This is a genomic window from Pectobacterium cacticida (assembly GCF_036885195.1).
Lineage (GTDB): Bacteria > Pseudomonadota > Gammaproteobacteria > Enterobacterales > Enterobacteriaceae > Pectobacterium > Pectobacterium cacticida.
The window spans coordinates 2,710,562-2,768,232 of sequence record NZ_CP133656.1 but is presented as its reverse complement, the minus strand read 5'-3'; the positions used below and the strand labels follow the sequence as shown (position 1 = coordinate 2,768,232).

General features: G+C 49.9%; 53 protein-coding genes, 6 tRNA genes and 1 riboswitch (2 of these 60 running past the window's edge). Of the genes, 12 read left to right on the top strand and 47 right to left on the bottom strand.

Annotated elements, in window-relative coordinates; genetic code table 11:
• The 6 genes from tssG to yajD all read right to left on the bottom strand — a co-directional run.
• Nucleotides 1-128: the 5' end (the start) of a type VI secretion system baseplate subunit TssG gene (gene tssG, locus RFN81_RS12810; protein WP_264496200.1), read on the bottom strand. The gene continues 871 nt to the left of window position 1, outside the view; the window shows 128 of its 999 coding nt (coding positions 1-128); the start codon lies at nucleotides 126-128; its stop codon lies beyond the left edge, outside the window.
• Nucleotides 92-1,858, bottom strand: a complete 1,767-nt coding sequence (gene tssF / locus RFN81_RS12805; protein ID WP_264496199.1) for a type VI secretion system baseplate subunit TssF — start codon at nucleotides 1,856-1,858, stop codon at nucleotides 92-94. The genes tssG and tssF overlap by 37 nt, the downstream gene beginning before the upstream one ends.
• A gap of 2 nt (nucleotides 1,859-1,860) precedes the next feature.
• Nucleotides 1,861-2,292: a type VI secretion system baseplate subunit TssE gene (gene tssE, locus RFN81_RS12800; protein ID WP_264496198.1), complete on the bottom strand. Its 432-nt coding sequence runs from the start codon at nucleotides 2,290-2,292 to the stop codon at nucleotides 1,861-1,863.
• A gap of 5 nt (nucleotides 2,293-2,297) precedes the next feature.
• Complete coding sequence (gene tssC / locus RFN81_RS12795; protein WP_264496197.1) at nucleotides 2,298-3,776, bottom strand: type VI secretion system contractile sheath large subunit; 1,479 nt, start codon at nucleotides 3,774-3,776, stop codon at nucleotides 2,298-2,300.
• Nucleotides 3,777-3,808: 32 nt separating this feature from the next.
• On the bottom strand, nucleotides 3,809-4,312 hold the full coding sequence (gene tssB / locus RFN81_RS12790; protein WP_264496196.1) for a type VI secretion system contractile sheath small subunit: 504 nt from the start codon (nucleotides 4,310-4,312) through the stop codon (nucleotides 3,809-3,811).
• A gap of 898 nt (nucleotides 4,313-5,210) precedes the next feature.
• Nucleotides 5,211-5,561 carry an HNH nuclease YajD gene (yajD, locus tag RFN81_RS12785; RefSeq protein WP_264496195.1) on the bottom strand — a complete coding sequence of 117 codons (351 nt, stop codon included), beginning with the start codon at nucleotides 5,559-5,561 and terminating at the stop codon, nucleotides 5,211-5,213.
• Nucleotides 5,562-5,840: 279 nt separating this feature from the next.
• On the opposite strand from yajD, the gene lpcA reads away from it, so the two are divergent.
• Both lpcA and RFN81_RS12775 read left to right on the top strand, forming a co-directional pair.
• Nucleotides 5,841-6,422: a D-sedoheptulose 7-phosphate isomerase gene (lpcA, locus tag RFN81_RS12780; protein ID WP_264496194.1), complete on the top strand. Its 582-nt coding sequence runs from the start codon at nucleotides 5,841-5,843 to the stop codon at nucleotides 6,420-6,422.
• A gap of 50 nt (nucleotides 6,423-6,472) precedes the next feature.
• Nucleotides 6,473-7,240 carry a class II glutamine amidotransferase gene (locus RFN81_RS12775; protein ID WP_264496193.1) on the top strand — a complete coding sequence of 256 codons (768 nt, stop codon included), beginning with the start codon at nucleotides 6,473-6,475 and terminating at the stop codon, nucleotides 7,238-7,240.
• On the opposite strand, the gene dpaA is transcribed toward RFN81_RS12775, so the two are convergent.
• Both dpaA and RFN81_RS12765 read right to left on the bottom strand, forming a co-directional pair.
• Nucleotides 7,211-7,945 (bottom strand): peptidoglycan meso-diaminopimelic acid protein amidase, encoded by a 735-nt coding sequence (dpaA, locus tag RFN81_RS12770; RefSeq protein ID WP_264498966.1) that lies wholly within the window; start codon nucleotides 7,943-7,945, stop codon nucleotides 7,211-7,213. The two genes, RFN81_RS12775 and dpaA, sit on opposite strands and share 30 nt — an antisense overlap.
• Before the next feature lie 247 nt (nucleotides 7,946-8,192).
• Nucleotides 8,193-8,963, bottom strand: coding sequence for a class I SAM-dependent methyltransferase (locus tag RFN81_RS12765; protein ID WP_264496192.1), 771 nt, complete (start codon nucleotides 8,961-8,963; stop codon nucleotides 8,193-8,195).
• Between the two features lie 308 nt (nucleotides 8,964-9,271).
• Between RFN81_RS12765 and dinB the strand changes: the two genes are divergently transcribed.
• On the top strand, nucleotides 9,272-10,336 hold the full coding sequence (dinB, locus tag RFN81_RS12760) for a DNA polymerase IV (protein ID WP_264498965.1): 1,065 nt from the start codon (nucleotides 9,272-9,274) through the stop codon (nucleotides 10,334-10,336).
• Nucleotides 10,337-10,398: 62 nt separating this feature from the next.
• Here dinB and pepD read toward each other — a convergent pair whose 3' ends face one another.
• Nucleotides 10,399-11,859 carry a beta-Ala-His dipeptidase gene (gene pepD, locus RFN81_RS12755; RefSeq protein WP_264496191.1) on the bottom strand — a complete coding sequence of 487 codons (1,461 nt, stop codon included), beginning with the start codon at nucleotides 11,857-11,859 and terminating at the stop codon, nucleotides 10,399-10,401.
• 331 nt (nucleotides 11,860-12,190) lie between these two features.
• On the opposite strand from pepD, the gene gpt reads away from it, so the two are divergent.
• From gpt to RFN81_RS12735, 4 genes are all read left to right on the top strand, one after another.
• Complete coding sequence (gene gpt, locus RFN81_RS12750) at nucleotides 12,191-12,649, top strand: xanthine phosphoribosyltransferase (protein WP_264496190.1); 459 nt, start codon at nucleotides 12,191-12,193, stop codon at nucleotides 12,647-12,649.
• A gap of 245 nt (nucleotides 12,650-12,894) precedes the next feature.
• Nucleotides 12,895-14,145, top strand: coding sequence for an esterase FrsA (gene frsA / locus RFN81_RS12745; RefSeq protein WP_264498964.1), 1,251 nt, complete (start codon nucleotides 12,895-12,897; stop codon nucleotides 14,143-14,145).
• A 457-nt stretch (nucleotides 14,146-14,602) separates the two neighbouring features.
• On the top strand, nucleotides 14,603-15,559 hold the full coding sequence (gene pvcA / locus RFN81_RS12740; RefSeq protein ID WP_264496189.1) for an L-tyrosine isonitrile synthase: 957 nt from the start codon (nucleotides 14,603-14,605) through the stop codon (nucleotides 15,557-15,559).
• A gap of 65 nt (nucleotides 15,560-15,624) precedes the next feature.
• Nucleotides 15,625-16,473, top strand: coding sequence for a TauD/TfdA dioxygenase family protein (locus RFN81_RS12735; RefSeq protein WP_264498963.1), 849 nt, complete (start codon nucleotides 15,625-15,627; stop codon nucleotides 16,471-16,473).
• A gap of 289 nt (nucleotides 16,474-16,762) precedes the next feature.
• On the opposite strand, the gene crcB is transcribed toward RFN81_RS12735, so the two are convergent.
• The gene (gene crcB / locus RFN81_RS12730) at nucleotides 16,763-17,146 is read right to left on the bottom strand and encodes a fluoride efflux transporter CrcB (protein WP_264496188.1); all 384 of its coding nucleotides are present in this window, start codon (nucleotides 17,144-17,146) and stop codon (nucleotides 16,763-16,765) included.
• Nucleotides 17,147-17,216: 70 nt separating this feature from the next.
• A riboswitch (Fluoride riboswitch) is annotated at nucleotides 17,217-17,319 on the bottom strand.
• A 215-nt stretch (nucleotides 17,320-17,534) separates the two neighbouring features.
• On the opposite strand from crcB, the gene tatA reads away from it, so the two are divergent.
• Nucleotides 17,535-17,732, top strand: a complete 198-nt coding sequence (gene tatA, locus RFN81_RS12725) for a Sec-independent protein translocase subunit TatA (RefSeq protein WP_264496187.1) — start codon at nucleotides 17,535-17,537, stop codon at nucleotides 17,730-17,732.
• Nucleotides 17,733-17,811: 79 nt separating this feature from the next.
• Here tatA and lipA read toward each other — a convergent pair whose 3' ends face one another.
• From lipA to leuS, 13 genes are all read right to left on the bottom strand, one after another.
• Nucleotides 17,812-18,777, bottom strand: a complete 966-nt coding sequence (gene lipA / locus RFN81_RS12720; protein WP_264496186.1) for a lipoyl synthase — start codon at nucleotides 18,775-18,777, stop codon at nucleotides 17,812-17,814.
• 224 nt (nucleotides 18,778-19,001) lie between these two features.
• On the bottom strand, nucleotides 19,002-19,685 hold the full coding sequence (lipB, locus tag RFN81_RS12715; protein ID WP_264496185.1) for a lipoyl(octanoyl) transferase LipB: 684 nt from the start codon (nucleotides 19,683-19,685) through the stop codon (nucleotides 19,002-19,004).
• A 112-nt stretch (nucleotides 19,686-19,797) separates the two neighbouring features.
• Complete coding sequence (gene ybeD / locus RFN81_RS12710) at nucleotides 19,798-20,061, bottom strand: DUF493 family protein YbeD (protein WP_264496184.1); 264 nt, start codon at nucleotides 20,059-20,061, stop codon at nucleotides 19,798-19,800.
• A 150-nt stretch (nucleotides 20,062-20,211) separates the two neighbouring features.
• Entirely contained in the window at nucleotides 20,212-21,423 is a 1,212-nt protein-coding gene (gene dacA / locus RFN81_RS12705; RefSeq protein WP_264496183.1) for a D-alanyl-D-alanine carboxypeptidase DacA, read from the bottom strand.
• Nucleotides 21,424-21,587: 164 nt separating this feature from the next.
• Nucleotides 21,588-22,643, bottom strand: coding sequence for an endolytic peptidoglycan transglycosylase RlpA (rlpA, locus tag RFN81_RS12700; RefSeq protein ID WP_264496182.1), 1,056 nt, complete (start codon nucleotides 22,641-22,643; stop codon nucleotides 21,588-21,590).
• A gap of 13 nt (nucleotides 22,644-22,656) precedes the next feature.
• Complete coding sequence (mrdB, locus tag RFN81_RS12695; RefSeq protein ID WP_264496181.1) at nucleotides 22,657-23,769, bottom strand: peptidoglycan glycosyltransferase MrdB; 1,113 nt, start codon at nucleotides 23,767-23,769, stop codon at nucleotides 22,657-22,659.
• Nucleotides 23,770-23,778: 9 nt separating this feature from the next.
• The gene (mrdA, locus tag RFN81_RS12690; RefSeq protein ID WP_264496180.1) at nucleotides 23,779-25,683 is read right to left on the bottom strand and encodes a peptidoglycan DD-transpeptidase MrdA; all 1,905 of its coding nucleotides are present in this window, start codon (nucleotides 25,681-25,683) and stop codon (nucleotides 23,779-23,781) included.
• A gap of 33 nt (nucleotides 25,684-25,716) precedes the next feature.
• The gene (gene rlmH / locus RFN81_RS12685; protein WP_264496179.1) at nucleotides 25,717-26,187 is read right to left on the bottom strand and encodes a 23S rRNA (pseudouridine(1915)-N(3))-methyltransferase RlmH; all 471 of its coding nucleotides are present in this window, start codon (nucleotides 26,185-26,187) and stop codon (nucleotides 25,717-25,719) included.
• Nucleotide 26,188: 1 nt separating this feature from the next.
• Nucleotides 26,189-26,506 (bottom strand): ribosome silencing factor, encoded by a 318-nt coding sequence (gene rsfS, locus RFN81_RS12680; RefSeq protein WP_264496178.1) that lies wholly within the window; start codon nucleotides 26,504-26,506, stop codon nucleotides 26,189-26,191.
• A 189-nt stretch (nucleotides 26,507-26,695) separates the two neighbouring features.
• The gene (gene nadD, locus RFN81_RS12675; protein ID WP_264498962.1) at nucleotides 26,696-27,358 is read right to left on the bottom strand and encodes a nicotinate-nucleotide adenylyltransferase; all 663 of its coding nucleotides are present in this window, start codon (nucleotides 27,356-27,358) and stop codon (nucleotides 26,696-26,698) included.
• Nucleotides 27,349-28,374 carry a DNA polymerase III subunit delta gene (holA, locus tag RFN81_RS12670; protein WP_264496177.1) on the bottom strand — a complete coding sequence of 342 codons (1,026 nt, stop codon included), beginning with the start codon at nucleotides 28,372-28,374 and terminating at the stop codon, nucleotides 27,349-27,351. The genes nadD and holA overlap by 10 nt, the downstream gene beginning before the upstream one ends.
• Nucleotides 28,371-28,925 carry an LPS assembly lipoprotein LptE gene (gene lptE / locus RFN81_RS12665; protein ID WP_264498961.1) on the bottom strand — a complete coding sequence of 185 codons (555 nt, stop codon included), beginning with the start codon at nucleotides 28,923-28,925 and terminating at the stop codon, nucleotides 28,371-28,373. Before lptE ends, holA begins: the two co-directional genes overlap by 4 nt.
• Nucleotides 28,926-28,939: 14 nt before the next feature.
• Complete coding sequence (gene leuS / locus RFN81_RS12660) at nucleotides 28,940-31,522, bottom strand: leucine--tRNA ligase (protein ID WP_264496176.1); 2,583 nt, start codon at nucleotides 31,520-31,522, stop codon at nucleotides 28,940-28,942.
• A 316-nt stretch (nucleotides 31,523-31,838) separates the two neighbouring features.
• Between leuS and RFN81_RS12655 the strand changes: the two genes are divergently transcribed.
• Entirely contained in the window at nucleotides 31,839-32,321 is a 483-nt protein-coding gene (locus tag RFN81_RS12655) for a zinc ribbon-containing protein (protein ID WP_264496175.1), read from the top strand.
• A 247-nt stretch (nucleotides 32,322-32,568) separates the two neighbouring features.
• Here RFN81_RS12655 and RFN81_RS12650 read toward each other — a convergent pair whose 3' ends face one another.
• The 9 genes from RFN81_RS12650 to miaB all read right to left on the bottom strand — a co-directional run bounded on the left by RFN81_RS12650 (nucleotide 32,569) and on the right by miaB (nucleotide 42,026).
• Nucleotides 32,569-33,294, bottom strand: a complete 726-nt coding sequence (locus RFN81_RS12650) for an amino acid ABC transporter ATP-binding protein (protein ID WP_264496174.1) — start codon at nucleotides 33,292-33,294, stop codon at nucleotides 32,569-32,571.
• Nucleotides 33,294-33,968 carry a glutamate/aspartate ABC transporter permease GltK gene (gene gltK, locus RFN81_RS12645; protein ID WP_264496173.1) on the bottom strand — a complete coding sequence of 225 codons (675 nt, stop codon included), beginning with the start codon at nucleotides 33,966-33,968 and terminating at the stop codon, nucleotides 33,294-33,296. Before gltK ends, RFN81_RS12650 begins: the two co-directional genes overlap by 1 nt.
• Nucleotides 33,969-33,971: 3 nt before the next feature.
• The gene (locus RFN81_RS12640; protein ID WP_264496172.1) at nucleotides 33,972-34,712 is read right to left on the bottom strand and encodes an amino acid ABC transporter permease; all 741 of its coding nucleotides are present in this window, start codon (nucleotides 34,710-34,712) and stop codon (nucleotides 33,972-33,974) included.
• Between the two features lie 217 nt (nucleotides 34,713-34,929).
• Nucleotides 34,930-35,826, bottom strand: a complete 897-nt coding sequence (locus tag RFN81_RS12635) for an amino acid ABC transporter substrate-binding protein (protein WP_264496171.1) — start codon at nucleotides 35,824-35,826, stop codon at nucleotides 34,930-34,932.
• Nucleotides 35,827-36,257: 431 nt separating this feature from the next.
• Entirely contained in the window at nucleotides 36,258-37,793 is a 1,536-nt protein-coding gene (gene lnt / locus RFN81_RS12630) for an apolipoprotein N-acyltransferase (protein ID WP_319800179.1), read from the bottom strand.
• 1 nt (nucleotide 37,794) lies between these two features.
• On the bottom strand, nucleotides 37,795-38,673 hold the full coding sequence (gene corC / locus RFN81_RS12625) for a CNNM family magnesium/cobalt transport protein CorC (RefSeq protein WP_264496169.1): 879 nt from the start codon (nucleotides 38,671-38,673) through the stop codon (nucleotides 37,795-37,797).
• A 117-nt stretch (nucleotides 38,674-38,790) separates the two neighbouring features.
• Complete coding sequence (gene ybeY, locus RFN81_RS12620) at nucleotides 38,791-39,270, bottom strand: rRNA maturation RNase YbeY (protein WP_264496168.1); 480 nt, start codon at nucleotides 39,268-39,270, stop codon at nucleotides 38,791-38,793.
• On the bottom strand, nucleotides 39,267-40,325 hold the full coding sequence (locus tag RFN81_RS12615) for a PhoH family protein (protein ID WP_264496167.1): 1,059 nt from the start codon (nucleotides 40,323-40,325) through the stop codon (nucleotides 39,267-39,269). Before RFN81_RS12615 ends, ybeY begins: the two co-directional genes overlap by 4 nt.
• 276 nt (nucleotides 40,326-40,601) lie before the next feature.
• Nucleotides 40,602-42,026, bottom strand: a complete 1,425-nt coding sequence (miaB, locus tag RFN81_RS12610) for a tRNA (N6-isopentenyl adenosine(37)-C2)-methylthiotransferase MiaB (RefSeq protein ID WP_264496166.1) — start codon at nucleotides 42,024-42,026, stop codon at nucleotides 40,602-40,604.
• Nucleotides 42,027-42,247: 221 nt separating this feature from the next.
• On the opposite strand from miaB, the gene ubiF reads away from it, so the two are divergent.
• Nucleotides 42,248-43,414: a 3-demethoxyubiquinol 3-hydroxylase gene (gene ubiF / locus RFN81_RS12605; protein WP_264496165.1), complete on the top strand. Its 1,167-nt coding sequence runs from the start codon at nucleotides 42,248-42,250 to the stop codon at nucleotides 43,412-43,414.
• Nucleotides 43,415-43,647: 233 nt separating this feature from the next.
• Here ubiF and RFN81_RS12600 read toward each other — a convergent pair.
• From RFN81_RS12600 to nagB, 10 genes are all read right to left on the bottom strand, one after another.
• Nucleotides 43,648-43,722, bottom strand: a tRNA-Gln gene (locus RFN81_RS12600).
• 6 nt (nucleotides 43,723-43,728) lie between these two features.
• Nucleotides 43,729-43,805, bottom strand: a tRNA-Met gene (locus tag RFN81_RS12595).
• Nucleotides 43,806-43,859: 54 nt separating this feature from the next.
• Nucleotides 43,860-43,934: transfer RNA gene (locus RFN81_RS12590), tRNA-Gln, on the bottom strand.
• 34 nt (nucleotides 43,935-43,968) lie between these two features.
• Nucleotides 43,969-44,043, bottom strand: a tRNA-Gln gene (locus RFN81_RS12585).
• Nucleotides 44,044-44,118: 75 nt separating this feature from the next.
• Nucleotides 44,119-44,203 (bottom strand) — tRNA-Leu (locus RFN81_RS12580).
• A gap of 9 nt (nucleotides 44,204-44,212) precedes the next feature.
• A tRNA-Met gene (locus RFN81_RS12575) sits at nucleotides 44,213-44,289 on the bottom strand.
• A gap of 217 nt (nucleotides 44,290-44,506) precedes the next feature.
• Nucleotides 44,507-46,171: an asparagine synthase B gene (asnB, locus tag RFN81_RS12570; protein WP_264496164.1), complete on the bottom strand. Its 1,665-nt coding sequence runs from the start codon at nucleotides 46,169-46,171 to the stop codon at nucleotides 44,507-44,509.
• 203 nt (nucleotides 46,172-46,374) lie between these two features.
• Nucleotides 46,375-47,598 (bottom strand): DNA-binding transcriptional regulator NagC, encoded by a 1,224-nt coding sequence (gene nagC / locus RFN81_RS12565; RefSeq protein WP_264496163.1) that lies wholly within the window; start codon nucleotides 47,596-47,598, stop codon nucleotides 46,375-46,377.
• Between the two features lie 102 nt (nucleotides 47,599-47,700).
• Entirely contained in the window at nucleotides 47,701-48,846 is a 1,146-nt protein-coding gene (gene nagA, locus RFN81_RS12560) for an N-acetylglucosamine-6-phosphate deacetylase (RefSeq protein WP_264498960.1), read from the bottom strand.
• A gap of 18 nt (nucleotides 48,847-48,864) precedes the next feature.
• Complete coding sequence (nagB, locus tag RFN81_RS12555) at nucleotides 48,865-49,665, bottom strand: glucosamine-6-phosphate deaminase (RefSeq protein WP_334513644.1); 801 nt, start codon at nucleotides 49,663-49,665, stop codon at nucleotides 48,865-48,867.
• 335 nt (nucleotides 49,666-50,000) lie between these two features.
• Between nagB and nagE the strand changes: the two genes are divergently transcribed.
• Nucleotides 50,001-51,500 carry an N-acetylglucosamine-specific PTS transporter subunit IIBC gene (nagE, locus tag RFN81_RS12550; RefSeq protein ID WP_264496162.1) on the top strand — a complete coding sequence of 500 codons (1,500 nt, stop codon included), beginning with the start codon at nucleotides 50,001-50,003 and terminating at the stop codon, nucleotides 51,498-51,500.
• A gap of 171 nt (nucleotides 51,501-51,671) precedes the next feature.
• Complete coding sequence (gene glnS, locus RFN81_RS12545) at nucleotides 51,672-53,330, top strand: glutamine--tRNA ligase (protein WP_264496161.1); 1,659 nt, start codon at nucleotides 51,672-51,674, stop codon at nucleotides 53,328-53,330.
• Nucleotides 53,331-53,377: 47 nt separating this feature from the next.
• Here glnS and fur read toward each other — a convergent pair whose 3' ends face one another.
• The 5 genes from fur to dgcN all read right to left on the bottom strand — a co-directional run.
• The gene (fur, locus tag RFN81_RS12540; RefSeq protein ID WP_264496160.1) at nucleotides 53,378-53,833 is read right to left on the bottom strand and encodes a ferric iron uptake transcriptional regulator; all 456 of its coding nucleotides are present in this window, start codon (nucleotides 53,831-53,833) and stop codon (nucleotides 53,378-53,380) included.
• Between the two features lie 325 nt (nucleotides 53,834-54,158).
• Nucleotides 54,159-54,686 carry a flavodoxin FldA gene (gene fldA / locus RFN81_RS12535; protein WP_264496159.1) on the bottom strand — a complete coding sequence of 176 codons (528 nt, stop codon included), beginning with the start codon at nucleotides 54,684-54,686 and terminating at the stop codon, nucleotides 54,159-54,161.
• Nucleotides 54,687-55,037: 351 nt separating this feature from the next.
• On the bottom strand, nucleotides 55,038-55,886 hold the full coding sequence (locus RFN81_RS12530) for a D-amino-acid transaminase (RefSeq protein WP_264496158.1): 849 nt from the start codon (nucleotides 55,884-55,886) through the stop codon (nucleotides 55,038-55,040).
• Between the two features lie 26 nt (nucleotides 55,887-55,912).
• Entirely contained in the window at nucleotides 55,913-56,893 is a 981-nt protein-coding gene (gene dgcA, locus RFN81_RS12525; protein WP_378929210.1) for an N-acetyl-D-Glu racemase DgcA, read from the bottom strand.
• A protein-coding gene (gene dgcN / locus RFN81_RS12520) for an N-acetyltransferase DgcN (protein ID WP_264496156.1) crosses the window boundary here: on the bottom strand, nucleotides 56,890-57,671 show its 3' portion. 220 nt of this gene lie beyond the right edge of the window; only the last 782 of its 1,002 coding nucleotides appear in the window; the start codon falls outside the window, past its right edge — the gene reads right to left on this strand; its stop codon occupies nucleotides 56,890-56,892. The genes dgcA and dgcN overlap by 4 nt, the downstream gene beginning before the upstream one ends.

Genomic DNA, 57,671 nt, shown 5'->3' with positions numbered 1-57,671 from the left:
TCCAGCGCCTGTTCCAGATCCACGCCTTCCAGTTGGTTAAGCAGCTCCACCAATTGGAAAAAATTAAAGTGCGAGATATCTTGACGGAACGTTACATCATTGAGTGTTGACCTATCTGTACCGGCCATCGGTAGCGCTCCTTGTTATCGATGTTGACGACTTCCAACAGATGGAAAGCGTTAACGCTGGCGTATAGCGAGAAGAAGTGCGCCAGCACTGTGCTAAACAGATAGAGTTCCCCTTCACTGGAAAACGCGGATTGCCGTACTGACAAAATAGATTTCAAGCCGCGCACCGGCATCCCCTGAACCAGGCGGTCGATCGGGGTGGTTTCGATCCCCTCGATCCCGGCTAACCGTTTGCGTGAAGCCTGTTCGGCCTGCTTATCGTGCAGTGCGGGGAAATCATAGGTACGCAGAATCTGCACGAGTGCATCGCGCCGTAATAATGAGACGTAGTTCAGGGACAGGTTGGAGATCAGCGTCCAGTGCAGACTGCCATCCATTGCCGGGCGTAATGGTCGCGTTGGCCGAATGATATTACGGAATGTTGCGAAAGACGGTGAATTCCCCACCGGCACACAAATGGCTCCGACAGGCAGTTGTGCGGCGCGTGAGCGGTTGGTACAGGTCAGCGTGACCGAGATGGATTCATCTAAATCAATCACTTCCCGCTCATCGCCACGCACGAATGACAGCATGTGTTCGAAACCGTTGCCGTTAACGGCTTCTTTTACGCGGATGCGGTAATAAAGCGCCAGACGCCCCTTAGCCCGTTCAATTTGGTGTTGAAAGCTCTCAAAGGGTTGGTAGATACGCGGGATACCCCGCGCCCGGCCCGAATCTCCTTCCACCCAGCCTTCTACTTTGTCCACCGAAAAAATTTCAAAACCATCGGCGTTACGGTAACTCGCCTTCAGTGGATAATCCGTCTGGCGACCGCTGAGGTTAATCGGTTCGCTATCATGCTGGAAGAGATTGATTGCCGGCACGCAGTTAAGCATGAATGAATTTGGGCGGATCTTCAGTTCCGCGGGTAATGGGCGATCGAAGCAAAAATGCAGCCGGAATTCCGTCACCGTCAACGGCAGATCGGGCCATATTGCGCCAGCGAGTTGGAAAAAGAGAAAACTCTCAGGAAAACAAAAGTATTCTTGTAAGATGCGGTAGCCCGAATAGACATTACCGGGGTAGGGCAATAGTGCGTCTTCGCGTTCAAAACCGACCGTTTTCAACACGTTGGCTTCCTGACGGAAACGTTGACCGTCGATCTCCAGCTCAATATGCGATAGCTGGCTGGCGATCCAGAAGTAAAGTTCGTAGGCGGTATAGTTATCACCGCCCAGATAAAAACGAAGTTTATCGAGCTGTAGCGCACTGAGCGACAGCGGGCCATGCAGCTCGATATCCAGCGTAATCGTCGAAAAATCGTTGCCGCTTTGTACTCGGATATCATGGATATCCGCCGGATAAATCCAGGCATCGTGGCAGGTCTGAAAATGACAAACCACATCGTCTATCGGCAGGCTATCAAGCTCGCAGCCACGTTTAACCAATGCGGGTTGGGCAATCGCACCGGGACGAACCGAAAACTGCATAATGGTCATGCTGGGTACGGGGCGCAGATAATTCGGCCATAGCATTCCCAACAGACCGTGAGTCAGTTCTGGAAATTCATCCTCGATCTTCGCCCGCAGGCTTCCAGTCAAGAAGGCGAACCCTTCCAGCAAACGCTCGACGTCTGGATCGGTGGTCTGTTCTGACAAAAATCGGGTAAGCTCAGGGTGCGCCTTGGCAAATTCACGCCCTTGCAGACGTAAGTAGGTCAACTCATCCCTGAAAAAATGTTCCAGTGACATAATCAGATCATTCTGTAGTGGCGGTGGCTATCCATATGGATATTAAAAGAGGTGACCTGCTCCAGATCGTCCAATCTGACATGCGCGGTAACCTGAAACGACATTGCCATCGAGTCCGATAAATAATCCGATGCGGCGACATCCACATGAACAATTCTTGGTTCAAAGCGACAGATACACTGCCGGATCGCTTCCCGAATTTTGCCCCGAATATCGGCACCGCCCTGCGTCGCGTCATTAAAATCAATCACGCCGAGCTCAGGAGCGCTACGACAATTTCCAGGCCGGGTGTTGAGCACGTTATCCAGTTGACGCTTAACGGATGCGATCAATGCTTCAACTTCCGTTTCAGGGGAGGCGCGATGCGCCTCCCCACGGATACGATCAAACAGGCTTGCCGCATTTTCCCTTTCCCAGGCAGAAAGTGACGGCATCAGTCCTATTCCTTATCCAAACGGCCTACCAGCGACAATTCAAAATTCGCCCCCATGTACTTAAAGTGCGGGCGTACCGATAGGCTAACCTGATACCAACCTGGTTCTCCTTCGACATCCAGCACTTTGATTTGCGCGGCACGCAGAGGACGACGGCTACGAACGTCTGCCGGTGGGTTTTCCTGATCGGCAATGTACTGTTTAATCCAGGTATTCAGTTCACGCTCCAGATCCTGACGCTCTTTCCATGAGCCGATCTGTTCACGCTGCAGCACTTTGATGTAATGCGCCAGACGGTTGATGATGAACATGTATGGCAGTTGCGTACCTAACTTGTAGTTGGTTTCCGCTTCTTTGCCTTCTTTGGTATTCGGGAATACTTTCGGCTTTTGCACCGAATTAGCTGAGAAGAAGGCGGCATTGTCGCTGTCTTTGCGCATCGTCAGCGTAATAAAGCCTTCTTCCGCCATTTCATATTCGCGTCGATCGGTAATCAGCACCTCGGTTGGGATTTTGGCCTGAAGTTGCCCCATCGCTTCATAAACATGTACCGGCAGATCGGAAATTGCCCCGCCGCTCTGCGGACCAATAATATTCGGACACCAACGGTACTTCGCGAAGCTGTCCGTTAGCGCCGTACCCATCAAATACGCGGTATTACCCCACAGATAGTGTTCATGAGCGGTACTGATATCTTCTTTGTAGTTGAAGCCCTTAATCGGGTTTTCTACCGGGTCATAAGGCAGGCGCGCGAGGAAACGCGGCGCCGTTAGCCCCAGATAGCGACTATCTTCCGACTCACGTAACGAACGCCATTTGGTATAGGTCGGGCCTTCGAAAACGGACTTCAAATCCTTGATGGACGGGAGATCGGTGAAGCTGTCCACGCCAAAGAAAGTGGGCGCCACGGATGAAATAAACGGCGCATGCGCCATCGCGCCAACGGCACTAACGTATTGCATTAGCTTGATATCGGGTGAACTTTGCGTCAGGGCGTAATCACCGATTACGGCACCGATAGGCTGGCCACCGAATTGACCATAACCGCTGGAATAAACGTGCTTATAGAAACCCGACTGTGAGATTTCCGGCGCAAACTCGAAATCTTCCAGTAACTCTTCTTTCGTCGCGTGTAATACCAATAATTTGATGTTTTCACGGAAATCGGTGCGATCGACCAGCAGTTTAAGCGAACGCCAGGACGATTCCAGCTCCTGAAGTTCTTTTGCATGCAGAATGACGTCAATCTGCTTACTGAGCTTTTTGTCCAGCTCGACGATCATGCTATCGACCAGCGCTTTATTTACCGGTTCTGCCGCATTGCCACTATCGAGAATATTGGCGACCAGCGCGGCAATACCTTGTTTAGCCACGCTATAGCCTTCATCGACGGGGGTGATTCGCGCCTGGGCCATGATGTCATCAAGCAGCGATCCCGATGCGCTGGCGGCCCCGGCCTGGGCTTGTTCTTCAACTATCGACATATTCGTTTCCCTATTTCGTCTATAAACATCAGTTATTCAGCGGGTTTAACCAGATCGAGCTCTTGCAAAAGTTGCTCTCTGGCTTCTTCGCTGGACAGCAAGTCCTGCAAACGGTTACGAAATGAGGGAATGTTGCCGAGAGGGCCTTTTAATGCGACCAGCGCCTCACGTAAATCAAGTAATTTACGTAGTTCAGGCACCTGTTGGGCGATACGGTCGGGGGAGAAATCATCCAGACCAGCGATATTTAATTTCACTGGCAGGTCGTCCTGACTTTCTTCCTCAAGGCGATTCGGCACACTGAAATTCAGTTCCAGACTGGCTTCTTTCATCACCGAGGTAAAGTTGTTCTTATCGATTGATACGGTCTGACGTTCTTCGATCGGCGTTTCCTCGGTGCGCCCTTTCATATTTCCTACGATCATCAGCGTCAACGGTAATTCTATTTCCGCCTGCTGACCACCCGTGGCCGGAACATATTTAATGTTAATACGTTCCTTTGGTGCGACAGATGCACCGTCAGTTCCTTTTGCCATGTATCTATACCAACGTAAGGGCTCTCGGCCCGGATAAGTAAAGTCGATTCCTACCAAAAGTCTACCGTAGTCCATAAACACGGTAGCCATTCGGCAAACAAATAATCTATTTGTTTTTCGACCAGCGAGATGAAATAAATCAAAACCGAAGTAAAACACATAATAAACCGTAGTTATACGGTCTACATCGGTATGAAAATAATCACACCAAAATAAGGAAAGAAATGCATTTATATTTTGAGTTTGGATCATACACACAACCTAAACACAGGGTCAATGCTTATATAGTTGAGCGCGTAAATGGAACCAGTAAAACAAAAAAGCCATTTAATACAAACGGATGGATTAATCTTAAGTTAAAATTGGCAAGCGATACGCGCTTGTCTTGTTGTTTTTTCAATCAGCGGAGGATGAATAGATTTTGTGCCTTTTAATTTCATTAAAAACGAAATACTTAATCTGCTAATTAAATGGCTTGGTCATATTGGTATTAAAATTCGGCCTGAGTTTTATTTAGGTGATTATATTTGTCTTATATTTTTACTTTTGATGGGATAAATATCTGATGGCTTTTAATTAGCGCCTAATCAATAATTGGCGTTAGTTTAGTCGCTCTCTATTTCTTAATGTAAAAAATGAGTTTTTTACACTGTAAAAATAATAAATGCAGAATTGTTATCTACATGTGGCATGAAAGGCCAACTCGGGGGAGGGAAATTAAAGTATTGGGCCGCAAGATAGCTTGCCCACAGTATGAAAGAGAAAAAGCACGAGAGAGGTGGCGTGATGATAGGGTCGGCGGGGATAACATCGAATACCGGGTTAGTGACCGGTATTCGACTAGCGGCAGCGAAAGATGATTCGCTCCTATCGCGTACTCGGTGGCGCGGTCATTCGGCTATTTCTTGCCATGTTCCATCATCGCTTTCAAATCAGCGAAGGGATTATGGGTGGCGACGCCAACCTCTTTCTGCGCATCTTCACCGGCAACCACGGTTGAGCCGTACATCTCTGCATCGGTATATTTCGAATGTTCATGATCGTGGCAATAAAGACACAGCATTTCCCAATTGCTGCCGTCTTCGGGGTTATTGCTATGATCGTGATCGATATGGTGAACGGTTAATTCGCGCAGGTTCGAATAGACGAATTCGCGTGAACAACGACCACATACCCATGGAAAAAGTTTGAGCGCTTTCTCACGATAGCCGCTCTCCAGCCGGGCGTAGTTCTTGGGGATGTAAGCCATGTATAGAGTTTCATTCAGAAGGGAAGAATGACGTCGATTTTACAACCGATCAAGATGTAAAGAAAGAAACAGGATGGTGCTTAGCATACCTATCCGAAAAATGTGTTACATCGGAATGACAATACCCATCAGGAATTGTACGACAGACGCACATTTTCTGATGTGTATCAGCGATTTTCGCGATCCTATGATTACCCACTTCTCGCTGTTGGCTCGATCCGCTACACTGCTGAGCAATACTGAATAGAATGTTGTCATCAGACAAAATGAGAGGCGTCCATGTATCAGGATTTAATCCGCAGTGAATTGAAAGAAGCAGCGGAAACGCTGAATAATTTCTTGAGCGACGAAGCGAATATTCAGTCGATTCAAAACGCGGCGGTGCTATTGGCGAATGCGTTTAAAGCGGGTGGGAAAGTGATCTCCTGTGGTAATGGCGGTTCACACTGCGATGCCATGCATTTTGCCGAAGAGTTGACGGGACGCTACCGTGAGAATCGGCCTGGCTATCCGGCTATTGCGATTTCTGATCCCAGCCATTTGTCCTGCGTGAGCAACGATTTTGGCTATGATTTCGTCTTCTCCCGTTATGTCGAATCGCTGGGGTGTAAAGGGGATGTGCTGTTGGGCATTTCCACTTCTGGCAATTCCGGTAACATTATTAAAGCGATCGCCGCTGCCAAAGCGAAAGGTATGAAAGTGATTACGCTGACTGGAAAGGATGGCGGTAAAATGGCGGGTACGGCCGATGTGGAAATTCGCGTCCCGCATTTTGGTTATGCCGATCGTATTCAGGAAATTCATATCAAAGTGATTCACATCTTGATTCAATTGATTGAAAAAGAGATGGCGGATCGGTAACACCGCATTACTACACGCGTAAAGGGCTAGCAAAAAAGGTAGGAAGTCAGATGTGTGAACTGCTGGGGATGAGCGCGAATGTACCGACGGATATCTGCTTCAGCTTTACCGGGCTGATACAGCGCGGCGGTAAAACCGGGCCGCATCGCGATGGCTGGGGGATTACCTTTTACGAAGGAAATGGGTGCCGTACCTTTAAGGATCCGCTGCCGAGCTATAATTCTCCGATTGCCCGGTTAGTGCAGAGTTATCCGATTAAATCCTGTGCGGTGGTTTCACATATTCGACAGGCAAATCGTGGCGCGGTGTCGCTTGAGAACACTCACCCTTTTACCCGTGAACTCTGGGGGCGGAATTGGACGTTCGCCCACAATGGACAACTAAAAGGTTTTCACTCTCTGAAAACGGGGATGTTTCGTCCCGTTGGCCAGACGGACAGTGAATTTGCCTTCTGCTGGCTGTTGTCCCAATTGTCTGAACGTTACCCACGCACGCCGGGCAATTGGCCTGCGGTATTCCGCTATATTGCCAAACAGGCCGACACATTACGGGAAAAGGGCGTATTTAATATGCTGTTGTCGGACGGGCGTTTTGTGATGGGATATTGCTCAACGAAGCTGTATTGGATCACGCGTCGCGCTCCATTTGGCAAAGCGACGCTGTTAGATCAGGATGTCGAGATCGATTTCCAGCAGCAGACGACACCGAATGATGTTGTCACGGTATTGGCGACACAGCCGCTAACGGGCAACGAAACCTGGCACCAGATCATGCCAGGTGAATTCGTACTATTTTGTTTCGGTGAGCGCGTACTTTAGCGTAGGCTGACTGGTCATCAACGGAGGGTTAACGACGTACTGACCGTTAAATACCGTGATGGTCGGCGGCTGGTTATATTGCTGAAAATAAACGTACCCCGGTTGGAGTTGTTTCCAGAAGCTGGCATAAGTGGAATTGCGATGGCGCTGCATGTTCTGTTCCGTCATGCGGAATGGATAGATCGCAATATCAATTTTCGCTTGTCCGTGACGTAATGCCGCTTCAGCATAACGATAGATTTCATCCATATAGGTGTTCGTCATAGCGTAACAGCCAACCGATACGCATTCTCCGTGGATCATCAAATAGCGGCCAGAATATCCCTGTGATTTATCATAGTCGTTAGGGAAACCGATGTTAATCGCGCGGTAATACTGGCTGTCAGGTTTGAGCTGGTGTAGATCGACCTGATAAAAACCTTCCGGGCTTTTTAAATCACCTTCTACGCGTTTTGGCCCTAACCCGCCCGAATATTTACAGATGGGATATTGTTCCAATAAACGGTATTCATTACCGACTTTCGCATACAGTTCGAATAGTCGTTCTTCTTTAAAGATCTGAATATAGATCGGAGAACCTAGTAATTGCTGCTTAAATTCTTTGGCTACCGGCGCAGGAGGACGTGGTGACGCGTTGGCGGCGCTGGTAACAACGAGAGAAGGCAAAAAAAACAACATCGCAAACGACAGCGCGATTTTTTGCATCATGGTTCCTGATAATAAGGGGTTATGCTGTATGCGGAATATCCATCGCGCGCCCAACAAAATGGCGGGGAACATCCGTTATCGGTCTTTATTTCGTCGTCGAACAGATCACAACGAAAACGAAATCACCTTATCATTGGTTTCATATTAATCAAGCGTTGCAAAGCGCCAAAAATTAACATTTACAAAAAACAGCCCGGGAGGGTTCGGACTGCTCAATATCGGGTTGTTAATCAGACTAAGCAAGTCAGGCGCGGGTGGCTTCTATCATCATACTGTCGGTGACAAAGGAACCGTCTGCCTGTACGTCAAAATGTTGTACCACCTCGTCCGGCAGCGTTTTTTGCAGTTCACGAATTGCGATAGCAAAATGTTCTGGCGTTCGCATACGGGCGATCCAACTACTGAACTCCAGCGTCAGCCTATCGCCGGTGACATTACGCACGATAAACCCTGCTTCCGTAAACAGACTCAGCCATTCGCCCGGTGCATAATCACGCACGTGTGAAGTATCTCGTAGTTTTTCCACCGTCTGTAAATAGCTGTCTAACAGCGGATGACCGGGCGACACCACATCCATCATGATGACCTGCCCACCCGGTTTCAGGACGCGCCGCATTTCACGTAACGCCAATCCAACATCATGCCAGTGGTGGGCGGAATAACGGCTGATGATGATATCGGCACTGCCGTTATCAAACGGCAAGGATTCCGCCGCGCCTTGCTGAACGCGGATATTATTTAGCTCTTTCTGGGCTGCGGCCTGACTGACTACCTCCAGCATTTGGGTGGACAAATCATAGGCGATAACCTCAGCAACGGCCTGGGCAGCGACGAAGCTGGCATGGCCAGCACCACAGCCAATGTCGATCACCTTCGCCTGCGGGAAAGAAGCCAATAACGCCGCCAGGCGGGTTAAATCTTTGCCTTGCGCATGTACCGCGCTGGTCAGATAGTTTTGTGCCTGAGAGCCGAATTGATGTTCGACGAGATGATTATGATCCTGTTTTTCTTCCATATTGTTCTCGCTTGTTTTACAGGGCCTTCGCGCCATCAGGGATAAACGGCGACGCAAGAAGGCATCAGTGAAAGCATACTATAGAGAGAGGGAATACAGCTACGATGTAAACAGATTTACGGATATTCATTACGCCTTGTTTTATTCACTTCTTTTCCCGTCAGATTGCCGTCAACTAGGTAGTCCATCCCGTCATTTGAGCAGCGTTTAAGTGGGTTGCCGATCGTGCTGTAAATGCCGTTATTTCTGCGCAGCTTGTTTATATGGATATTGATATGTATATTTATACAGTGTTTACGGGGGCCAGTATGCGCAAAATCATTCATGTTGATATGGACTGCTTCTACGCCGCAATTGAGATGCGCGACAACCCGCGCTTGCGCGATATTCCTCTGGCGATTGGTGGAAGCGCCGCGCGCCGTGGCGTCATCAGTACCGCTAACTATCCTGCCCGACGCTACGGCGTGCGCAGCGCAATGGCGACGGCAACCGCTTTGCGACTGTGCCCACAACTCACCTTGTTGCCTGGCCGCATGGAGGTGTATAAGTCCACCTCGCGTCAAATCCGCGAGATCTTCGCCCGCTACACTTCACTGATTGAACCCCTTTCTCTGGATGAAGCTTATCTGGATGTAACCGACAGCCCACACTGTAATGGTTCCGCGACGCTTATCGCCGAAGATATCCGTCGAACCATCGCCGATGAACTGAATCTGACGGCCTCGGCGGGGATTGCACCGATCAAATTTCTGGCAAAGATCGCATCAGAGTTGAATAAGCCAAATGGCCAATATGTCATTACACCCGCGCAGGTGGATGATTTCCTACTGGCGCTGCCGCTGGAGAAGATTCCCGGTGTGGGGAAAGTGACGGCGAAACGACTGGAAGAGCGTGGTCTGCATACCTGTGCTGACGTACGGGGGTATGCGCTGGCAGATTTGCTTAAAGCGTTCGGCAAGTTTGGTCGGGTGCTATGGGAGCGATGTCAGGGCATCGATGAGCGGCAGATTTCGCCGGATCGGCTGAGGAAGTCGGTCGGTGTAGAGAAGACATTGGCGCAGGATATTCACGACTGGGTACAGTGTGAAAACCTGATTGAGCAGCTTTATCAAGAGTTGGAAGTTCGCCTGAAACGGGTAAAGCCCGATCTGCATATTGCGCGTCAAGGCGTCAAACTCAAGTTTGATGATTTTCAGCAAACCACGCAGGAACATGTGTGGCCGATATTGAATAAACAGGATCTGTTAAAGCTGGCACAGCAAACCTGGCAGGAGCGGCGTAAATCCAGAGGCGTGCGGCTGGTTGGGTTACATGTGACGCTGCGCGACCCGCAAATTGAGCGACAGTTGGTGTTTGAGTGGGATAGGCTGTAAGTCGGTTTATAGAGAATAAAAGGGGCGGCGGATAGCCGTCGCCCCAACGTTTAGCAGTACGATTATGCGCGAGGGGGAATCGCTTTCAGTAGTTCCGTCAGTAATTTCCAGTACAAAGCGACGCTGCCGATATGCACTCGTTCATCCGGAGAATGCGGCCCTGTGATGGTTGGCCCGATAGAAACCATATCCATATTCGGGTACGGCTTCTTGAATAAACCGCATTCCAGCCCGGCATGGATTACCATGATGTTGGGTGTCTTGTTAAACAGCTCCTGATAGGTTTCGCGAACCAGCGCCATGACCGGTGAGTGTGCATCCGGCTGCCAGCCAGGGTAGCCGCCTTTCGGCGATGTTTGCGCCCCCGCCAACTGGCCCAGCGCTGTGAGCGTTCCCACCATGGCATCTTTACCGCTGTCGATCAGCGAACGAATCAGGCAGATAATTTCCGCGTGGTCGTCTTCCATTGTCACAACGCCCAGATTCAGCGAGGTTTCCACCACGCCCTTCACGTCGTCGCTCATGCGGATCACGCCGTTTGGCGTGGCATTGAGCAGTGCCAGCAGACGATCGCGACTATCCTGCGTCAGTGGGTGCTCATTGCTATCGCTGGCTTCCACCAGCACGGTCAGGTTTTTCTCAACGGCGGAGAGTTCATTTTTCAGCACGGCCAGGTACGCCTGGCTCAACGTTTTTAACGACTCGACGTTCGCAGCGGGTAGTGACAGCGTAGCGAAGGCTTCACGCGGAATGGCGTTACGCAGCGTGCCGCCATTGAGATCGAGAATGCGGATATCCAGCGCTTTCGCATGTTCAAACAGGAAACGTGCCAGCAGCTTATTGGCGTTGCCCAGACCGAGATGAATGTCGCAGCCGGAGTGGCCGCCTTTCAGCCCTTTAATGGTCAGCTTTAACGTTTGATAACCAGCCGGTGGTACTTCGCGCGCCAGCGGCAGACGGGTAATAAAATCAATACCGCCCGCGCAGCCCATGTAGATTTCACCTTCCTCTTCCGAATCGGTATTGATCAGGATTTCTCCCTGGAGCCAGTTGGGTTGCAGGCCAAACGCGCCATCCATTCCCGCTTCTTCCGTCATGGTCAGCAGCACTTCCAGCGGGCCGTGCTCGACGCTCGGATCGGCCAGCACCGCCAGCGCAGACGCCATACCGATGCCGTTATCCGCACCCAGCGTGGTGCCGCGCGCTTTTAGCCATTCACCGTCGACGTATGGTTGAATCGGATCGGTGGTGAAATCGTGTACGGTATCGTTATTTTTCTGCGGCACCATGTCCAGATGCGCCTGCAATACGACAGGTTTGCGATTTTCCATGCCTGCGGTTGCCGCTTTGCGCAGCAGAATATTGCCGACCCGATCGCGCTCGGCATGAATGCCTTTCTCTTTAGCCCATTCCAGAATGTGTGCGGCTAGCGCTTCTTCATGATAAGACGGATGCGGAATGGAACAAATCTTGGCGAAAATATCCCACAGCGGCTGAGGGGAAAGTTGAGACAATTCAGACACTATTTCAGTCTCCTTGTTAGCACCCTGTTTTTGCCTTCTGGCATGGCAGGGGCATGAGGTTAAAGGATCATTGCGGCTAGCCACCTAATATGGCGTATTACGACAGAATATCATTTTCCATCCAACCGGGGGGGAATTGCCGTCGTCCTCATGGAATTTTCTGGTAGTCATGGCTATCGGCAAGTTTTGTTGGAGGAGCGCGACCAGGAAAAACCCGATACTGATATTGAGAAAAACTGGTTTTTATGTTGTTGGCTATCTATAATCCCGCGCAACCTTTTTCCCCTCAGACTCAACTTAAGCCGGTTTTTATTCGGCTGGGATATATTTTATGAGCGAAAAGTACGTCGTAACCTGGGATATGTTGCAGATTCACGCCCGCAAACTGGCGCAGCGTTTGTTGCCTGCCGATCAATGGAAGGGAATCATTGCCGTCAGCCGCGGAGGGTTGGTTCCTGGCGCACTGCTGGCGCGTGAGTTGGGCATTCGTCACGTTGATACAGTTTGTATTTCCAGCTACGACCATGATAATCAGCGCGAGATGAAAGTGCTTAAGCGCGCTGAGGGCGATGGTGAAGGGTTTATCGTCGTTGATGATTTGGTAGATACTGGCGGTACGGCGAAGGCGATTCGTGATATGTATCCGAAGGCGCACTTCGTGACCATTTTTGCCAAACCTGCCGGTAAACCACTGGTTGATGATTATGTGATTGATATTCCACAGAATACCTGGATTGAACAGCCGTGGGATATGGGCGTGGTGTTCGTGCCGCCGCTGTCTGGTCATTAATGCCTGATCGAAAATCCTCATCGATTTTCTGTAATGCCCGGTTTAACCGGGCATTATTGTTTCTGACGATTGTTTTCCCAAAAATGCTATGGTTACTTGCTCGCGCTTTGGGGCGTTAGGCTTGATCCGTACGTGAGTTTCTGACGTTGGCATTTGTCTTCTCTGGCTTGAGTTCGTTACACTTTAGCTAGCGACGAAGATATCGTCTGATGTCCGCTAAGCGGTTTACATTAACGGAGGCTGATGTGGCGCAAGCTAACCTGTCTGAAGCTCTATTCAAACCCTCATTCAAGCATCCCGAAACCTCGACGCTGGTCAGACGGACGTGGAATAGCCAAGATGAACCAGGGCTGCATTCTACGCTGGAGGGAGAGAAAACCCACAGTTGGTATCGTATGATTAACCGACTGATGTGGATTTGGCGTGGCGTCGATCCGTGGGAAATCGAAGACGTGCTGTCACGTATTGCTGCCAGTAAGGCAGACAGAAGCGACGAGCGATTACTGGATACGGTAATTGGCTACCGGGGCGGCAACTGGATTTATGAGTGGGCAAAGCAAGGCGCTCGCTGGCAGCAGCGGGCTATAGAAGGCGGTAATGAAGCGCAAACCGGACAGTTTTGGTTGAACGCGGCTAACCTCTACAGTATTGCCGCTTATCCGCATATCAAGGGTGATGATCTGGCGGAGCAGGCACAAACGCTGGCGAATCGCGCTTATGAGGAAGCCGCTAAATACCTGCCTTATGAGCTCAGAGAACTGACTTTTCCCATCAGCGGCGGCGGCACGCTGACCGGCTTTTTGCATATGCCATCGCAAGGGAAAGCGCCTTTCCCTACCGTACTTATCTGCGGTAGCCTGGATATGTTGCAGAATGATTATCATCGTCTGTTTCAGGACTATTTCGCGCCAGCAGGCATGGCAATGTTGACGATAGACGTTCCTTCCGTAGGGTTTTCTTCTCGCTGGAAGTTAACGCAGGATTCCAGTTTTTTGCATCAGCAGGTTCTACGTGCGCTGCCGGATGTTCCGTGGGTCGATCATTCCCGTACGGTGGCGTTTGGCTTCCGTTTTGGCGCCAACATTGCCGTCCGATTGGCTTATCTGGAACCGCAACGTTTACGCGGCATAGCCTGTCTTGGCCCGGTGGTGCACCATCTGTTAACCGATCCGAATCGTCAGCAGCAAGTACCGAATATGTTTATGGATGTGTTGGCGAGCCGCCTGGGTATGCCGTTTTCGACAGATGCCGCGTTGAAAATTGAACTAGGACGCTATTCGTTGAAAACGCAAGGGCTATTGGGGCGTCGTTGTTCGACGCCGATGCTGGCGGGTTACTGGGATAACGATCTTTTATGCCCGAAGGAAGAAGCCTGCCTGATCGTGAATTCGTCTATACAAGGGAAGCTGTTGCCCGTTAATTTCTCTCCGGTTTACCAGAATTTCCACCGCGCACTTCAGCAAATTAGCCGATGGTTACAGGATAAAATGAATTAAGTATTGGCATATCTCATGGCAGGTGTCGTGCCTGCCATTTCTCCTTAATAGGACGTATGTTAGTCATTTACTTTCGTATCGTAAGCCCGAGTATTCTTTCTTTTCCGTAAAAGCGAGTAGTGAATTCTATTCAGTAACATTCAATACCAATAAAACCAAAGCCCATTATTTATCCTATATTTCAGTAAAATATAATCCTTTGGGAATGGAGTTTATATCCAATGTATTGTGTTTTCTGCTTTCTGTAACGGTAGGTGATTGTTTTTTAATACAATGACACATTTGAAATTTAATTATTAATAATATCAATTTATAATAATTAGCCTAACAAATAAAAAAACTGAATGTGTTATTCAGTTTTTTTTTGTACGCCAACCTAAAAATTATTCTATTGTTTCTATGTTTACATTATGTTGTTTTTTTATTTATTTTAAGTTAAAGAGGTTTGTTGGCTACTATGGATAATAAATTAGTTTCATCGCTGATATTAAAAGAGTTAATACAATATCGGCGTAGATATACCCATCCGACAAAGTCAATCAGTGAAGAGGAATCCGAGGTGGCTCAAGTCCAATTGCCCAGGATCCTTGCTTTTGTTGAAACAGGTCGTCGTATTGAACTTATATTACCGGCGTTCCCGGTAAAATCTCCCAGTCCTTATAAGGTACTGGGGAAAACGCCGGATATGGCAGAACGCTTGTCTCTGATATTTTTGAATTCATTATGTCAGCGAATTCAGCTTTATTATCCGCCAGGCGCGCAAATCCGTATTTGTTCGGATGGGCATGTTTTTGGCGATCTGATTGGAACCAGCGACGAAACAATTAATTCTTATCAGGCCGGAATCGAAAATTTACTGCATGAGTTGGGGGCCGTTCACCTTAGCGTCTTTAATCTTAAGGATGTAGAAAACATGGCGTCGCTAACGGCAGACTATGATCATCTTCGCCAAAGACTGGTTGCGGATTATGCGGAATCAGAGGCAGCGATTAAGGCACTGCTTATGCGAAGCGCTGAGGGCTTGCAGCTTTATCGCTCCATCACACGCTTCCTTTACGAGGACAGCCAAAGACCTAGCTATACCGGCTCTAACGCGGCGCTGCAAAAAGATGCTAAAAAACGCGCGTGTGGCGTTATTCAACGTAGTTGGGCGTGGGGGAGTCTGCTTGCTGAGCAATTTCCCGATGCTATCCGTTTATCTATTCATCCTCAACCCTCAGATAGCCTGAAGTTAGGGATTCACATGATGCCGACCAAGGACGATTGGTTGACGCCCTGGCATGGCGTTGCCGCTAATGTGAATGGTCAGTTTGTGTTAATGAAGAATGCCGATGCCCAGCAATTGGGGGGCGAAATCGTGGAGATCCGTGGTACGCCTAGTTATTACGTCGTTAAACGGTCGGATGTGGCGTAAGCCAATGTTTCGTTTTATGGGTCACCGCAGTATCAATAACGTCATCTTATAAAGGAATGTCCATGATGGAAAATAAAAACTACCGCATTGAATCGCTCTCCCCGTTTGGCGCACTACTGACGCCAACGACATCGGAACAGAGCATTAACACATTACCGATTGACAAACTCCGCCAGCTCGCCAGAGATTATCATCTTTTGGTATTGCGTGGGTTTTCGTCCGGTTTCTCCGATCCCGACATTCTGACCGAGTATGCCAGCCATTGGGGGGACATTATGATGTGGCCTTTCGGTGCCGTGCTGGATGTGAAAGCGCACGAGGATACCAAGGATCATATCTTTGATAATAGTTACGTACCGTTACACTGGGATGGAATGTACAAACCCACGATTCCTGAATTTCAACTATTTCACTGCGTATCCGCGCCGGGACAGGATCAAGGCGGACGAACAACCTTTGTCGATACGACGCGTCTGTTGGCAGAAGCTGACGCCAAATTAGTCGATGAATGGCGAAGCGTTTCAGTCACTTACCGTATTAAAGCTGTTGCTCACTATGGGGGTAAGGTTACCTCTCCTTTAATTGTCCCTCATCCCAACGGTCACGGGGAAATTATGCGTTATAACGAACCGCCGATCGAAGGGGAGCGTTTCCTAAATCAGCACGCTTTGGAATACCATAACGTCGCTCCGAATAGGCAAAATGCCTTTAGGGAAACGTTACGCCAGCATCTCTACGATCCCCGCTATTATTATGCGCACCAATGGCAACAGGGCGACATTGTGGTGGCGGACAACTTCTCGTTACTGCATGGGCGTGAGGCTTTTACGGCACATTCCGCACGCCATCTGCAACGTGTGCATATCCAGGGGACGCCGGTTTGCGTGAATAGCGGTATTGATAGCGCGGCTTAGAGGAACGAAGACGCGGTTAATATGATGCAGTGTGTTCGTAATAATCGGCAGTGCCAATGTAGTTTTACAACCGGTAGAGTAACCTTACGCGTGCATGACACTACTATACATTTGGCTTGCTATAGTCTTTTCATCCCTTGTCAGTACCTCATATCCCTGTGAGTGTTGTGTTAGTACCATCCCTGTCATTAGAATGACTTTGCCCGCCTTGCGCGGGCTTTTTTTTATCACAGATGCGTCGTCCGGAAGCCGTTCAGGGCGCCTGCGTGAGCGTGTCAAAGGATCATCGTTAATGCGTTGTTAATCCGCTCACTAGCGCAAACGCCAGCGCGGTCATGAGTAATGATCCAGCCAGATTCAATAGCAAATGCACCCCCGCCGCCGCCAAATGGCCGCTTTGTATGAGCATGACTACCTCGGCGGAAAATGTTGAGAATGTCGTCAATCCCCCGCATAGCCCGGTAGTAATGAAGATTTTCCAGTTTTGATCGAGATAAGGATAGCGCAGGAAAAAAGCGAGCGTGCCGCCGATCACGAAGGCCCCTAACAGGTTGGCAAGCAGCGTACCTAGCGGCAATGTAGGATAAAGCTGGTTAAATTTTACGCCGAGCTGCCAGCGCGCCACGCTGCCGATGCCACCACCAATAAATACCGCGAGTAACGTACTGAACATAGAAATTTTCCTGGGTTATTTTTACGATCTCGCAGCGAGTTGAGCAGGATACTACGTTCCCTTCTGCGAGGTGAGCGTAGACATCATCAGCCTAGTGGCGGTTATACCCTTTCTTCAGGCCTGTAGCGGGTTGGCCGAGCAGGGCAGGGAGGTATGTCATCTCCTTATCGTTATAAAAGTCTACGCCCTTGTCAGGAATTGTTGTAGTAAGGCAAGAGTGGGCACTCGTAAAGGGATGTTAATGCACACCCTCGGCGTTTCATTTTGTTACAGATGACGATTGTATCGCGCGACATAAGGTTTTAGATAGAGGATACAGGAAAGTTATCTCAACAATAGCGTTCGCGATTGCTGGCGTCTCCAGCATCTGTCAATGAGGTAGGCGTGTATGGAAGGTATTAGTATTGCCAAATTGTTGGTCATTGGCGCATTAATCATATTGCTATTTGGTACGAATAAACTGCGTAATCTGGGGGGAGATTTGGGCGCGGCGATAAAAGGGTTTAAGAAAGCGATGAATGACGAGCAGCCCGTAAAGACGAATGACACGGCGGAGCTGAATGATTCGACGCATAAAGAATCCTGATAGCGGCTACATAATGAAACGGACGGCGATTGCCGTCCGTGTATTATCGCAACAAAAATGTGTAAAAACCTATGTGCGTTTATTTTACTTCGATGCCTTTTGCCTGAAGGTCGGCATGATAAGACGAGCGAACAAACGGGCCGCACGCCGCATGGGTAAAGCCCATCGCCATCGCTTCGGCTTTCATCTCAGCAAATTCATCCGGGCTGACGTAACGTTGTACCGGCAAATGGTGACGGCTCGGCTGTAAATATTGTCCCAGCGTTAGCATTGTCACTCCATGGCGGCGCAGGTCACGCATCACCTCTACGATCTCAGCGTTTGTCTCCCCTAATCCAACCATCAGGCCCGATTTCGTTGGGATATTCGGATGCGCTTTTTTAAAGTTTTCTAGCAGTTTCAGAGACCATTCATAGTTTGCGCCAGGCCGAACCTGACGATAAACACGCGGAACGTTTTCCAGATTATGGTTGAACACGTCCGGCGGCGTGGCGGTGAGGATCTCCAACGCGCGATCCATCCGACCACGGAAATCTGGCACCAGTGTTTCGATGCGAATGTTTGGGTTTTTGCGGCGAATAGCGCTAATACAGTCGGCAAAGTGCTGAGCGCCACCATCGCGCAGGTCATCTCGGTCCACCGAGGTAATCACAACATAGCGTAAACCCATATCATGAATGGTTTGTGCCAGTTTTTCTGGCTCATTAGCGTCTGGCGTAAGCGGACGACCATGGGCAACATCGCAGAACGGGCAGCGACGCGTGCAAATGGCACCCAAAATCATAAACGTGGCGGTGCCATGGTTGAAACACTCGGCTAGATTTGGACAGGATGCTTCTTCGCAAACAGAGTGCAACCCATTTTTACGCATGGCCGCTTTGATTCCCTGAATGCGGCTGGAATCAGCCGGAAGCTTAATCTTCATCCATTCAGGTTTGCGCAGAAGCTCCTGGCGTTCGGTAACGACGGTACGCACCGGGATTAGCGCCATTTTATCGGCATCGCGGTACTTGACGCCGCGTTCGATCTGAATCGGTTTACTCATGTTTGCGTAAGTTCCAGTTCTGAATCGTTTCTTTGAATCTTAAAAAGAAATTCAAAGGATGATGTTTTTTGCTAAACTTTTTTTAAAAACTACAAAAATTATATCATCTTGCCTAGCCACAATCAGCCTTTGCGCGATCAAAATGAAGAAATTATGTGAATAAAATGTAATTTAACAAATTAAGATCGCCTGATCGATTATGGTTTATTGACGGGAATAACGGGTTAGCCGGGGAGGGGATCACCCTGCTTGCCCAAATCCCATAATAGATGAGCGGGATCGGAATAGCCGACGAGTTGTAAAAAAGTGTTCACCAACACAGGTGCAGTGTCATCTAGCGTAACGCCCGGCACCAGATCGCTGATTTGCGTCATTTCCATCCCCGCATAACCACACGGGTTGATTCGCAGAAATGGGGAGAGATCCATATCGACATTGAGCGCGAGCCCATGAAAAGAGCAGCCTCGCCGAATGCGTAACCCGAGGGAGCAAATTTTCCGCTTACCTACATAAACGCCAGGTGCATCAGGGCGGGCATGGGCGTCAATCTGGAAGTGCGCCAGCGTACCAATCACCGTATTTTCAATGGCGGTGACGAGTTGACGCACGCCAAGTCTGCGGCGCTTCAGGTCAATCAGCACGTACATAATCTGTTGTCCTGGGCCGTGATAGGTCACCTGACCGCCCCTGTCACTTTGAATGACAGGAATGTCGCCAGGCATAAGAATATGTTCCGCTTTTCCTGCCTGGCCTTGCGTGAACACGCGGGGATGCTGCACCAGCCAAAGTTCATCTGGGGTCTTATCATCACGTTGGTCGGTGAAGTTATGCATCGCCAGCGAGACGGGTTCATACGGTTGTACGCCGAGATGACGTATAGTGATCTTATCCTGTAGCAAGTGTGTCATCTTCAGGTTAAGGGAAGGTGGAAAGATTATAGCGGCGGGCGCGCTCAGCGAACAGCACTTTGACAACCCCGACCACACTCGCTATTTTCGCGCTATCGTCTTCCCATCGTATTTATAACACCATACGCACGATGTCGATGTTACCCAGTTCTTCGTACAGGGTTTCCACCTGCTCAATGTGGGTCGCCGTGATGGTAATCGAGACGGAGTGATAATTGCCTTTACTGCTCGGTTTTACCTGTGGCGTATAGTCACCAGGGGCATGACGCTGCACAACCTCAACGACCAGATCGACAAGCTCTGGTTTGGCTTCCCCCATCACTTTGTAAGTAAAAACACATGGAAATTCAAGCAATTCGTTTAATTTGGTTTTCATGTCTGCTCCAGAAAACGTGTAGTATCGGCAGTGTGCTGACTGCATTGGCTTGGTATCATGACATGATACTAAAAACACCACCTCCGCGCGCGGCGGAAGTGGTGTATAAGATGTATGTGGGGACGTTTTAGCTTAAGGCAAGTCGGTGGGTTAACCGAACCAGTGATGGAACATCAGTTTAATGTGGTCGATTATTCGACCAAAGAATCCACCTTCCTTCACTTCTTTCATGACCACGAGCGGACGCTGATCGATGGTTTTTCCATCCAATTGAAAATTGATCGTGCCCACGACCTGATTTTTGGCTAACGGCGCATGCAGTTCGGTATTATTCAGAATGTAGCTTGCCTTCAGGTCTTTCATTCGACCACGGGGAATGGTCAAATAGGCGTCTTTCTCTACACCAAGCGCAACCCGATCGCTGTCGCCAAACCAAACCGGTTCAGAGGCAAACTCCTTGCTTGCTTTTAACGGCGCGACGGTTTCAAAGAAACGGAAACCCCAGGTCAGCAGCTTTTTGCTTTCTGACTCGCGCCCTTTGGCACTGTGTCCGCCGAGTACAGCCGAAATCAACCGCATTTGACCTTCGGTCGCTGAGGCTACCAGGTTGTAGCCAGCGGAGGAGGTATGCCCCGTTTTGATGCCGTCAACATTCAGGCTGGAGTCCCATAGCAGGCCGTTACGGTTAACCTGCCGAATATTGTTAAACGTGAACTCTTTCTCTTTATAGGTCGCGTACTCATCCGGAACATCGCGGATCAGCGCTTGGCCGATCAGAGCCATATCGCGCGCCGAGCTAAATTGGCCAGGCGCGTCCAGACCGTGTACGGTTTCAAAATGGGTGTTTTTCAGTCCCAGCGCTTTTACATAGCTATTCATCAGGTTAACAAACGCATCCTGACTACCGGCGACATAGTCAGCCATCGCAACGCAGGCATCATTACCAGATTGCAGGATAATGCCACGGTTCAGTTGAGAGACAGGAACACGATCGCCAGGCTTAAGGAACATCAGCGAAGATCCCTGGAAGACGGGATTGCCTGTCGCCCAGGCATCTTTACCTACGGTAACGATGTCATCTGGGGTAATTTTACCTGATTTAATCGCCTGACCAATGACATAGCTTGTCATCATTTTTGTGAGACTGGCGGGATCGCGACGGGCGTCAGCATTCATTTCCGCCAACACTTTTCCCGAGTTGTAATCAATCAGAATATAAGATTCTGCATCGATTTGCGGGACGCCAGGGATCATCGTTTTGAGATTAATATCTTCGCCATAGGCGAGGGAAGAGGCGCTAATGACGAGCAGTGCGCCAAGTGCAGTTCGTAGAGTAAAACGAGACGTGTCGACAATATTCATGATGGGAGTAACAACATCCGTGGATATAGGTTAAAAAACGAAGCTCACTATAACAGATGGGTAATAGCCCATCATCAGACATTACGTTACGTGATTTTGCAAAGGGCGGTATGTTTACCATCGTAGCCGCCGCTTTATCAGGCAAATCTGCTAGGCGTCCGCCGCTAGTGCACCGTTGGGGCCGTGGTAATAAATGATTGTTGTTGCGCCTCGGCGGATAAACGTTGTTGAAGTACAACGGCTTGCTGGCGGTGTTGGAATGGGCCGAGCTGAACGCGATGCAGTCCGCCGCTAGTTGCGACGCTACCGGGGACATCAAAGCGTTCACTCAGACTGCGTTGCCAATTTTGCGCGCGTAAGCGATCGCTAAGCGCGCCAACCTGAACCACATAACGTCCTGTAGACGTGGATATTGAGGACGTCGTTGGCGATGTAGTGGCTGGCACCACAACACTGGACTCAAGCACACCGGGGCGTAATGCGGAAGGCGCACCTAAAAACCCCCCGCCATTTTGCGACGAAGCAACGGCTGGCGCATCCTGACCACTATCGCTGACTGGTTGCACGGCGCGATTAGAGAGGGGGGCGGTGGGTTCCATGATCGGCGTCCCGAGTCCGCTGGCGCCAAAGTTAGGCCGCTCTGGCAAGGCGAAGCTCTGCTTAGCGACGGTTGTGCCCACGGTGCCGGGGCCTGAGAGCGTGCCGTCTGGCGCAACGTTAATGAAATCCACCTTTACTTTGGTATTGTTAGAGATATTGAGCCGATCGCCTGCCGCTTTCGATAGATCGATAATTCTCCCAGGCGTATAGGGCCCGCGATCGTTTACGCGTACGACCAGGCGGCGACCGTTGCTTAAATTGGTAACGCGAACATAGCTCGGCAGCGGCAACGTTGGGTGCGCGGCGGTTATCGCGTTAGGGTCGAAGATTTCACCAATGGATGTACGATTACCACTCGCTTCTTCGCCATACCAGGCGGCTAAACCGGTTTCACTAAAATTTTGTGGATTTTTGACGATTTTAAAGCGCTTGCCATTAACGCTGTAGTCTTGCAGCGTTCCAGGGTTGTAGGGTTCGTATCGAGGTTCAACCCCACCGATTTCTTCAACCGGGCCATGATAAACCTGGGCGACGGGTGACACAGGCGGACGCTGTTCCGTTGTGGTACAAGCCGCCAGCGCCAGAGTTGCTACCCCAATCCAAAGCCAATCCTTACGCATTGCTCACCTCGTATTATAAATTCTTCGATAGCAGTTTGCGGTGAGTATGTATCGACATGACGATACCGAATCCCGCCATTAAGACAACCAGCGCTGAGCCACCGTAACTGATCAATGGCAACGGCACCCCAACGACGGGGAGTATGCCGCTGACCATCCCGATATTGACGAACACATAGAAAAACAGAATCAACATCAGCCCGCCAACCATCACTCGGCCAAATGAGGTCTGTGCATTTGCCGCGATGACGAGACCGCGCATAATCAGGAACAGATACATCGTGAGCAAAATTAATACGCCAATGAGGCCAAGTTCTTCGGACAGCACGGCAAAAATAAAATCGGTATGACGCTCTGGCAAAAACTCTAACTGAGATTGTGTGCCGTGTAGCCAACCTTTTCCCGATAAACCGCCTGAGCCTATCGCAATTTTCGACTGAATAATATGGTATCCAGCACCAAGCGGATCGCTTTCCGGATCGAGCAACATCATGACCCTGGCTCGCTGATAGTCATGCATTAGGAAAAACCAAAGTATAGGAATAAACGCGGCAAGCAGCAGTACGGCGATGCCAATCAAACGCCAGCTCATACCAGCGAGGAAAAGCACAAACAGCCCCGATAAGGCGATTAAAATCGAGGTGCCGAGGTCGGGTTGCGCGGCGACCAGTAACGTTGGGACGAAAATCAGCACCAGCGCGAGCGCCGTATTTTTTAACGAGGGCGGACACATATCTCGGTTGATAAAACGCGCGACCATTAGCGGGACGGCGATCTTGGCGATTTCAGACGGCTGGAAGCGGATAAATCCCAGATCTAACCAGCGTTGCGCGCCCTTACTAATCTGTCCGAAAATATCGACGATGAGCAGAAGAATGACGCAAACGATGTAGAGGTAGGGGGCCCACCCTTCGTACACGCGTGGGGGAATTTGCGCCATCACTATCATTACCGTCAGCCCGAGTACGATTTGGACGATTTTACGCTCCATCATCCCGACATCTTGACCACTGGCGCTCCATAGCACAAACAGGCTGTAGCCTAACAGCGCCAGGATACAAAAAAGAAACGGTAGATCAATGTGGATTTTCGTCCAGAACAATCCCTTTTGTTGGCTATCGGTCATGATCGTCTGTTACTCACTTTCGTTCCCCCGCGGCGCAGGTGGCGCACTGGGTAAATGGGTTTTGTTATCTCCCAGCAGAATATGATCGAGGATCTGTCGGGTAATCGTACCAACGGTTGGGCCCGCGCCGCCGTTTTCCAGGATGACGGATATTGCTACTTTGGGATTGTTGTACGGGGCAAAAGCGACCATTAGCTTGTGGTCACGCAAATGTTCTGCAATCTTGTGAGCATTGTAGGTTTCGTTTTCCTTCAGGCCAAACACCTGAGCCGTGCCCGATTTTGCCGCAATTTTATAAGGGGCGTCTTCAAAACTTTTGCGTGCTGTGCCGTTAGGGCGATTGGCTACTCCATACATACCGTCTTTTGCCACTTCCCAATAGCCGGAGTGGATATCGTCGATCTGCTGATTCTCGGCCTGACGGTAAGGCACCATAACGCCGTTTTCTCGCCAGCGATAAAGCAAATGTGGCGTCTTGACCTGCCCGTCGTTGATTAGCGTTACTAATGCCTTATTCATCTGAATCGGCGTTGCCGTCCAGTAACCCTGTCCGATGCCAACCGGAATAGTGTCGCCCTGATACCAGGGTTTTTTAAATTGTCTAAATTTCCATTCGCGGGTAGGCATATTGCCCCGACTTTCTTCTGAAATATCGATGCCCGTCTTCTGGCCATAACCAAATTTCTGCATCCATTCAGATAGGCGATCGATGCCCATATCATAGGCAACCTGATAGAAGAACGTATCAGCGGACTCTTCCAGTGATTTTGTGAGGTTCAGACGACCATGCCCCCACTTCTTCCAATCACGATAGCGTTTTTCCGAACCGGGTAATTGCCACCAGCCGGGGTCAAAGAGGCTGGTACTCGTGGTGATCACACCCGCAGCCAGCGCAGAAACGGCAATATACGGTTTTACGGTGGAGGCGGGCGGATATACGCCTTGTGTCGCACGGTTGATCAGTGGACGATTAGGATCGTTACGCAACAAATTATAAGCTTTGGTGGAGATTCCATCGACAAACAGGTTTGGGTCATAACTGGGTGTCGAAACCATCGCCAGAATGCCGCCGTCCCGAGGGTCACTGACAATAACCGCGGCACGGCTGCCTGCGAGTAATTTTTCGATATAAATTTGCAGGTCCAAATCCAATGTCAAATAGATATCGTGCCCCGCCTGTGGCGGCTGTTCGTGAAGTTGGCGGATCACGCGACCACGGTTGTTAACCTCGACTTCCTCATAGCCGGGTTTACCATGCAGTATATCTTCATAATGGCGTTCAATACCCAGTTTACCAATATCGTGCGTGGCGGCGTAGTCCGCGATTTTTTCTTCTTTAGTCAGCCGTTCTATATCTTTATCATTAATCTTGGAGACATAGCCTGTAACGTGTGTTAAAGCGGCGCCATAGGGGTAATAACGGCGTTGATAGCCCTTAATTTCAACGCCGGGAAAGCGGTATTGGTTAACGGCAAAACGGGCGACCTGGATCTCATCCAGCCCGGTTTTCACTGGAATAGAGCTAAAACGACGTGAGCGTTTGCGTTCTTTTTCAAAATTTTCCAGATCGTCATCGGTCAAATCGACAATCGGACGCAGGGCGTTCAAGGTTTCTTTTAGGTTATCAACCTTGTCGGGGACGAGTTCTAACTGATAGATAGTGCGGTTTAGGGCCAGCGGCGTGCCATTCCGATCGTAGATGATGCCGCGGCTGGGCGCGATAGGAACCAGCTTAATGCGGTTCTCATTAGAGCGTGTACGATAGTCATCAAAGCGCACGATCTGTAAGTGATAAAGATTGGCGATTAATACGCCGGTAAGCAGCAGAATGCCCAAAAAGGCGATTAGCGCGCGGCGCACAAATAAGGCGGACTCGGCGGTATAATCTCGAAAGGGTTTGCGTTCTACTTTCATCCAGCGTTATTTCACATGTTTCATTGTCGCGCCTTACTCCCGATGGTAAGGGTGGTTAGTCGTAATGCTCCATGCACGATACAGGCTCTCTGCCACCAAAACACGCACGAGCGGATGCGGTAGTGTTAACGGGGAGAGTGACCAGCTTTGTTCCGCTGCGGCTTTGCATTCTGGCGCGAGCCCCTCAGGCCCGCCAATTAACAGGCTGACATCGCGCCCGTCTTGTTTCCAACGCTCCAATTGCTGCGCCAGCTGTGGGGTTTCCCAGCGACTACCGGGAATATCCAAAGTAACGATGCGGTTGCCTTTGTTTACCGCTGCCAGCATCTGTTCGCCCTCACGCGCCAGAATGCGCTTGATGTCGGCGTTTTTACTTCGTTTTCCCGCCGGGATTTCGAGCAACTCGAAAGGCATATCTTTCGGAAAACGCCGCAAATAATCCGTAAATCCTACCTGCACCCAGTCGGGCATTTTGGTGCCAACCGCGACCAATTGCAGCTTCATGCTAGCCCCATAGCTTTTCCAATTCGTACAACTGGCGACTTTCTTCCTGCATGACATGAACCATCACGTCGCCCAGATCGACAACGACCCAATCGGCTGTGTTTTCGCCTTCAATACCGAGTGGGATCAAACCCGCGGCGCGTGAGGCTTGTACCACATGCTCGGCGATGGAAACAACATGGCGTGTAGAGGTTCCGGTACAGATCACCATATAATCGGTAATACTGGATTTACCCTTAACGTTGAGCGCAACGATATCCTGAGCCTTTAAGTCATCGATCTTATCAATAACGAAGTCTTGGAGTGTCTGGCCTTGCAAAGGTTCCCCCTCAATAACGTTTTGCCCGCAACTGGCAGTCGGGCGGCACTGAATGGTTAGAAAAAGCCAAAATCGCCGAATAATTACCGAGAATCTTCGTTTTTCCAGTGATTGAGGCCAGCCGCGGAGTATATCACGCACTTTTACGCAGTGGTATCAAGCCTATGAACGATGGCTAGGAAAAACGGCCTACTGGTACAAGTGGTGTTCGTCGATGTAACGAAGTACGGCTGACGGTATTAAATCGTGACAGTCGAGGCCTTGCTGTCGGCGCCGCCGGATATCCGTGGCTGAAATCGTGATCAGCGGCGTGTCTGCCAGAAAAATGCGACCTTGTGGCTGTTGATGAAGATCGTCTGGCGTACGTGTTAAGTGGCTGTCCAACCACCGTTGCAATTCGGGTGTTTCCAGCGTCGAACGATAGCCGGGGCGGGCGCACACCAGCAAATGGCAGACGTCGAGTAGATCTTGCCAGCGGTGCCAATGATGCAGCGTCAGCAACGAATCTTGTCCAATGATAAACCCCAATGGCGCATCTCGGCCCTTCTCGGTACGCAACGCTTCCAGCGTATCAATCGTATAAGAGGGGGTTTGCCGTTGCAGTTCACGATCGTCCACAGTGAACAGCGGATCGCTTTCAACCGCCAACTCCACCATATGAAAGCGCTGCCAGGAACTGGCTTCGGGCTGCGGACGATGTGGTGGAACATTATTCGGCATTAAAACTACCTGAGTCAGGCCTACGAGTTTAGCCAGCGCCGTTACTGGTTGAAGGTGACCGTAATGAATCGGATCGAACGTACCGCCAAAAAACGCGGTCAACGTTGGTGTAGAAGCGTGATTCAGAGGAATACCTCCGGTAGCGTTTTACCGCACAGCAACATCGCAAGCGATTCGAGTTCAGGCCAGACTGGCTGACCGTAATCTTGCTTGATTGTAATTTCCACTTGCGTCAGCACGTGCACGGCCTGCTGTAACTGTTGAAGAGAGAGTCGGTTTAACGCCTGCGAGAGCAGGTCGCGCCGGTTTTGCCACACTTTTTGCCGATCGAATAAGGTACGCAGCGGCGTGTCTGACATCCGCCGTTTGAGCGTTACTAATTGTAGTAACTCACGCTGTAGCGTGCGCAGTAGAATGATGGGTTCACAGTCTTCCTGCCGTAGCTGTTGCAAAATATGCCATGCACGTTTTCCCTTTCCCGCCAGCAAGGCATCTAGCCAATGGAATGGCGTGAAGTGGGCGGCATCATTGACTGCGCTTTCCACACGTGGCAGGGTCAGCTTACCATCGGGGTATAGCAGCGACAGCCGTTCTAATGCCTGAGATAGCGCGAGAAGATTGCCTTCATAGCAATAGCAAATAAGCTGCGTTGCCTGTTCATCCAGCGTCAACCCCATGGCTTTGGCGCGCAGGGCGACCCAACGGGGAAGCTGTGCCTGTTCCGGGGTCAGACAGTTGATATAGACGCTGTCATGCGCAAGAGCTTTGAACCAGGCGCTGTTTTCCTGTGCTTTGCTCAGTTTGTTACCGCGGAGAATTAGCAGGATATCAGGGTGCAATAACCCGGCCAGTTTAACCAGATTTTCGCTCATTGCCGCATTAGGGCCATTTTCCGGCAAAATGAGCAGGAGTGACTGGCGTGAGGCGAACAGGCTGAGCGCCTGACAGGTGGCAAAAATGGCATCCCACTCGGTATGCTGGTCCAGGGTGAAGTTGAAGTGCTCGCTGAAATCGTGTTGCTGAGCGGTCCTTTTAATGTTGTCCAGACTCTCTTGTAACAAAAGCGGGTCTGAGCCAAAGACCAAATAACAGCCGCGCAACCCTTCATGGAGTTGCGCGGTCAGTTGTTCAGGGTAAAGACGAATCATGAACGTGTGGTAGCGGGGAGGGAATCGGCAGAGTGCAACCGTTTCTGGGCCTCAAGGCTACCGTTGACGGTCAACAATTTACGCACCAACTGCTGGGCCGCTTGTTCACGCATTTCCCGACGGACGATATCCTGCTCGGCATCCTTCGCCAGCGCAGCCAGCGGGTTATCAAAGAAAGTGCGAAACACCGTCACGCTGAGTGGATAAATATCTTCACCCGGCATCAAGACCTGCGCCTGTAACGTCAGCACCATTTGGTACTCAGCCGTTTTCCCGTCCTGAAAAACGGAAACGGTATCGCGTGTTTCACTGGAGCCCAGCAGCCGTAACGATGGGATATCCTGACGCGTCGCGTCATCAACGATTTTTACATCGCTTAGGCGCAGTTGTTCTCGCACGGCACGCGTTAGCGGGCCGTAGGGATCGTTGCTATCAATTATCAGCGTTTGCAGCTGCTCAGGCACTTGCGTCGTACCGCGCAGATGAAAACCGCAGCCAGCGGTAATTAACACCGCCAGCCCCAGCAACAACGTAAATAGACGATGTCGCACCATTCCTCCTTCCCTTAACCCACAACCAGATTAAGTAGTTTGCCAGGGACATAAATCACTTTACGAACTGTGACGCCGTCCAGATATTTCGCCACCAGCGGTTCCTGAGCCGCCCGTTCGCGAACCTGTTCTTCAGTGGCATCGGCCGCTACGGTAATTTTACCACGCACTTTACCGTTAACCTGCACGACGACCAGCTTGGAGTCTTCAACCATTGCGTGCTCATCTGCGACCGGCCATGGCGCGGTGTCGATATCGCCTTCACCGTGCAGCGCCTGCCACAGCGTGAAACAGATATGCGGCGTAAACGGATAGAGCATGCGAACGACGGCGAGCAGCGTTTCCTGCGTCAACGCGCGATCCTGTTCGCTGTCCTGCGGGGCTTTTGCCAGTTTATTCATCAATTCCATGATAGCGGCAATCGCGGTATTAAAGGTTTGACGACGGCCGATATCATCGGTCACTTTCGCGATCGTTTTGTGTAAATCGCGACGTAGCGATTTCTGCGCGTCGGTCAATGTCGCGATATCAAGCGCCGTTACAGCTCCTTTAGCCGTATGTTCGTAAACCTGTCTCCAGACGCGTTTCAGGAAGCGATTTGCGCCTTCTACGCCGGATTCCTGCCATTCCAGTGTCATTTCCGCCGGAGCGGCAAACATCATGAACAGACGAACCGTATCTGCGCCGTACTTCTCTACCATAACTTGCGGGTCGATGCCGTTGTTTTTCGACTTCGACATTTTACTCATTCCCGCATAGATCACAGTGCGGCCTTCATTATCAACAGCGTTGACGATGCGTCCTTTCTCATCACGCTCGACGGTCACATTGATGGGGGAAACCCATACGCGCTCATTATTATTACCTATATAGTAAAAAGCATCGGCCAGCACCATTCCCTGACACAGCAGACGCTTAGCCGGTTCATCCGATGTCACCAGCCCCGCGTCGCGCATCAGTTTGTGGAAGAAACGGAAATACATCAGATGCATGATGGCGTGCTCAATGCCGCCGACATATTGATCGACGGGCAGCCAGTAATTTGCCGCCGCTGGATCCAACATACCTTTATCGTACTGTGGACAGGTGTAGCGCGCGTAATACCAGGATGATTCCATAAAGGTGTCGAAGGTGTCAGTTTCGCGCAGGGCGGGCCGACCGTTGATGGTGGTTTTTGCCCATTCAGGGTTGGATTTTAGCGGGCTGGTGATGCCATCCATTACGACATCTTCCGGTAAAATGACCGGCAGTTGATCTTCTGGCGTTGGGATAACGGTGCCATCTTCCAACGTTACCATGGGGATTGGCGCACCCCAATAGCGCTGGCGAGAAACGCCCCAATCGCGTAGACGATAGTTGACTTTACGCTTACCGATGCCATTTTCTGCCAGTTTATCGGCAATAGCGTTAAAGGCGGCATCGAAATTCAAGCCGTCAAACTCACCGGAGTTAAACAAATGGCCTTTTTCCGTCATCGCCTGGGTGGACAGATCGGGTTCGCTGCCGTCGGTATTGAGGATAACCGGTTTGATGGACAACCCGTATTTAGTGGCAAACTCCCAATCGCGCTGGTCATGTGCGGGAACGGCCATCACGGCGCCTGTGCCGTATTCCATCAGGACAAAGTTAGCGACCCAAATAGCGACTTTTTCGCCATTGAGTGGGTGGATAGCATGCAAACCAGTCGCCATGCCCTTTTTCTCCATCGTGGCCATATCGGCCTCCGCCACTTTGGTATTACGGCACTCATCAATAAAATCGGCCAGTGCCGGATTGGTAGCCGCAGCTTGCATTGCAAGAGGGTGGCCTGCGGCAACGGCGACGTAGGTCACGCCCATGAACGTATCCGGACGTGTAGTATAAACGGTTAATTTCTCGTTGCTTCCGTCGACATCAAAAGTAATTTCCACGCCTTCGGAACGGCCAATCCAATTACGCTGCATGGTTTTGACCTGCTCAGGCCAGCTTTCCAGCGTATCCAGATCGTTCAGTAACTGGTCTGCATAAGCGGTGATTTTGATAAACCACTGCGGAATCTCTTTGCGTTCAACTTTCGTGTCGCAACGCCAACAACAGCCGTCGATAACCTGCTCATTCGCTAACACGGTTTGGTCGTTCGGACACCAGTTAACGGCGGAGGTTTTTTTATAAACCAGGCCTTTTTCATATAACTTGGTAAAGAACCACTGTTCCCAGCGATAGTAGTCTGGTTTACAGGTCGCGATTTCACGATCCCAATCATAACCAAAGCCCAGCAGCTTGAGCTGGTTTTTCATGTAATCGATGTTGGCGTAGGTCCAGGGCGCTGGCGCCGTGTTATTTTTTACCGCCGCGCCTTCAGCTGGCAGCCCGAAGGCATCCCAGCCAATCGGTTGCAGAACATTTTTACCCAACATGCGCTGATAACGCGAAATGACGTCGCCGATCGTGTAGTTACGGACGTGGCCCATATGAAGTCGGCCAGAAGGGTAAGGCAGCATGGAAAGGCAATAGTATTTTTCTTTGCCGGGCTGTTCGGTGACTTTAAATGTCTGCTTCTCTTGCCAGTGAAGCTGGACGTCCGCTTCTATCTCTTCTGGGCGGTATTGCTCTTGCATGGCTGCCAGTGGTCCTGTTTAGTGAAGAATCGCCACCGTTAAGTGGCCGGTTTCGATTCATAACAAAAGATCCGCATAGCATAGCCGTAAGCGGCGCGAGCAACAACACCCAGCGCCCGGCAGTGGAATATTTCTGAGTTGTAAGCCATATACTGCGAAGGATTACGCAAATTAGCGCCAGTAGCGCAGACTAATGAAGAAAATAATCTAAAATAACGCTAGTTAAACAGCCTATTTGGTTTTTAGCTGGATACGTTAGGCGGTTAACCTTCACTTCATCTCATCACCCCCTCAATCCGCTCAGTCAGGAGGATGCATGAATAAGCTCGCTCGCTATTACCAAGAGTTAATGACTTCAGTGACGGCTCGATTGAATAACGGTGAACGCGATATCGATAGTTTGACGGAGCGTGCGCGTAACACACTGGAAGCGCGTTCTACGCTGACGCAAAAAGAAATAGAACAGGTGATTCAGTCCGTTCAGCGCGATCTGGAGGAGTTTGCCCGTAGCTATAACGAAAGCCAGGATGCACTTGCTGATAGCGTGTTTATGCGTGTGATCAAGGAAAGTCTATGGCAGGAATTGGCGGATATTACGGACCGCACGCAATTAGAGTGGCGTGAGATCTTCAAAGATGTTAATCATCACGGCGTTTATCACAGCGGTGAGGTGGTGGGATTAGGCAATCTGGTGTGCGAGAACTGCCATCACCGCATTGCATTCTATACACCGGAAGTGTTGCCGCTGTGCCCGAAATGCGATCACGACCAATTCCATCGACAGCCGTTCCAGCCGTAGGGCTGATACGGGTATTAAGCGGCGGTAATGGAGAGATCGTAAAGACGCAAACTACGTCTCAGCAAGTTCGTGCCGCGCACAGAGGAATCTCATCCCTGAGATCCCTCCTTTCAGGGGCGTCGCAAGCGACGTTTGAAAACGTTCCTGACGTTTTTGCCCCTGGCGCGGACGCTTTACGCTGCTATCCCATTACCACCGTTCTCGTCCAACAAAGTCAGTCGTGAAAATTAATGGTCTGTCGCGAATATTAATGCAGGATTTTCGCCAGGAAATCTTTAGCACGTTCGGACTGTGGATTATCGAAGAAATCATCCTTGCGGGTATCTTCGATAATTTTTCCCTCATCCATGAAGATCACGCGGTGCGCCACTTTACGGGCAAAGCCCATTTCATGGGTGACAACCATCATGGTCATGCCTTCCTGCGCTAATTCAACCATCACGTCCAAAACTTCATTAATCATCTCTGGATCGAGTGCGGATGTCGGTTCGTCAAATAACATCGCAATAGGATCCATACACAAGGCGCGGGCAATGGCAACACGTTGTTGTTGACCACCGGAAAGTTGTCCTGGGTATTTGTTAGCGTGCGCCGCCAGCCCAACACGTTCCAGCAGCTTTTGCGCTTTAGCCTTGGCATCTTCACGGTTACGCTTTAATACCTTTACCTGAGCCAGTGTTAGGTTCTCGATAATCGACAAGTGGGGGAACAGTTCAAAATGTTGGAATACCATTCCGACTTTTGAACGCAACTGCGCCAGATTGGTTTTCTTATCGTTAACGGCAATACCATTAACGGTAATTTCACCTTTTTGAATAGGCTCCAGACCATTTACGGTTTTGATCAGGGTTGATTTACCGGAGCCGGAAGGCCCGCAGACGACCACAACTTCACCTTTTTTTACTTCCGTAGAGCAGTCGGTTAGTACCTGAAATTGGCCGTACCATTTAGAAACATTTTTCAGGGAAATCATCAAACCGTCCTTTTTTTCAGGTAACTGACCAGCATTGAGGCTGCAATGCTGAAGAGAAAATAAACAAACCCGGCAAACAGAATCATCTCAACTTGTGTTCCGTCGCGCTCGCCGATAATTGAGGCGGTGCGGAAGAAATCAGCGAGACTCAGTACATAAACCAGAGAAGTATCCTGGAATAGCACGATCCCTTGTGTCAACAGCAGTGGCACCATCGCGCGAAACGCCTGCGGCAGAATAACCAATTTCATGGATTGCCAGTGGGTCATCCCTAACGCTAAGGCGGCCGAGGATTGCCCGCGCGACACACTGAGGATACCTGCACGAATGATTTCCGAGTAGTAGGCTGCTTCGAATAACGAGAAGGCTACCATAGCTGAAATCAGTCGAATATCCGTTTTTGGCGATAGCCCAAGCACATTTTGTAATAAGCTAGGAACCACCAGATAGAACCATAACAGCACCATAACGAGAGGAACCGAGCGGAACAGGTTCACGTACAGCTTGGCAAACCAACTGATAGGCTTGATTGGCGACAGACGCATCACGGCCAAAATCGTACCCCAGATGATGCCAAAAACAACGGCTACCAACGTAATTTTGAGCGTGACGACCATCCCTTGAATCAGGTACGGCATGCTTGGCCCAATTGAGCCCCAGTCAAATTCATACATGATTTATTTGCTCCCCAGGTTTCCCGGCAAACGGGTCTTCCGTTCAACGACCTGCATAATCAACATAATAATGGCGTTGATGCCAATATACGCCAGCGTGATCGCGGTAAACGACTCATATGCATGAGCGGAATAGTCCAACAATTTCCCTGCCTGTGCCGCCATATCAACCAAACCAATAGTCGATGCAATAGCTGAATTCTTGACCAGATTCAGCATCTCCGACGTCAATGGCGGAACGACAACACGATACGCGTTGGGCAATAGCACATAGCGGTAAGTTTGCGGTAATGTCAGCCCCATTGCCAATCCGGCAGCTTTCTGCCCACGGGGTAATGACTGGATCCCCGCACGCACCTGCTCACAAATGCGTGCTGCGGTGAATAGGCCAAGGCAAATCATGGACGATAGGAAGAACTGTATGTTCGGATCTAATTCGGCTTTGAACCACATGCCAATATTGACGGGAAGAAGCTCAGGAACCACCAAATACCAGGCAAAAAACTGGACAATCAATGGAACATTGCGAAATAACTCGACATAGCAAGTACCCAGACCGGCAAGAAAGCGATTCGGTACGGTTCGCAGGATCCCAAATAAAGAACCAATGAGGAAGGCAATAATCCACGCGCAGATAGACAAGGTAACGGTGACTTGCAGACCGGACAAAATCCATCCGAGATAGGTTGTATTGCCGAAAGGGGCTGCTTGTAGAAATATGCCCCAATTCCAATCTATTGACATAACAAACTCCGGTAAAAAAGGGTAGCGAAGCTACCCTGAAGATTGATGAGTGGCCACTATTCCCGTTCTGTTTCAAATGACAGGTATATGACTAATCTACCTGTTTATCAAAATTTCTCGGGCAGCAAATAATGGGGAACGGCCATTAAGTGCCTGCCTGTCATGCCACGAATCAGCAATCAGAGGGCAGATAATCTGCCCTTATTCTCATTCTTAATTAGTTTAGCGCTTTGTCATTCGGCGCTTTGAACAAGGCTTTCATTTCGTCTGACAGCGAAAAATTCAGGTTAAGGCCTTTTGGCGGGATCGGCTGTTTAAACCAACGATCGAACCATTTTTCGGCTTCGCCTGAGGTTTGTATTTTGGCGATAGTGTCATCAACCAGCTTCTTGAATTGGGGATCGTCTTTACGCAGCATACATCCGTAGGCTTCTTCAGATTGCGCTGTACCGACGATATCCCACTGATCGGCATTTTTGGCTTTTGCTCGTTCACCTGCCAGTAGAGCATCGTCCATCATAAAGGCTACGGCACGGCCGCTTTCTAAGGTACGGAAAGAGTCACCATGATCTTTGGCGCTGATAATGCGCATCTTCATCTGTTTTTCTTCATTCAGCTTATTGAGCAGAACTTCGGAGGTTGTGCCGGAAGTGACTACGACAGTTTTACCTGCCAGATCGGGGAAATCTTTCACACCGGAATCTTTCTTGGTCAATAGACGCGTACCGACCACAAAAATAGTGTTGGAGAATGCCGCCTGTTTCTGACGTTCTAGATTATTGGTTGTAGAACCACATTCAAAATCGAACGTACCATTTTGCAATAAAGGAATACGGTTCTGAGAGGTAATAGGCAGGAGTTTTACTTGCAGATTAGGCGTCCCCAGTTTTTCCTTAACAGCCTCGACAATCTTATCCGCGTAAGCCTGAGAATAGCCGACCACCTTCTGCGTATTGTCGTAGTAAGAGAAAGGCACGGACGATTCGCGGTGACCAACGACGATCACGCCATTGTCTTTGACTTTTTTCAATGTGCCGGTCAGTTCCTCAGCCTGAGCTACGCTGGCAGTGGCGCCAAGTAGCAACAGTGATAATGCCAGTTTACGCATTTGCATGTTCTAACTCCTTTGCTGTCGTTACAGTGCAATAGTTATCGCGCTGTTAAGAATAACCGTATGGTTAATATGCCCGTTATCATGAAGCTAACGTTGTATTGCCGCATCACTCGTCTGCCCTATGATTGCTCCGCAATCATGTTGCACCGTTAAAGCGCGAGATTGCCGCTTTTGCAGTTTAAAAATAGCTGGTTGTTAATTAGTTGAAATGAAAATGTTTGTTTTTTGCGATATCGCCCGCACCAAAGGGTTGCAATGTTAGGTTAATGCACCACAAAAGTGCACCTATTGCACCTAAAAAGCACTCTGGACTGGCGCAATATCCTCAAAAAATCATGAAACAGTCATTTACATCATAATAACAGGCAAATACTATGCCATAAATGAAAAAGGCATGCAAAAGCATGCCCTTAGCGCAGTGGTGAACGCAATTATCTGCGGCGTAGGTAGGAAAAAACCGTCAGACTACCGCCCAGTAAAGTAATAATCCAGAGCGGCCAGGAACCGAAACGTGCATAAGGCGTTAGCCCGGTTGCTGGCACCACCTGTGTGTGAAGTACTGCGCGCGTAAATTGCGGTAGACTGGCGCTAATGGCACCATCAGGTGTAATCACCGCAGTGACGCCGTTATTGGTGCTACGTACTAGCGGTCTCCCTAATTCCAACGCACGCATGCGAGCCATCTGGAAATGTTGCCATGGGCCGATTGAGTGACCAAACCAGGCGTCATTCGATAGAGTAAGTAGAATATCGGTATCAGCTCGGAAATTATCACGTAACTGCTGGCCTAAAATGACTTCGTAGCAAATAGCGGCGTTAAGTTTGAGACCCTGCACAGAAAGTGGCGGTTGAATATAATTTCCGCGGCTGAATGAGGACATCGGGAGATCGAAAAACGGCGCTAGCGGACGAAGCAGGCTTTCGAGGGGAACGAATTCGCCGAAAGGCACCAGATGGTTTTTATTGTATCGATTGGCAGTAGGGTAGTGATAGGGTGCTTTATCTCCCAGAACGATAACTGAATTATAAAAGTCGGTTTTATTCCCTTCATGTCGAATGTCGACAATACCTGTGATCAGGCTACTATTGCGGCTACGCAGTATATCGTCAATTTGCCTTAAGTATATGCCTTGACGGCTTTCAATATCGGGGATTGCCGTCTCTGGCCAGATGACGATAGCGGCTTTATCGATATAGGGGAGGCTCTCATCCAGATAGATCTTCAGCGTGTTAGACAGCTCATCCGGCTCCCATTTCACGGTCTGCGGAATGTTGCCTTGTACCAGCGCAACATCGACGGCACGTTCCGGTTGCAGGGTGTACCACGGTATGCTGCGTAGCGGCCACGATAAAGCAAAGACACCGATGGTAATGGCTGCCGGGGCAATTTTGCGCTGATGGATCGTGTAAACGAGCAGACCGCTGAGGCTCATCAATAAAAAGGTGATGGCATCGACCCCCAGGATAGGCGCGATCCCCTTAAGTGGGCCGTCAATTTGACTGTAGCCAAATTGCAGCCACGGGAACCCCGTAAGCACCCAACCGCGCAAAAATTCGGTTATTTGCCAGAGCGCCGGGGCAGTCAGAGCCAGGCGGAACAGCGTCGTCTTCGGGCTCAGCCATGAAATCAGGAGGGAGAACAGTAAAGGATAGAGCGATAAATAAGCGGCAAGAAGGACGACCAACGCAACATTGACGAGACCGGGCATTCCACCGAATTGCGCGATACTAACGTAAACCCAGTTAATACCACTACCAAACAGACCCAGTCCCCAGCAGAAACCTATCCAGGCCGATTGACGCATTGTTCGGTCTAACGTCAGCGCCTGTAAGCCCATGAGCGAAATAATCGCCGCGGGCCAATAATCAAAGGGAGAAAAGGCCAGTATGCCACAGGCGCCAAATAAGAGCGCCAGCAGGGCTTTGACCTGCTGGCGTTGTAGAAGAGAAGCGACAGCCGTTGCCAAATTATTCTTCCAGTTTAGGTTGAGGGGCATCGTCAGGGATTCTGACATGAACCTGAATAATACGGCGGCTATCCGCCATCGCAACCTTAAACAGGTAACCTTCTATGTCGATAGTTTCGCCACGGGCCGGAAGATGCCCAAAAGATTGCATAACCAGGCCACCTATGGTGTCAACTTCGTCGTCGCTGAACTGAGTACCGAAAGCCTCATTGAAGTCTTCAATATCTGTTAGAGCACGAACAGTATAGGTTTGACGATTCAATTGGCGAATGTCTCTATCTTCTTCATCGTCATACTCGTCTTCAATTTCGCCCACGATCAGCTCAAGAATGTCTTCAATGGTCACCAGGCCGGATACGCCGCCGAATTCATCGACGACAATCGCCATATGGTAGCGCAGTGAGCGGAATTCATTCAGCATCCGATCAACACGTTTACTTTCAGGCACCACAACGGCGGAGCGTAACACTTTGTCCATACTGAAAGGGGCGGAATTACTGCGCATAAACGGCAGGAGATCCTTCGCCATCAGGATACCTTCAATATGGTCTTTATCTTCGCTAATAACAGGAAAGCGGGAGTGGGCCGATTCAATAATGACGTCCAGACATTCTTCCAGCGTTTGGTCACGTTTCAACGTCACCATTTGCGAACGGGGGATCATAATGTCACGCACTCGCTGATCGGCTATGTCCATGACACCTTCGAGCATATCCCGCGTTTCGGGATCGATCAGGTCATTCTGTTCGGAGTCACGAATCAGCGTTAATAAATCGTTGCGATCTTTGGGTTCGCCGTGAAAAAGCTGATTAAGAATAAGAGAAAAGAAGCCCTTCTTAGGACTGGGGGCATCGCTATTTTGAGAATGGTCGTCGCTCATGCGTTTTAATTAACATCACTCTTGTTAAGGGATTATTACCAGCTACTGGAAGCGGCACAGTGGCTGACGTGTAGTAAATTCGAATCTGATATTGGGATGGCCCTGAAATATTTCAAGTCAGTCAATCGGGCTCTCTTTCTCTGCCAGATAAGGATCGGCATAGCCCATACTTTGCATGATTTCAGTTTCCAGCGCTTCCATTTCTTCGGCTTCGCTGTCTTCAATGTGATCATACCCTAGCAAATGCAGGCTACCATGGACAACCATATGCGCCCAGTGCTCTTCTACGGTTTTTTCCTGCTCGGACGCCTCTCGTTCGACGACCTGACGACAGATGACTAAATCACCAAGTAGAGGAAGTTCGACTTCCGGTGGCGCTTCAAAAGGAAACGATAGCACGTTAGTCGGCTTATCTTTATTACGATAAGTATTATTCAAATGACGACTTTCGGCTTCATCCACGATACGGATAGTTACTTCGGCGGTTTCCTGAAATTGTGGTAAAACGCCTTCTAGCCAGCGTTGAAAATCCTTCTCGTCCGGTAGTCCCTGCGTGTGTTCACTGGCGATTTGTAAATCAAGAATCACCTGACTCATTTTTGCTCCTGATCTGAAACCGTAACCTGCACTTCAGGTTTACGCCGTTCTGCGATGGCCTCTTTACGTTTCTGCTCGGCGTTTTCCCACGCTTCATAGGCATTTACAATGCGTGCAACGACCGGATGGCGAACCACATCTTCGCTGTGGAAGAAGTTAAAGCTAATCTCGTCCACATCCGCCAATACTTCAATTGCGTGGCGTAAGCCGGATTTTAAATTCTTTGGCAGGTCGATCTGCGTGACGTCACCGGTGATAACCGCCTTTGAATTAAACCCAATACGGGTGAGAAACATTTTCATCTGTTCTATGGTGGTGTTCTGGCTTTCATCCAGAATAATGAAAGCATCATTCAGCGTGCGCCCACGCATATAAGCCAATGGCGCGACCTCAATGACGTTGCGTTCGATGAGTTTTTCGACGCGTTCGAAGCCTAACATCTCAAACAGCGCATCATAGAGCGGACGTAAATATGGATCGACTTTCTGACTCAAATCACCAGGCAGGAAACCCAGTTTTTCCCCTGCTTCAACGGCGGGGCGTGTTAACAGAATGCGGCGAATATCCTGACGCTCTAAAGCATCTACAGCGGCAGCGACGGCTAAGTAGGTCTTCCCCGTTCCTGCCGGACCAATACCGAATGTGATGTCGTGATCGAGGATATTAGCGATGTACTGCGCCTGATTTGGCGTGCGCGGTTTGATTACACCGCGTTTGGTGCGGATATTGACTACTTTGCCATAATCGGGAATATGCTCCACAGATTGTTCCAGAACACGCGATTCTTTAATCGCAAGGTGAATTTGCTCGGGATCGATATCACCAATACCACCGTGTATCGGCGCTGTATCGACATACAGTCGTTGTAGAATATCGGCAGCAGTCTGTGTCAGAAAACTTTTACCGATCAGCTTAAATTGGTTATCTCGACGGTGGATTTCGATGCCTAAGCGACGCTCTAGCTGTTTAATATTGTCGTCAAACGGACCGCAAAGGCTGAGCAAGCGCTGGTTATCCGCAGGTTCAAGAGCAATTTCTTTCGTCGTTACGTTCAAATTATTCCTCATGGATATTACGGTGCTGGCATTGGTATACCGTGAACAACACGAACTGAGCGAGTATCGGATGGGCTGATGTATTCGCCATTACGTGATTATTCATCCTGACGGCCAGATACTGCAAGCTACAGTGATAATATTGGGATGCTGCTTCGCAAAAATATGGGTAAGTGTAACAAAATTAACACTGATTATGGCAGGCTGGGCCAGCCTGCCATAAAAAGACAGAGATTGGCTCCGTCCGTTTTTACGTTAAAACCGAAATAAATGCGATTACGGCTGGTAAAATCCGACGCCAATTTCATTCTCTTTACGCGTACGGGCAATCACCGAGGACGGTGATTCGTGTACGCGCAGATCCATCTGATCTTCAGTTCGCACTACAATACCGCGCAATGAATTGGTATAAACATCAACGATTTCTACATCGACAAATTTGCCGATCATATCCGGTGTGCCTTCAAAGTTGACAACGCGGTTATTTTCCGTACGACCTGACAGTTCCATGACATTCTTGCGCGAGGTGCCTTCCACCAAAATACGCTGAACGGTGCCTAACATCAGACGACTATAGCGCATTGCCTGCTGAGTGATCCGTTCTTGCAGAAGATATAGGCGCTGCTTTTTCTCTTCTTCTGGCACATCATCAATCATATCCGCTGCGGGTGTCCCCGGGCGGGCAGAATAAATGAAACTGTAGCTCATATCGAAATTCACATCGGCAATTAGCTTCATGGTTTGTTCAAAATCAGCCTGCGTTTCGCCGGGGAAGCCAACGATAAAATCAGAACTGATTAGGATATCAGGACGTGCTTTGCGCAACTTACGGATGATCGCCTTGTATTCCAGAGCGGTGTGACGACGTTTCATCATGGTCAATACACGGTCAGAACCGCTTTGTACCGGTAGATGTAAAAAGCTTACCAGCTCCGGCGTGTCTTCATAGACGCTGATAATATCGTCGGTGAATTCAATCGGATGGCTGGTAGTAAAGCGAATACGGTCAATCCCGTCAATGGCGGCGACCAGACGCAGTAATTCAGCAAAAGAGCAGATTTCGCCATCATAAGTCGCGCCGCGGTAGGCGTTGACATTTTGTCCCAGAAGATTAACTTCACGCACGCCCTGCGCTGCCAGTTGAGCGATTTCAAATAGCACATCATCGCACGGGCGGCTGACCTCTTCGCCTCGCGTATAAGGCACGACGCAAAATGTGCAGTATTTATTGCAGCCTTCCATGATGGAGACAAATGCCGTTGGCCCCTCGGCGCGCGGCTCCGGCAGGCGGTCAAATTTCTCGATTTCAGGAAAACTGATATCAACGATGGGGCTACGAGTCCCCTGAACGTGATTAATCATTTCCGGCAAACGGTGTAAAGTTTGTGGGCCGAAAATAACGTCAACGTAGTGCGCACGTTCACGAATATGCGCGCCCTCTTGTGAGGCAACACAGCCACCAACGCCAATAATCAAATTTGGATTGAGATCTTTCAGCGCCTTCCAGCGCCCCAGTTGATGGAACACCTTTTCCTGCGCCTTTTCACGGATCGAACAGGTGTTGAGCAACAGAACATCGGCTTCTTCAGCGATCTCAGTCAGCTCAAAGCCGTGCGTACTTCCCAGTAAATCGGCCATCTTAGATGAATCGTACTCATTCATCTGACAACCCCAGGTTTTAATGTGCAGTTTTTTTGTCATCGACTTGCCATTACTCAGTGCGGATAAGGAAGATTCCCCTTAGTTGGGCTGGGTATTGTAATCGTTCGCTAACGTTGTGACCAGCGCCGGAAATAACCGACTTGATAACCCTTGCCCGTTTGGAATGGTGCGCCTTTTGTGAAAAATCAAACGCAAATCCAGTACACTGTTTTCATGCATTTTTCATCGGTTAGGCCGATATGAAAAGAGGAAGTTTTACTATGAGTGTCGATGTAATCGTGGTGGGCGGCGGAATGGTGGGCGCTGCAGCGGCGCTTGGGCTGGCACAACAAGGATTTCAGGTTGCCGTCGTTGAGCAGGATATACCTTTGCCGTTCGATAGCGCCAGTCGGCCAGACCTCCGGGTTTCGGCGATTGGCTATGCATCGGTGGCGTTGTTGCAAAAATTAGGCGTATGGCAACGAGTGCAGCGGATGCGTAGCGCGCCTTACCGTCGCCTGGAAACCTGGGAGTGGGCGAATGCCAGAGTGGTCTTTGATGCTGCCGATATCCAGTTGTCCGAGCTGGGTTTTATGGTGGAAAATCGCGTGCTGCAATTGGCGCTCTGGGAAGCTCTGCAGGAGGAGCAGCGTTGCCGCTGTTATTGCCCGGCTACACCGCAAAGCCTGCACCGCTCGAACGATGGTTGGCATCTACAGCTCGCAGACGGGCAAAAATTAACGGCTCCGCTAGTAATTGGCGCCGACGGCGCGAACTCTCAGGTTCGCCAATGGGCTGGAATTGGTATTAATGGTTGGCAATACCATCAATCATGTATGTTGATCGGTGTTGAAACATCTCAACCCCAGCAAGATGTGACCTGGCAGCAGTTTACGCCAAGCGGTCCACGGGCGTTTTTACCGCTCTTTGACAGATGGGGAACGCTGGTATGGTACGACAGTCCGTCGCGTGTGCGTCAACTTCAAGCGATGTCGCTTGCCCAGCTTGATAAGGAAATCGTGGCGGCGTTTCCCGATCGATTGGGGCCAGTTAATGCCTATGCTGCAGGCGCATTTCCATTGGTCCGACGCCATGCGCAAACCTATATTAAACCTGGATTGGCGCTTTTAGGGGATGCTGCGCACACTATCAACCCACTGGCGGGGCAGGGGGTTAATCTGGGCTATCGCGATGTCGAGGCATTACTGGATGTGCTGAATAATGCGCGTAACGCGGGAGAAGCGTGGGAGACTGAGAGTGTATTGCGCCGTTATCAGCGTCGTCGCAGGCCAGATAATCTGATGATGCAAAGTGGGATGGATCTTTTTTATAGCGCCTTTAGTAACGATTTGCCGCCGCTACGCATTGCACGCAATATGGCGTTGATGATGGCGCAGCGCGCTGGTGTATTGAAACAGCACGCATTGAAATATGCCATTGGCGTTTAATGGACCATAGGGACACCGTTGCTAGGGCACCCGGCGGGGTGGTGTAAAATCACGGTGTACCCGCCACTCTCCGGCGTAAAGCAATATGGCCTGTCCCGCAGATTCTCACCTGACATATAGCGATATCAAGGCTCGTCTGGATATGGCTGCCGCCACTTTGCCGCCATTCATAAGAAAACGGGGCGACGTCTTTCGACTGTCGCCCCGTAACTTGCTGTTTTACCAGCTTTATTTGGCTGGGGTACGAGGATTCGAACCTCGGAATGCCGGAATCAGAATCCGGTGCCTTACCGCTTGGCGATACCCCAAAAATGTGGTGGCTACGACGGGAATCGAACCTGTGACCCCAGCATTATGAGTGCTGTGCTCTAACCAGCTGAGCTACGTAGCCAAATCTACTACCATTGCTGCATTGTTTCAACAAAATCTTTTGCTATCAAGTAGATGGCTGGGGTACCTGGATTCGAACCAGGGAATGCTGGTATCAAAAACCAGTGCCTTACCGCTTGGCGATACCCCAACAGAGCAGCCGATTTTCCCGCGTACAACTAAAATGGCTGGGGTACCAGGATTCGAACCTGGGAATGCTGGTATCAAAAACCAGTGCCTTACCGCTTGGCGATACCCCAATCACTGCAAAACAATATCAGACTTCAAAAATGAAACCATCAGACTTCAAAAATAAAGCTGAGCCAAGAAGATAGTGGTGCGGGAGGCGAGACTTGAACTCGCACACCTTGCGGCGCCAGAACCTAAATCTGGTGCGTCTACCAATTTCGCCACTCCCGCAAAAAAAGATGGTGGCTACGACGGGAATCGAACCTGTGACCCCAGCATTATGAGTGCTGTGCTCTAACCAGCTGAGCTACGTAGCCATCTTTTCCGTGTCACCTTCATCGGCTTTGCGGGGCGCATTATGCGGAGTTGGCCCAATTGCGTCAACAAATTTTTTCCCGAAAAGTAGCCTCAAGGTATCGTTTGTTTGGGTTATGAACAGTATGGTGAGAAAAACGGCAAAATGCCGACTTTTTCAATAACCCATGTGTAAAAACGGGTCATGAATGACCCGTTTGGTCGTGCCAATCCGTTGAATTATTGGTAGGCAGATTGGTGTACACCAACCGCCCGGCCTGAAGGGTCATCCATTTTTTTGAAAGATTCATCCCACTCGATGGCTTTCGCTGACGAACAGGCGACTGACGGGCCGCCGGGTACACATTCCGCAGCGCTAGGGACCGGGAACAACTCTTCGAAGATCTCGCGATACAGATAGGCTTCTTTTGAGCCGGGCGTGTTATACGGGAAACGGAAGTGTGCCGTTTCTAATTGTTGATCGCTAATCTGTTTAGCAGCCACTTCTTTCAGCGTGTCGATCCAGCTGTAGCCAACGCCGTCAGAGAATTGTTCTTTCTGGCGCCATGCAACACTATGCGGCAGATAGGATTCAAAGCATTCACGCAAGATATGTTTTTCCATCTTGCCGTTACCACACATTTTGTCACGTGGGTTAATACGCATGGCGACATCGAGGAAGTTTTTGTCCAGAAATGGCACGCGCGCCTCTACGCCCCAGGCCGACATTGCTTTGTTCGCGCGTGCGCAGTCATACTGATGGAGCGCCAGCAGTTTACGTACCGTCTCTTCATGCAACTCTTTGGCGTTTGGCGCCTTATGGAAATAAAGATATCCGCCGAACACTTCATCAGAACCTTCGCCGGAGAGCACCATTTTAATGCCCATTGCTTTGATTTTCCGTGACATCAGGTACATGGGCGTTGAGGCGCGGATAGTGGTGACATCGTAGGTTTCGATGTGATAGATCACGTCGCGGATCGCATCCAGCCCTTCCTGTACGGTGAAGTGAATTTCGTGGTGTACGGTGCCCAAATGGTCAGCGACTTCCTGCGCTGCTTTCAAATCCGGCGCACCTTCCAGTCCGACGGCAAAAGAGTGCAACTGAGGCCACCAGGCTTCGCTACGGGCGTCGTCTTCTACACGACGAGCCGCATATTTTTTGGTAATCGCAGAGATAATGGAAGAATCTAAGCCGCCAGAGAGCAACACGCCGTAAGGAACATCGGACATCAGGTGACTTTTTACGGCTTCTTCCAGCGCTTCACGCAGTGCGTCTTTATCCGTTTCATTGTCTTTGACTGCGTCGTAATCAAACCAATCGCGGTGATAATATTCGCGAATTTCGCCGTCTTGACTCCATAGATAGCTGCCAGCCGGGAATTCTTTAATCGTGCGGCAAACCGGCACCAGTGCCTTCATTTCAGAAGAGACGTAGAAGTTACCGTGCTCATCGTAGCCCATGTACAACGGAATGATGCCGAGATGGTCGCGACCAATCAGGTAGGCGTCCTTTTCACTGTCGTACAGGACAAAAGCAAACATACCTCGCAGTTCATCCAAAAAGGCCGGGCCTTTCTCCTGATATAGCGCGAGGATGACTTCACAGTCTGAACCTGTCTGAAAGCTATAACGGTCGCCATATTGTTGGCGTAATGCCTGATGGTTATAAATCTCGCCGTTAACGGCGAGAATGTGGGTGCGCGCCGCATTGTAGAGGGGTTGAGCGCCGGTGTTGACATCAACGATAGATAGACGTTCGTGGGCCAGGATGGCTTTATCGCTGGCATAAACGCCGGACCAATCTGGCCCGCGATGACGCATTAAACGAGATAATTCCAGTGCTTTCTTACGCAGTTCAGCCGGATCGCTTTTCAGATCAAGCACCCCAAAAATAGAACACATATACCACTCCCAATAATGACAAATTCAATTGCTGTAACGTTGATTTAGCATCAAAACGCTATGAAAATTCAATATTACTTAATGAAAAAAGTTGATTTCCCGATATTTCGATAATTATTTCGCTATTCTGATGATGATTGTTTAATTTTGATGGGCGGAATGGTTAGGTTTTTAGCGATTACATAATCATGTCAAAATCAACATTACGTGTGTTCAAGCAACTGTTGCAGTAAAACGCCATTTAACATGGCCCGTTTAGCCAGTGCAAATGCGCCAATAGCGGAAAGATGATTAAGACTGGATGTGACAATCGGCAGGTTATGACGAAATTCTTTTAACACCTGCGTATTGATACAACGTTGGATCGCAGGCGTGAGTGTTTTTTCTGCTTGAGTAATTTCTCCGGCAATCACCACCTTTTGCGGATTGAACAGATTGATGGCGATAGAGAGCGCCTTGCCGAGAGTGATTCCCGCGTGTTCAATCACCTCCTGCGCCAGAGGATCGCCACGATTCGCTGCCTTACAAATGGCCGTAATTGTAACGTCATCAACAGAAAGCTTGCTGGGGTAGCCCTGACGCAGTAGGTGATGTGTTCGCTGTTCAATAGCCGTATTGGATACGACAGTTTCTAAACAACCAAAATTGCCGCAGTGACAGCGGTTACCAAGAGGATCGATCTGAATATGGCCAATTTCACCCACATTGCCATTACTGCCGAGGAAAATTTTGCCGTTTACCAGGATGCCAGCTCCCGTGCCCCGATGAACACGAACCAGAATGGAATCCTGTGAGTCACGGGTAGCGCCGAAATAGTGCTCCGCCAGTGCTAAACTGCGGATGTCATGGCCGATAAAACTCGTGATAGTAAATTGACGTTGCAAGTTATCTACCAGTTGCCAGTTATTCACGCTAATGTGCGGCATATAGCGAACAATACCAGCCTGCGGATCAACCAATCCCGGCAGCACAACAGAAATTGCAATGAGTTCGCGAATGCGGTGCTGATGATGAGCGATGAAATCGCTAATAGCCTGGAATAGGGCCGATTCCAGCGTGTCTTGTGTGTTTTCTTGTAATGCGTAATGTGCTTCTTCCAGCGCCTTACCCTGTAGATCGTACAGCGCGATAGTGGCATCGTAGCGGCCAAGGCGCACGGCTATCGTTTGAAAAAGGCGATTTTCCGTAATAATGGAAATGGCGCGCCGACCGCCGGTAGACGCTTGCTGATCGACTTCTTTGATCAGACCGCGCTCCAGAAGTTGACGAGTAATTTTCGTGACGCTGGCGGGGGCAAGTTGGCTCTGTTCTGCGATTTGAATGCGCGAGATCGGGCCATGCTGGTCAATCAGGCGATATACTACCGCGCTGTTTAATTGTTTAACTAAATCGACATTCCCTATCTGCGCCTGTTCGCCAGTGGTCATGAAAAAGTACTCGCTTCTTTTATCAATATATTGCTTCGCCAACGTGAAGTTACCCGAAGTGGAATACCTGGGGTGACATCGCCATGCGCTAAACGTTTTACGCTATCCCCAAACAGGGTTACCGTTAACAAACGTCTTGACAATGCGATAATCACGGTCAAAGGCGGTCAGGTTTGCCACTTTACCGCTTTCAATACTGCCTAATTGCTTATCGACGCCAATGGCGCGAGCGGGATAAAGCGTCGCCATTCGGATGGCTTCATCCAGTGCGATCCCTGCGTATTTGACGCTGTTGTGTATGGCATCGATCATTGTCAACGCAGAACCACTTAGGGTGCCATGTTCATCGACGCAAATGCCATCGCGGTAGTATATGGTTTTCCCGGCAAAAATGAACTGGTCAATATCTGCGCCCGCAGGTGCCGTCGCGTCAGTAACCAGCACGAGTTTATCGCCCTTGATCCGCTTGCTATTGCGAATATTGGCCCAGTCGACATGTCGCCCATCCGCAATAATACCGCAATAGACTTCCGGAGCATCGTAAACCGCGCCAACCAGACCAGGCTCACGTCCAGTCAGTGGCGGCATGGCGTTGAACAAGTGAGTCGCAAAACGAATACCGGCAGCGAAGCCGCGTTTTGCCTGTGCCCAGGTAGCGTTGGAATGCCCGGCGGAGACGATAATACCTGCCGCCGTCAGTTGGTGGATAACCGACGGATCGACTTCTTCCGGTGCGAGCGTGATTTTTGTAATGGCATCCGCATTGGCACAGAGAAAGTCGACGAGTTCCCGCGTTGGCTTGCGGATAAAATGGAGGTCGTGCGTGCCTTTCTTAATCGCGTTTAGCCACGGCCCCTCAAGGTGTAGCCCTAGCGCTTGATGCTCATTTTGCAATAACCACGCTTTCATGACGTTAATGCCGTGTTTTATACACGCGTCGCTGGAGGTAATTAGCGTGGGTAAGAAACTGGTACAGCCTGAACGCTGGTTTGCCTGTTGCATGATTTCCAACGTTTTAACGGAAATGGCGTCCAATGAGTCGTTGAACTGCACGCCGCCGCATCCATTCAATTGAAGATCGATAAATCCCGGTGCGAGAAACGCGCCGCTGAGATTATGTTGAACCATGCCTGTAGGCAATTCGGCAAGCGGGCAAACTCGCTCGATTAGCCCATCGGCAATCACAACGGCGTGATTGTCCAGAATCTGATGACCGGTGAAAATCCGGCTGTGGGTTAACGCGTACATCATCGACTCCCGCATCGGTTAGAGGTTTTTCATACTTTCCGTTTCTAACTCACGGAAATATTTGACAGTCTTTACTTTCAATTCCATCGTCGAAGGCTCATCGCACACCATGATGGCTTTAGCATGAAGTTGCAGACAACTGATAGTCCACATATGGTTGACGTTACCCTCTACCGCAGCCTGTAACGCTAATGCTTTATTGCGACCGGTCACCAGAATCATTACTTCTTCGGCATCCAGTAGCGTACCGACGCCCACGGTGAGGGCAAATTTAGGCACCTGACTGACGTCCCCGCCAAAGAAACGAGAGTTCGCGATGCGGGTTTCTTCCGTTAACGTTTTAATGCGGGTGCGGGAGGCCAGAGATGAGGCGGGCTCATTGAAGGCGATATGCCCATCATTGCCTACCCCCCCCATGAAAAGATGGATTTTCCCGTAGGACTTTATTTTCTCTTCATAGCGACGACATTCTGCTGTGGTGTCTTCTGCGTTTCCATTCAACAGGTTAATGTTTTCACGCGGAATATCAACGTGGTTGAAAAAATTCTGATACATGAAAGTATGATAGCTTTCTGGATGATCGGGCGGCAGGCCGACGTATTCATCCATATTGAAAGTGACCACATGTTTGAAGCTCACCAGACCAGCCTGATGCATGGCGACCAGAGATTTATAGGCTTCCAGCGGTGAACTTCCTGTCGGCAACCCCAGGACGAAAGGGCGGTCGGCCGTAGGCTTGAAAGACGTAATTCTCTCGACGATATGACGGGCGGCCCATTTCCCCACGTCGGCGGCGGTAGTTAATGGAATGAGTCTCATCATGGTTCTCCTGAAGTCTAGTGGATGTGAATACGCGATGGTATGCGCTGCGGCAGTGAGCGTGCCCGCGTCGTAAAATTACTTTACTCTGTTTTTTTTATTCTTGAAATAAGATCGGAATTTAATTAGGTATAAACTTTAAATATGCCTTTTTTTAGTGGTTTTTATCACATAATTATCGAGTTTAATTTGCGGAGCGAATTATTTTGTTTACACTCCTTTTCAATCACCGTCATCACGATCTTTTGTAACATTTTTTCAGCAGCGGAGTGGATTGGCAGGTTAGTTTGCATCGCAATATTTCATTCATCTCATAATGATATAGAGAGGGAAAGGTGAGTATTCTAAATTATTTACAAAAAGTCGGCCGGGCACTGATGGTGCCCGTCGCGACGCTGCCTGCTGCCGCTATCCTGATGGGGATAGGTTATTGGATCGATCCGGTTGGCTGGGGAAGCGAGAATGCGTTGGCGGCACTTCTCATTAAGTCGGGCGAGGCGATTATCGGGCACATGGCGGTGCTGTTCGCGGTCGGTGTCGCTTACGGCATGTCGAAAGATAAAGATGGGGCGGCGGCATTGACCGGTTTTGTCGGCTATCTGGTGCTGACTACGCTGTGTTCACCGGCCGTTATCGCCATGATCCAACGGATCCCCGTTGAGCAAGTGCCTGCGGCATTTGGTAAGATTGAAAACCAGTTCATCGGGATCCTGGTCGGTGTGATGTCCGCTGAACTGTATAACCGCTTTAGTCAGGTTGAATTGCCTAAGGCGCTGTCATTCTTCAGCGGACGTCGCTTAGTTCCTATTCTGGTTTCTTTCCTGATGATCCTGGTGGCGTTCATTTTAATGTACGTCTGGCCGGTGATTTACAATGCGCTGGTGTCGTTTGGCGAACATATCCAACAACTGGGATCGGTAGGTGCTGGGGTTTATGCCTTCTTTAACCGCTTGCTGATTCCTGTTGGGCTGCATCACGCACTGAACTCCGTGTTCTGGTTTGACGTTGCGGGTATCAACGATATTCCTAACTTCCTGGCTGGCCAGCAATCTATTGATTCAGGGAAAGCTGTGGTGGGGATCACCGGGCGTTATCAGGCTGGCTTCTTCCCGATTATGATGTTCGGTCTGCCGGGAGCGGCGCTGGCGATCTATCACTGTGCCCGTCCTGAGAACAAAAGCAAAGTAGCCGGAATTATGCTGGCGGCGGGATTTGCGTCTTTTTTCACTGGGATCACCGAACCACTGGAATTTTCATTCATGTTCGTGGCACCGGTGCTGTATTTCCTGCATGCGTTGCTGACCGGTTTTTCCGTCTTCGTCGCGGCTAGTATGCACTGGATTGCCGGTTTTGGCTTTAGTGCGGGTTTAGTGGATATGGTGCTGTCTTCGCGTAATCCGTTGGCTACCGAGTGGTACATGCTAATACTTCAGGGGCTGGTATTCTTCGTTATTTACTATGTGGTGTTTCGCTTTACCATCATGCGCTTCAATCTGTTAACGCCGGGACGTGAGCTGGCTGTGAGCGGTAGCGAAGCGGATGGATATGATAAGAATACCGCGCCTGCGAGTGAGAAATCAGGCGATACCACGGCGTTAGCGCGAGGATATTTGCAGGCATTGGGTGGAAAATCCAATCTGATAGCTATCGATGCGTGTATTACACGTCTACGTCTAAATGTGGCCGATGCGTCTCTGGTTGATGATGAGCAGGCTAGGCGTCTCGGCGCGGCTGGGGTTATCCGTTTGAATAAGCAAAGCATACAGATTGTTGTGGGCACACAGGCTGAAGCGATAGCAACCGCGTTGAAAGCGGAATATAACAGCGTTTCGTAGAGCAATCTTGCTGGTTTTGCGACCAGATGGCGTTGATGGCATTCATTGGGTGAGGTGAGAGCCTCACCCATTCCCTTTGGGGAATAATTAAATGAAACTAACGGTTGTTTCCCAGCGTAGCTTGTTGGATCATTGCTAGTTATACGTCGTTTTAGCATTGAGGAATGAAGAATGAGTGAGGCTGAAGCCCGCCCAACCAACTTTATCCGCCAGATTATCGATGAAGATCTGGCATCCGGTAAGCATGACCATATTCAGACGCGATTCCCGCCAGAGCCGAATGGCTATCTGCATATCGGGCATGCGAAGTCTATTTGCCTGAATTTTGGTATCGCCCGCGATTATAACGGGAAATGTAACCTGCGTTTTGACGACACTAACCCGGTTAAAGAAGATATCGAATACGTTGAGTCCATCAAACGTGATGTTAAGTGGCTGGGTTTTTCCTGGAGTGGTGACGTCCGTTATTCCTCAGATTATTTCGATCAATTGCATGCGTATGCGGTTGAACTGATCGGTAAGGGACTGGCATACGTTGATGAACTGACGCCGGAGCAGATTCGCGAGTACCGTGGCACGTTAACGCAGCCGGGTAAAAACAGCCCTTATCGCGATCGCTCTGTACAGGAAAATCTGGCGCTCTTTGAAAAGATGCGCAACGGTGGTTTTGCCGAAGGAACCGCCTGTCTGCGTGCCAAGATCGATATGGCATCGTCCTTTATCGTGATGCGCGACCCGGTGTTGTACCGGATTAAATTTGCCGAGCATCACCAGACGGGCAACAAGTGGTGCATCTATCCGATGTATGACTTTACTCACTGTATTTCCGATGCCCTGGAAGGGGTCACGCACTCGTTGTGTACGCTGGAATTCCAGGATAACCGCCGTTTGTATGATTGGGTTCTGGACAATATCACTATCCCTTGCCATCCACGGCAGTATGAGTTTTCTCGGCTCAATCTTGAATATGCGATTATGTCGAAGCGTAAACTGAATCTGCTGGTGTCGGAAAAAATTGTTGAAGGTTGGGACGATCCGCGTATGCCGACCATTTCTGGTTTGCGCCGCCGTGGGTATAGCGCGTCTTCAATTCGTGAGTTTTGTGCCCGCATCGGTGTTACAAAGCAAGATAACATCGTGGAAATGGCGGCGCTTGAATCGTGTGTCCGCGACGATCTGAATGAAAACGCCCCACGTGCGATGGCGGTGCTGGACCCGGTCAAAGTGGTCATCGAGAATCTCCCTGTCGGACACGAAGAGTTTGTTACGATGCCAAATCATCCTAATAAACCTGAAATGGGGTCGCGGTCGGTCGCGTTCAGCCGTGAAGTTTATATCGATCGGGCGGATTTCCGAGAGGAAGCCAACAAGCAGTACAAACGACTAGTGCTGGGTAAAGAAGTGCGTCTGCGCTATGCCTACGTCATTAAAGCTGAGCGTATTGAAAAAGATGAGCAAGGCATGATTACCACCATCTATTGTCGTTATGATGCGGATACCTTGAGTAAAGATCCTGCTGATGGACGTAAAGTGAAAGGGGTTATTCATTGGGTTTCTGCGGCGCATGCGTTGCCAGCCCAGTTCCGTTTGTACGATCGTTTATTCAGTGTTGCCAACCCAGGCGCGGCGGACGATTTTCTGTCGACGATTAATCCAGATTCGTTAAAAATTACGCAGGGTTTTGTAGAAGCGAGTTTGGCACAAGCCGAAGCAGAGAAAGCGTATCAGTTTGAGCGCGAAGGTTATTTTTGTGCCGATCGGGTTCACTCCAGCGTAGAACACTTGGTGTTTAACCGCACTGTCGGGCTGCGTGATACCTGGGTAGGCTAGGATCATAGATTAAAGATAAAAATAAAACCGCCGCGGCGGTTTTATTTTTAGGTGGTCGATTTATCGTCATGAAGGGTTTCATCCTCTTGGCAATCACCTTCACTACAATGGCCATAGAGATACAAACTGTGGTTGGTCAGCTTAATGCCATGCCGTTCCGCAATGGCGCGTTGACGGGCTTCAATGTACTCATCACGAAACTCAATGACTTTTCCGCAATCGAGGCAAATCAGGTGATCGTGATGATGCTGCTGCGTCAGCTCAAAAACGGATTTACCGCCTTCAAAATTATGGCGTGTAACAATACCGGCATCATCAAATTGGTTGAGTACGCGATAGACGGTGGCAAGGCCAATCTCTTCGCCCATATCAATCAGTTTCTTATAAAGATCTTCCGCACTGACGTGATGGCAGATGGGGTCCTGTAGCACTTCCAGTATTTTTAATCGTGGAAGAGTGACTTTCAGGCCAGCCCTCTTTAATGCGGTATTATTGTCAGTCATGCGGGTTTAGTCCTGTTGCTTACTTATCAATGGAGGCTGCATAGCCTATGATATTAATCGGCTTAAAATGCAAAAACGTCTCAATTATAGAACCGTGCATACAAAATGAAAACAAAGGAATGTTAACAATAGTGTCCCTATTCACATAACTTGCAAACAACGCAATTCGTTGTTGATGAATGAGGAAAGGGTTATGCACACACAAAATTGATGGGATTATTGTACAGGTTTGTTGATAGAAATCGAAAAAATGTAGCGATTATTATGAAAGGTTTAACCTATGAATAGGTTTTGGCTCTGATGATCATTATCAGAGCCAATGGGTTTAGCCAATTAAGTCTTTCAAATTAAGCTCGTTGCTAATTTGATCGACCCAAGCGGTCACGCGCTCTTGAGTCAGTTCAGGCTGGCGGTCTTCATCAATGGCCAGGCCAATGAAGTGATTATCATCAGCAAGCCCCTTAGAGGCTTCAAAATAATAGCCCTCTGTTGGCCAGTGACCGACAATCGTCGCACCGCGTGGTTCAATAATGTCGCGGAGGGTGCCCATGGCATCGCAGAAGTATTCTGCATAGTCTTCCTGATCGCCACAGCCAAAGATTGCGACCAGCTTTCCAGTGAAATCAATTTCTTCTAATGTCGGGAAAAAATCATCCCAGTCACATTGCGCTTCGCCATAATACCAGGTTGGAATACCTAACAGCAGGATATCGTAACCTTCAAGATCTTCTTTACTGCTTTTGGCGATGTCATGGACATCAGCAACGTTGGAGCCTAATTGTTGTTGTATCGTTTTGGCGATGTTTTCCGTGTTGCCAGTATCGCTGCCAAAGAATATTCCGATGAGTGCCATGAATTGAATAACCTCTTGATTCCTAATGGTATTGGGTAATCTTTCGCCCGCTTATCCGCTAATAATAACAGACACTCACATCAGGAGAAACTCGTATCGCTAAGGATGCCTGAATCACGTTCATACGGAGGGGCGGGCGGTGAAGGTGCGCTCTGAAATGTGAGAAATGTGAAAAAACGAAACACGGATCAATCGACGCGATTGCGTACATACGGAATGTGCTTTATCTGGTGCGGAGTAAGCGGATTGGGAAAAGGGGCCACGGAGACCCCTCATATGTTCAGTCATGGCTGGAATGGGCGTCATCCACATCGGAACCGCACCTCCTCCGTACATACCAAAGGCTATGTATCAAGGCAGCATGTCGAGATAAATCTTGCGCAGACGTTGGGTAATTGGCCCCGGATGACCATCACCGATTTGTTGACCATCGACATTTATCACCGGCCAGACAAAGGTGGTGGCGGAACTGATAAATACTTCACTTGCCTGACGGGCCTCTTCTGGCGTAAATAACCGCTCTTCGAAGGTCACACCATGTTCTTCTCCCAAACGTAACAATGCTTTGCGGGTGATGCCGTGCAAAATGCTATTGCTAAGCGGGCGAGTGACGATAGTGTTGTCCGCGAGGACGATATAGCAGTTACAGGCGCTGCCCTCGGTGATAAAGCCATCTTCCACCAGAAAAGCGTCGTCGGCGCCATTGGCCTCGGCCCAGGCTTTCGCCATACAGGGGGCCAGCAATTGGACGGTTTTAATATCCCGGCGCTGCCAGCGAATATCCGGGCAGGTCACTATCCGGATCCCTTTGCTGGCGGCAGGATGGTTTACGACCGGGCGCGCCTGAGTAAAAAGCACCAGCGTGGGGGGCGTACCGGGTGATGGATAGTGAAAATCTCTATCCCCACTGTTCCCGCGCGTCAGTTGCAGATAGATTCCCCCTTCAGTGAGCGCATTCGCCTCGAGTAATCGTTGATGAATATCCCGCAGTTCATTTTCAGTCTGCGGCAACGTTAATCCCAATTCCCGACAGGAGCGTGCCAAACGAGCGTAATGGCCGGCAAAGTCCACTAGCTTGCTGTTTACCACCGCTGTCACTTCATAAACCGCGTCGGCAAATAAAAAACCGCGATCAAAAATGGAAATGTTTGCCGCGTCTTCAGATAAATACTCTCCGTTAAGATATACCGTGCGTGACATTGCCCTCTCCTCAAGTTTGAGCGTCACTAGCCCCATAATGCCGGGACTGGTGGGAAAAGTTCACTACCGTCGTAATGCAGTCCGTGTTCGCGATCTTCAGCCAGCAGCAATGGACCATCGAGGTCTACCACACTCGCTTGTTGCGCGACGACTACGGCGGGTGCCATGGATAATGAGGTACTGACCATACAGCCAACCATCACCTGTAAACCCAGCCGCGTGGCTTCATCCCGCACCCGTAGCGCTTCCGTCAAGCCGCCGGTTTTATCCAGTTTGATGTTAACCATCTCGTAGCGCCCAGCGATGTTGGCCAGCGACGTCACCGAGTGACAGGATTCGTCGGCACAGAGCGGCACCGGGTGCGGTAATTGTGCCAGCACGTCATCGTCTCCAGCAGGCAGTGGTTGCTCGATCAGTGATACGCCAAGTCGCGCCAGTTCGGGGGTCTGGCGTAGATACATTGCCTCGTCCCAGCCTTCGTTTGCATCGACAATGATTCTGGCCCGCGGTGCCCCCTTGCGTACCGCCATCACTCGGGCAATATCCTGTTCATCGGCAAGTTTGAGCTTAAGCAACGGACGCCAACTGTTCTCCTGCGCCATCTGTTGCATATTCTCTGGGGTATCTAGCGACAACGTATAGGCGGTATGCAGATTATGGGGTAAGGGTTGCCCTGCCCGTTGCCAGATAGTCTGTCCCGAAGATTTACACTCCAGATCCCAGAAAGCGCAATCGAGCGCGTTACGAGCCGCGCCGGCCGGTAGGGCGTCTTGTAACTGCGCGCGTGTCATCCCCGCCGCCAGTAGTGGACGCAGATTATCTATCTGTGCCATCACGCTTTCTACCGACTCACCGTAGCGTGCGTAAGGCAAGCACTCGCCTCTTCCGGTAAAACCATCTCGTTGAAGGGTTGCCGTTACCACGTCGGCCTGATGCCGACTGCCCCTGGCGATGGTAAACACATGGCGTAGCGGCCAGCATTCATGGGCAACAATGAGTTCCATTATTGTGCCACCAGATTATCGACAATCGCGCCCACGCCTTGGCGGAATGGATCTACTACTGGCAGGCCGTAGCGGTGTTCCAGATCCGCCATTAACGCCAGGGCATCGGCGTCGCTAAGGGCTGAGGTGTTCAGCGAGATCCCCACAAACCGGGCTTCCGGGTTGGTTAATTGCGCCATCTTTAGATTCAGCGCCATGCAGTCGGCAATATCCGGAATGGGGTAATCCACGCCACGCATATGCGTGCGGGTCGGCTCATGGCAGAGCACCAGCGCATCAGGTTGTGCGCCATGAATAAGGCCGGTGGTGACTCCGGCGAAAGACGGATGGAACAACGAGCCTTGCCCTTCAATAACATCCCAGTGGTCGGCGTCATTCTCTGGCGTCAGCGTTTCTACTGCACCGGAAACGAAATCCGATACCACTGCATCCACGCTAATGCCAGCGCCGCTGATCAAAATACCGGTCTGGCCGGTGGCTCGGAAAGTCGCTTTTCCACCGCGTGAAAGGATCTCTTTTTCAATGGCTAACGCGGTATACATTTTGCCGCAGGAGCAATCAGTCCCGACCGGCAATACACGTTTGCCCGCGCGTTTGCGTCCATTGGCCACAGGATATGATTCGGTCGGATGGCGCACATCAAACAAATTGCGACCGAGGCTGTCCGCCAGTGTTTTTAACTCTGGAACATCAGCCAGTTTATTATGTAGCCCCGCGGCTAAATCCAACCCATGCTTTAATGCCGTACTGAGAATGGAAATCCAGGCTTGCGAAATAATAC

Excerpts from the sequence above, each read along its gene's own strand:
- tssF (WP_264496199.1), bottom strand. The coding sequence starts at position 1,858 with ATGTCACTGGAACATTTTTTCAGGGATGAGTTGACCTACTTACGTCTG.
- tssE (WP_264496198.1), bottom strand. The coding sequence starts at position 2,292 with ATGCCGTCACTTTCTGCCTGGGAAAGGGAAAATGCGGCAAGCCTGTTT.
- tssC (WP_264496197.1), bottom strand. The coding sequence starts at position 3,776 with ATGTCGATAGTTGAAGAACAAGCCCAGGCCGGGGCCGCCAGCGCATCG.
- tssB (WP_264496196.1), bottom strand. The coding sequence starts at position 4,312 with ATGGCAAAAGGAACTGACGGTGCATCTGTCGCACCAAAGGAACGTATT.
- yajD (WP_264496195.1), bottom strand. The coding sequence starts at position 5,561 with ATGGCTTACATCCCCAAGAACTACGCCCGGCTGGAGAGCGGCTATCGT.
- lpcA (WP_264496194.1), top strand. The coding sequence starts at position 5,841 with ATGTATCAGGATTTAATCCGCAGTGAATTGAAAGAAGCAGCGGAAACG.
- RFN81_RS12775 (WP_264496193.1), top strand. The coding sequence starts at position 6,473 with ATGTGTGAACTGCTGGGGATGAGCGCGAATGTACCGACGGATATCTGC.
- dpaA (WP_264498966.1), bottom strand. The coding sequence starts at position 7,945 with ATGCAAAAAATCGCGCTGTCGTTTGCGATGTTGTTTTTTTTGCCTTCT.
- RFN81_RS12765 (WP_264496192.1), bottom strand. The coding sequence starts at position 8,963 with ATGGAAGAAAAACAGGATCATAATCATCTCGTCGAACATCAATTCGGC.
- dinB (WP_264498965.1), top strand. The coding sequence starts at position 9,272 with ATGCGCAAAATCATTCATGTTGATATGGACTGCTTCTACGCCGCAATT.
- gpt (WP_264496190.1), top strand. The coding sequence starts at position 12,191 with ATGAGCGAAAAGTACGTCGTAACCTGGGATATGTTGCAGATTCACGCC.
- pvcA (WP_264496189.1), top strand. The coding sequence starts at position 14,603 with ATGGATAATAAATTAGTTTCATCGCTGATATTAAAAGAGTTAATACAA.
- RFN81_RS12735 (WP_264498963.1), top strand. The coding sequence starts at position 15,625 with ATGGAAAATAAAAACTACCGCATTGAATCGCTCTCCCCGTTTGGCGCA.
- crcB (WP_264496188.1), bottom strand. The coding sequence starts at position 17,146 with ATGTTCAGTACGTTACTCGCGGTATTTATTGGTGGTGGCATCGGCAGC.
- tatA (WP_264496187.1), top strand. The coding sequence starts at position 17,535 with ATGGAAGGTATTAGTATTGCCAAATTGTTGGTCATTGGCGCATTAATC.
- lipA (WP_264496186.1), bottom strand. The coding sequence starts at position 18,777 with ATGAGTAAACCGATTCAGATCGAACGCGGCGTCAAGTACCGCGATGCC.
- lipB (WP_264496185.1), bottom strand. The coding sequence starts at position 19,685 with ATGACACACTTGCTACAGGATAAGATCACTATACGTCATCTCGGCGTA.
- ybeD (WP_264496184.1), bottom strand. The coding sequence starts at position 20,061 with ATGAAAACCAAATTAAACGAATTGCTTGAATTTCCATGTGTTTTTACT.
- dacA (WP_264496183.1), bottom strand. The coding sequence starts at position 21,423 with ATGAATATTGTCGACACGTCTCGTTTTACTCTACGAACTGCACTTGGC.
- rlpA (WP_264496182.1), bottom strand. The coding sequence starts at position 22,643 with ATGCGTAAGGATTGGCTTTGGATTGGGGTAGCAACTCTGGCGCTGGCG.
- mrdB (WP_264496181.1), bottom strand. The coding sequence starts at position 23,769 with ATGACCGATAGCCAACAAAAGGGATTGTTCTGGACGAAAATCCACATT.
- mrdA (WP_264496180.1), bottom strand. The coding sequence starts at position 25,683 with ATGAAAGTAGAACGCAAACCCTTTCGAGATTATACCGCCGAGTCCGCC.
- rlmH (WP_264496179.1), bottom strand. The coding sequence starts at position 26,187 with ATGAAGCTGCAATTGGTCGCGGTTGGCACCAAAATGCCCGACTGGGTG.
- holA (WP_264496177.1), bottom strand. The coding sequence starts at position 28,374 with ATGATTCGTCTTTACCCTGAACAACTGACCGCGCAACTCCATGAAGGG.
- leuS (WP_264496176.1), bottom strand. The coding sequence starts at position 31,522 with ATGCAAGAGCAATACCGCCCAGAAGAGATAGAAGCGGACGTCCAGCTT.
- RFN81_RS12655 (WP_264496175.1), top strand. The coding sequence starts at position 31,839 with ATGAATAAGCTCGCTCGCTATTACCAAGAGTTAATGACTTCAGTGACG.
- RFN81_RS12650 (WP_264496174.1), bottom strand. The coding sequence starts at position 33,294 with ATGATTTCCCTGAAAAATGTTTCTAAATGGTACGGCCAATTTCAGGTA.
- gltK (WP_264496173.1), bottom strand. The coding sequence starts at position 33,968 with ATGTATGAATTTGACTGGGGCTCAATTGGGCCAAGCATGCCGTACCTG.
- RFN81_RS12640 (WP_264496172.1), bottom strand. The coding sequence starts at position 34,712 with ATGTCAATAGATTGGAATTGGGGCATATTTCTACAAGCAGCCCCTTTC.
- RFN81_RS12635 (WP_264496171.1), bottom strand. The coding sequence starts at position 35,826 with ATGCAAATGCGTAAACTGGCATTATCACTGTTGCTACTTGGCGCCACT.
- corC (WP_264496169.1), bottom strand. The coding sequence starts at position 38,673 with ATGAGCGACGACCATTCTCAAAATAGCGATGCCCCCAGTCCTAAGAAG.
- ybeY (WP_264496168.1), bottom strand. The coding sequence starts at position 39,270 with ATGAGTCAGGTGATTCTTGATTTACAAATCGCCAGTGAACACACGCAG.
- miaB (WP_264496166.1), bottom strand. The coding sequence starts at position 42,026 with ATGACAAAAAAACTGCACATTAAAACCTGGGGTTGTCAGATGAATGAG.
- ubiF (WP_264496165.1), top strand. The coding sequence starts at position 42,248 with ATGAGTGTCGATGTAATCGTGGTGGGCGGCGGAATGGTGGGCGCTGCA.
- asnB (WP_264496164.1), bottom strand. The coding sequence starts at position 46,171 with ATGTGTTCTATTTTTGGGGTGCTTGATCTGAAAAGCGATCCGGCTGAA.
- nagC (WP_264496163.1), bottom strand. The coding sequence starts at position 47,598 with ATGACCACTGGCGAACAGGCGCAGATAGGGAATGTCGATTTAGTTAAA.
- nagA (WP_264498960.1), bottom strand. The coding sequence starts at position 48,846 with ATGTACGCGTTAACCCACAGCCGGATTTTCACCGGTCATCAGATTCTG.
- nagB (WP_334513644.1), bottom strand. The coding sequence starts at position 49,665 with ATGAGACTCATTCCATTAACTACCGCCGCCGACGTGGGGAAATGGGCC.
- glnS (WP_264496161.1), top strand. The coding sequence starts at position 51,672 with ATGAGTGAGGCTGAAGCCCGCCCAACCAACTTTATCCGCCAGATTATC.
- fur (WP_264496160.1), bottom strand. The coding sequence starts at position 53,833 with ATGACTGACAATAATACCGCATTAAAGAGGGCTGGCCTGAAAGTCACT.
- fldA (WP_264496159.1), bottom strand. The coding sequence starts at position 54,686 with ATGGCACTCATCGGAATATTCTTTGGCAGCGATACTGGCAACACGGAA.
- RFN81_RS12530 (WP_264496158.1), bottom strand. The coding sequence starts at position 55,886 with ATGTCACGCACGGTATATCTTAACGGAGAGTATTTATCTGAAGACGCG.